General features: G+C 50.7%; 56 protein-coding genes (1 of these 56 only partly in view). 36 read left to right on the forward strand and 20 right to left on the reverse strand.

The genetic code is table 11. The features are described from left to right. On the reverse strand, positions 1–93 hold the 5' portion of the coding sequence (locus tag H8S80_RS02670) for a hypothetical protein (protein WP_002600446.1). It extends 81 nt beyond the left edge of the window; the window shows 93 of its 174 coding nt (coding positions 1–93); its start codon is at positions 91–93; its stop codon lies beyond the left edge, outside the window. Then, positions 90–701, reverse strand: a complete 612-nt coding sequence (locus H8S80_RS02675) for a hypothetical protein (RefSeq protein WP_117630171.1) — start codon at positions 699–701, stop codon at positions 90–92. Before H8S80_RS02675 ends, H8S80_RS02670 begins: the two co-directional genes overlap by 4 nt. A gap of 154 nt (positions 702–855) precedes the next feature. Here H8S80_RS02675 and H8S80_RS02680 point away from each other — a divergent pair, with 154 nt between their 5' ends. Beyond that, positions 856–1,107, forward strand: a complete 252-nt coding sequence (locus H8S80_RS02680; protein ID WP_002600444.1) for a hypothetical protein — start codon at positions 856–858, stop codon at positions 1,105–1,107. A gap of 308 nt (positions 1,108–1,415) precedes the next feature. Next, positions 1,416–2,672 (forward strand): 6-phosphofructokinase, encoded by a 1,257-nt coding sequence (locus H8S80_RS02685; RefSeq protein WP_002600443.1) that lies wholly within the window; start codon positions 1,416–1,418, stop codon positions 2,670–2,672. Here the strand turns inward: H8S80_RS02685 and H8S80_RS02690 are convergent. Then, entirely contained in the window at positions 2,639–3,271 is a 633-nt protein-coding gene (locus tag H8S80_RS02690; RefSeq protein ID WP_117630495.1) for a CatA-like O-acetyltransferase, read from the reverse strand. The genes H8S80_RS02685 and H8S80_RS02690 overlap by 34 nt on opposite strands. A 189-nt stretch (positions 3,272–3,460) precedes the next feature. Continuing rightward, positions 3,461–4,138 (reverse strand): FadR/GntR family transcriptional regulator, encoded by a 678-nt coding sequence (locus tag H8S80_RS02695; protein WP_002600441.1) that lies wholly within the window; start codon positions 4,136–4,138, stop codon positions 3,461–3,463. A 196-nt stretch (positions 4,139–4,334) separates the two neighbouring features. Here H8S80_RS02695 and H8S80_RS02700 point away from each other — a divergent pair, with 196 nt between their 5' ends. The 13 genes from H8S80_RS02700 to H8S80_RS02760 all read left to right on the forward strand — a co-directional run bounded on the left by H8S80_RS02700 (position 4,335) and on the right by H8S80_RS02760 (position 23,212). Then, on the forward strand, positions 4,335–4,895 hold the full coding sequence (locus H8S80_RS02700) for a DUF2628 domain-containing protein (RefSeq protein ID WP_243006286.1): 561 nt from the start codon (positions 4,335–4,337) through the stop codon (positions 4,893–4,895). 153 nt (positions 4,896–5,048) lie between these two features. Next, the gene (locus tag H8S80_RS02705; protein ID WP_117630496.1) at positions 5,049–8,834 is read left to right on the forward strand and encodes a phosphoribosylformylglycinamidine synthase; all 3,786 of its coding nucleotides are present in this window, start codon (positions 5,049–5,051) and stop codon (positions 8,832–8,834) included. 149 nt (positions 8,835–8,983) lie between these two features. Further along, a complete protein-coding gene (locus tag H8S80_RS02710) occupies positions 8,984–10,411 on the forward strand; it encodes a sulfatase family protein (protein WP_117630172.1) in 1,428 nt (475 codons plus the stop codon). A 4-nt stretch (positions 10,412–10,415) separates the two neighbouring features. Beyond that, positions 10,416–12,251, forward strand: a complete 1,836-nt coding sequence (locus H8S80_RS02715) for a sensor histidine kinase (RefSeq protein ID WP_025530252.1) — start codon at positions 10,416–10,418, stop codon at positions 12,249–12,251. After that, positions 12,229–13,773, forward strand: a complete 1,545-nt coding sequence (locus H8S80_RS02720) for a response regulator transcription factor (protein ID WP_117630173.1) — start codon at positions 12,229–12,231, stop codon at positions 13,771–13,773. The genes H8S80_RS02715 and H8S80_RS02720 overlap by 23 nt, the downstream gene beginning before the upstream one ends. Further along, complete coding sequence (locus H8S80_RS02725; RefSeq protein ID WP_117630174.1) at positions 13,748–15,250, forward strand: sulfatase; 1,503 nt, start codon at positions 13,748–13,750, stop codon at positions 15,248–15,250. The genes H8S80_RS02720 and H8S80_RS02725 overlap by 26 nt, the downstream gene beginning before the upstream one ends. Before the next feature lie 64 nt (positions 15,251–15,314). Beyond that, entirely contained in the window at positions 15,315–17,717 is a 2,403-nt protein-coding gene (gene leuS / locus H8S80_RS02730; protein ID WP_117630175.1) for a leucine--tRNA ligase, read from the forward strand. A 345-nt stretch (positions 17,718–18,062) separates the two neighbouring features. Next, positions 18,063–19,139 carry an ABC transporter substrate-binding protein gene (locus tag H8S80_RS02735; RefSeq protein ID WP_002600432.1) on the forward strand — a complete coding sequence of 359 codons (1,077 nt, stop codon included), beginning with the start codon at positions 18,063–18,065 and terminating at the stop codon, positions 19,137–19,139. A 19-nt stretch (positions 19,140–19,158) separates the two neighbouring features. Beyond that, positions 19,159–19,944, forward strand: a complete 786-nt coding sequence (locus tag H8S80_RS02740) for an ABC transporter permease (RefSeq protein ID WP_002600431.1) — start codon at positions 19,159–19,161, stop codon at positions 19,942–19,944. 1 nt (position 19,945) lies between these two features. Continuing rightward, positions 19,946–20,743, forward strand: coding sequence for an ABC transporter permease (locus H8S80_RS02745; RefSeq protein WP_029466023.1), 798 nt, complete (start codon positions 19,946–19,948; stop codon positions 20,741–20,743). Then, positions 20,719–21,498, forward strand: a complete 780-nt coding sequence (locus H8S80_RS02750) for an ABC transporter ATP-binding protein (RefSeq protein WP_002600429.1) — start codon at positions 20,719–20,721, stop codon at positions 21,496–21,498. The genes H8S80_RS02745 and H8S80_RS02750 overlap by 25 nt, the downstream gene beginning before the upstream one ends. Before the next feature lie 11 nt (positions 21,499–21,509). After that, positions 21,510–22,259 carry an ABC transporter ATP-binding protein gene (locus H8S80_RS02755; protein ID WP_002600428.1) on the forward strand — a complete coding sequence of 250 codons (750 nt, stop codon included), beginning with the start codon at positions 21,510–21,512 and terminating at the stop codon, positions 22,257–22,259. Positions 22,260–22,381: 122 nt separating this feature from the next. Continuing rightward, positions 22,382–23,212 (forward strand): MerR family transcriptional regulator, encoded by an 831-nt coding sequence (locus H8S80_RS02760; RefSeq protein ID WP_025530249.1) that lies wholly within the window; start codon positions 22,382–22,384, stop codon positions 23,210–23,212. A 173-nt stretch (positions 23,213–23,385) separates the two neighbouring features. Here the strand turns inward: H8S80_RS02760 and H8S80_RS02765 are convergent, their stop codons facing one another. Next, entirely contained in the window at positions 23,386–24,585 is a 1,200-nt protein-coding gene (locus H8S80_RS02765; protein ID WP_117630176.1) for a coenzyme F420-0:L-glutamate ligase, read from the reverse strand. 269 nt (positions 24,586–24,854) lie between these two features. On the opposite strand from H8S80_RS02765, the gene H8S80_RS02770 reads away from it, so the two are divergent. Beyond that, entirely contained in the window at positions 24,855–26,552 is a 1,698-nt protein-coding gene (locus H8S80_RS02770) for a glycoside hydrolase family 13 protein (protein WP_117630177.1), read from the forward strand. A gap of 176 nt (positions 26,553–26,728) precedes the next feature. Here H8S80_RS02770 and msrB read toward each other — a convergent pair whose 3' ends face one another. From msrB to H8S80_RS02785, 3 genes are all read right to left on the reverse strand, one after another. Continuing rightward, positions 26,729–27,721, reverse strand: a complete 993-nt coding sequence (msrB, locus tag H8S80_RS02775) for a peptide-methionine (R)-S-oxide reductase MsrB (protein ID WP_002600424.1) — start codon at positions 27,719–27,721, stop codon at positions 26,729–26,731. Positions 27,722–27,838: 117 nt separating this feature from the next. Then, positions 27,839–28,303, reverse strand: a complete 465-nt coding sequence (mscL, locus tag H8S80_RS02780; RefSeq protein ID WP_117630178.1) for a large-conductance mechanosensitive channel protein MscL — start codon at positions 28,301–28,303, stop codon at positions 27,839–27,841. Positions 28,304–28,445: 142 nt separating this feature from the next. Further along, positions 28,446–29,240: a MerR family transcriptional regulator gene (locus tag H8S80_RS02785; RefSeq protein WP_002600422.1), complete on the reverse strand. Its 795-nt coding sequence runs from the start codon at positions 29,238–29,240 to the stop codon at positions 28,446–28,448. A gap of 262 nt (positions 29,241–29,502) precedes the next feature. On the opposite strand from H8S80_RS02785, the gene H8S80_RS02790 reads away from it, so the two are divergent. Next, a complete protein-coding gene (locus H8S80_RS02790; RefSeq protein ID WP_117630179.1) occupies positions 29,503–30,798 on the forward strand; it encodes an FAD-dependent oxidoreductase in 1,296 nt (431 codons plus the stop codon). Between the two features lie 108 nt (positions 30,799–30,906). Here the strand turns inward: H8S80_RS02790 and H8S80_RS02795 are convergent, their stop codons facing one another. The 3 genes from H8S80_RS02795 to H8S80_RS02805 form a co-directional block, all read right to left on the reverse strand. Then, a complete protein-coding gene (locus H8S80_RS02795) occupies positions 30,907–31,257 on the reverse strand; it encodes a hypothetical protein (RefSeq protein ID WP_117630180.1) in 351 nt (116 codons plus the stop codon). A gap of 131 nt (positions 31,258–31,388) precedes the next feature. Further along, positions 31,389–33,239 carry an asparagine synthase (glutamine-hydrolyzing) gene (gene asnB, locus H8S80_RS02800; protein WP_117630181.1) on the reverse strand — a complete coding sequence of 617 codons (1,851 nt, stop codon included), beginning with the start codon at positions 33,237–33,239 and terminating at the stop codon, positions 31,389–31,391. Between the two features lie 92 nt (positions 33,240–33,331). Next, complete coding sequence (locus H8S80_RS02805; RefSeq protein WP_117630182.1) at positions 33,332–34,702, reverse strand: citrate transporter; 1,371 nt, start codon at positions 34,700–34,702, stop codon at positions 33,332–33,334. 139 nt (positions 34,703–34,841) lie between these two features. Between H8S80_RS02805 and H8S80_RS02810 the strand changes: the two genes are divergently transcribed. Next, complete coding sequence (locus H8S80_RS02810; protein ID WP_117630183.1) at positions 34,842–36,698, forward strand: ATP-dependent nuclease; 1,857 nt, start codon at positions 34,842–34,844, stop codon at positions 36,696–36,698. Between the two features lie 289 nt (positions 36,699–36,987). Here H8S80_RS02810 and H8S80_RS02815 read toward each other — a convergent pair whose 3' ends face one another. Further along, on the reverse strand, positions 36,988–37,788 hold the full coding sequence (locus tag H8S80_RS02815) for a MerR family transcriptional regulator (RefSeq protein WP_117630184.1): 801 nt from the start codon (positions 37,786–37,788) through the stop codon (positions 36,988–36,990). Between the two features lie 608 nt (positions 37,789–38,396). On the opposite strand from H8S80_RS02815, the gene H8S80_RS02820 reads away from it, so the two are divergent. Beyond that, the gene (locus tag H8S80_RS02820) at positions 38,397–39,335 is read left to right on the forward strand and encodes a helix-turn-helix transcriptional regulator (protein ID WP_320959102.1); all 939 of its coding nucleotides are present in this window, start codon (positions 38,397–38,399) and stop codon (positions 39,333–39,335) included. After that, complete coding sequence (locus tag H8S80_RS02825; RefSeq protein WP_117630187.1) at positions 39,332–39,928, forward strand: uracil-DNA glycosylase family protein; 597 nt, start codon at positions 39,332–39,334, stop codon at positions 39,926–39,928. The genes H8S80_RS02820 and H8S80_RS02825 overlap by 4 nt, the downstream gene beginning before the upstream one ends. Before the next feature lie 175 nt (positions 39,929–40,103). Here H8S80_RS02825 and H8S80_RS02830 read toward each other — a convergent pair whose 3' ends face one another. Both H8S80_RS02830 and H8S80_RS02835 read right to left on the reverse strand, forming a co-directional pair. Beyond that, the gene (locus H8S80_RS02830) at positions 40,104–40,673 is read right to left on the reverse strand and encodes a GNAT family N-acetyltransferase (RefSeq protein WP_117630188.1); all 570 of its coding nucleotides are present in this window, start codon (positions 40,671–40,673) and stop codon (positions 40,104–40,106) included. A gap of 12 nt (positions 40,674–40,685) precedes the next feature. Next, a complete protein-coding gene (locus H8S80_RS02835; RefSeq protein WP_117630189.1) occupies positions 40,686–41,162 on the reverse strand; it encodes an SAM-dependent methyltransferase in 477 nt (158 codons plus the stop codon). Positions 41,163–41,504: 342 nt separating this feature from the next. Here H8S80_RS02835 and H8S80_RS02840 point away from each other — a divergent pair, with 342 nt between their 5' ends. From H8S80_RS02840 to H8S80_RS02865, 6 genes are all read left to right on the forward strand, one after another. Then, complete coding sequence (locus H8S80_RS02840; RefSeq protein WP_117630190.1) at positions 41,505–42,011, forward strand: ECF transporter S component; 507 nt, start codon at positions 41,505–41,507, stop codon at positions 42,009–42,011. 206 nt (positions 42,012–42,217) lie between these two features. Next, complete coding sequence (locus H8S80_RS02845; RefSeq protein WP_117630191.1) at positions 42,218–42,628, forward strand: hypothetical protein; 411 nt, start codon at positions 42,218–42,220, stop codon at positions 42,626–42,628. Positions 42,629–42,641: 13 nt separating this feature from the next. After that, positions 42,642–43,241: an AAA family ATPase gene (locus H8S80_RS02850; RefSeq protein WP_025531709.1), complete on the forward strand. Its 600-nt coding sequence runs from the start codon at positions 42,642–42,644 to the stop codon at positions 43,239–43,241. An 18-nt stretch (positions 43,242–43,259) separates the two neighbouring features. After that, positions 43,260–43,709, forward strand: a complete 450-nt coding sequence (def, locus tag H8S80_RS02855; RefSeq protein WP_022030196.1) for a peptide deformylase — start codon at positions 43,260–43,262, stop codon at positions 43,707–43,709. 183 nt (positions 43,710–43,892) lie between these two features. Further along, the gene (locus H8S80_RS02860; protein WP_002600404.1) at positions 43,893–44,405 is read left to right on the forward strand and encodes a GNAT family N-acetyltransferase; all 513 of its coding nucleotides are present in this window, start codon (positions 43,893–43,895) and stop codon (positions 44,403–44,405) included. A 57-nt stretch (positions 44,406–44,462) separates the two neighbouring features. Next, the gene (locus tag H8S80_RS02865) at positions 44,463–44,939 is read left to right on the forward strand and encodes an LURP-one-related/scramblase family protein (protein ID WP_117630192.1); all 477 of its coding nucleotides are present in this window, start codon (positions 44,463–44,465) and stop codon (positions 44,937–44,939) included. 26 nt (positions 44,940–44,965) lie between these two features. On the opposite strand, the gene H8S80_RS02870 is transcribed toward H8S80_RS02865, so the two are convergent. Next, positions 44,966–45,928, reverse strand: coding sequence for a pentapeptide repeat-containing protein (locus H8S80_RS02870; RefSeq protein WP_181987848.1), 963 nt, complete (start codon positions 45,926–45,928; stop codon positions 44,966–44,968). Between the two features lie 160 nt (positions 45,929–46,088). Between H8S80_RS02870 and H8S80_RS02875 the strand changes: the two genes are divergently transcribed. Both H8S80_RS02875 and H8S80_RS02880 read left to right on the forward strand, forming a co-directional pair. After that, a complete protein-coding gene (locus tag H8S80_RS02875) occupies positions 46,089–46,676 on the forward strand; it encodes a TetR/AcrR family transcriptional regulator (protein ID WP_117630194.1) in 588 nt (195 codons plus the stop codon). Then, positions 46,673–47,221 carry a CDP-alcohol phosphatidyltransferase family protein gene (locus H8S80_RS02880; RefSeq protein ID WP_002600400.1) on the forward strand — a complete coding sequence of 183 codons (549 nt, stop codon included), beginning with the start codon at positions 46,673–46,675 and terminating at the stop codon, positions 47,219–47,221. The genes H8S80_RS02875 and H8S80_RS02880 overlap by 4 nt, the downstream gene beginning before the upstream one ends. A gap of 28 nt (positions 47,222–47,249) precedes the next feature. Here the strand turns inward: H8S80_RS02880 and H8S80_RS02885 are convergent, their stop codons facing one another. Further along, positions 47,250–48,599, reverse strand: coding sequence for an MATE family efflux transporter (locus H8S80_RS02885; RefSeq protein ID WP_002600399.1), 1,350 nt, complete (start codon positions 48,597–48,599; stop codon positions 47,250–47,252). A 225-nt stretch (positions 48,600–48,824) separates the two neighbouring features. Here H8S80_RS02885 and H8S80_RS02890 point away from each other — a divergent pair, with 225 nt between their 5' ends. After that, complete coding sequence (locus tag H8S80_RS02890) at positions 48,825–49,211, forward strand: hypothetical protein (RefSeq protein ID WP_029466038.1); 387 nt, start codon at positions 48,825–48,827, stop codon at positions 49,209–49,211. A gap of 2 nt (positions 49,212–49,213) precedes the next feature. Here the strand turns inward: H8S80_RS02890 and H8S80_RS02895 are convergent, their stop codons facing one another. Both H8S80_RS02895 and H8S80_RS02900 read right to left on the reverse strand, forming a co-directional pair. Continuing rightward, entirely contained in the window at positions 49,214–50,542 is a 1,329-nt protein-coding gene (locus H8S80_RS02895; RefSeq protein ID WP_117630195.1) for a hypothetical protein, read from the reverse strand. A 146-nt stretch (positions 50,543–50,688) separates the two neighbouring features. Continuing rightward, a complete protein-coding gene (locus H8S80_RS02900) occupies positions 50,689–50,952 on the reverse strand; it encodes a CD3324 family protein (RefSeq protein WP_002600397.1) in 264 nt (87 codons plus the stop codon). A 581-nt stretch (positions 50,953–51,533) separates the two neighbouring features. On the opposite strand from H8S80_RS02900, the gene H8S80_RS02905 reads away from it, so the two are divergent. The 5 genes from H8S80_RS02905 (at position 51,534) to H8S80_RS02925 (ending at position 54,288) form a co-directional block, all read left to right on the forward strand. Beyond that, positions 51,534–51,713 carry a hypothetical protein gene (locus H8S80_RS02905; RefSeq protein WP_002600396.1) on the forward strand — a complete coding sequence of 60 codons (180 nt, stop codon included), beginning with the start codon at positions 51,534–51,536 and terminating at the stop codon, positions 51,711–51,713. A 229-nt stretch (positions 51,714–51,942) separates the two neighbouring features. After that, positions 51,943–52,629: a hypothetical protein gene (locus H8S80_RS02910; RefSeq protein ID WP_025531715.1), complete on the forward strand. Its 687-nt coding sequence runs from the start codon at positions 51,943–51,945 to the stop codon at positions 52,627–52,629. Then, on the forward strand, positions 52,616–52,981 hold the full coding sequence (locus H8S80_RS02915) for a DUF6054 family protein (RefSeq protein WP_002600393.1): 366 nt from the start codon (positions 52,616–52,618) through the stop codon (positions 52,979–52,981). Before H8S80_RS02910 ends, H8S80_RS02915 begins: the two co-directional genes overlap by 14 nt. Positions 52,982–53,014: 33 nt before the next feature. Next, positions 53,015–53,950 carry a hypothetical protein gene (locus H8S80_RS02920; RefSeq protein WP_117630196.1) on the forward strand — a complete coding sequence of 312 codons (936 nt, stop codon included), beginning with the start codon at positions 53,015–53,017 and terminating at the stop codon, positions 53,948–53,950. Between the two features lie 2 nt (positions 53,951–53,952). Then, entirely contained in the window at positions 53,953–54,288 is a 336-nt protein-coding gene (locus H8S80_RS02925; RefSeq protein WP_029466040.1) for a DUF3221 domain-containing protein, read from the forward strand. A 151-nt stretch (positions 54,289–54,439) separates the two neighbouring features. Here the strand turns inward: H8S80_RS02925 and H8S80_RS02930 are convergent, their stop codons facing one another. Next, complete coding sequence (locus tag H8S80_RS02930) at positions 54,440–55,642, reverse strand: FprA family A-type flavoprotein (RefSeq protein WP_002600390.1); 1,203 nt, start codon at positions 55,640–55,642, stop codon at positions 54,440–54,442. Positions 55,643–55,916: 274 nt separating this feature from the next. Here H8S80_RS02930 and H8S80_RS02935 point away from each other — a divergent pair, with 274 nt between their 5' ends. Continuing rightward, positions 55,917–56,339: a helix-turn-helix domain-containing protein gene (locus tag H8S80_RS02935; protein ID WP_002600389.1), complete on the forward strand. Its 423-nt coding sequence runs from the start codon at positions 55,917–55,919 to the stop codon at positions 56,337–56,339. After that, entirely contained in the window at positions 56,336–56,932 is a 597-nt protein-coding gene (locus H8S80_RS02940) for an ATP-dependent Clp protease proteolytic subunit (protein ID WP_002600388.1), read from the forward strand. The genes H8S80_RS02935 and H8S80_RS02940 overlap by 4 nt, the downstream gene beginning before the upstream one ends. Positions 56,933–57,026: 94 nt before the next feature. Here H8S80_RS02940 and H8S80_RS02945 read toward each other — a convergent pair whose 3' ends face one another. Beyond that, complete coding sequence (locus H8S80_RS02945) at positions 57,027–57,287, reverse strand: hypothetical protein (RefSeq protein ID WP_002600387.1); 261 nt, start codon at positions 57,285–57,287, stop codon at positions 57,027–57,029. Positions 57,288–57,291: the final 4 nt, after the last annotated feature.

Here is a 57,291-nt window from a genome sequence, read left to right on the forward strand (position 1 = left end):
GCCTCTCTGCAGCAGGACGTAGAGAGAGCCTAAAAGGGTCAGCACGGTAAAGATCAGCGCGAGGGTTTTAAATGCTGTTTTTTTCATATTCATGGTGTGTTCCTTTCTTTTTCGCTTCCGGGGAGTGTCTCACCGGAGAACTGGAGGGTGACGGCTTTGACTTCTTTATACTGTCTGCCAGACAGCTTTTCCGGTTCCTCATAGTCGTCTGTATTTGGAAAGATGACGGAATCGGAGTCGGTGTATGCCACGATACCGAGGGGGATTTTTTCATCTGTCCGGATGGGGGAAGTCTCTGTCAGCCAGGAATCCGCAGTATTTTTATAATGGCTGGAACCGAGCATGACTTCGTACCGGCCCTCCCCGCAGGAAAAGGTAATGGAGTCATCGGAAAACAGAATGGCGACGCGGTCATCTTCCTGGCCGGACTGGCTGAAAACCGAGGAAGCGACGGTTTCCCACTGCCCCTGTTCGTTCAGCGTTTCGACGGAAAAAAGAAGAGAAGAAATCCCGGGTTCCGTTTTATAATCATATAATTTTACACTGCGTCCGGTCTCAATCAAGGCGACAGTCTGCTGTTCCTTTTCCGTCAGCTCAGCCTTCTGAATTGTCATGGCGCCGTCCTGTTTCCCGGAACATCCGGCTAACAGAAAAACAAGACTGAACGCCAGCACAGTTCTTATGGATCGTATTTTTTCCATAGATATCTCCTTTTTCGTTTGTTTTTTCATTATATCATATTGGAACGGAGAAGTAATGGATATTTGTTATTTATGGAATAAGTTCCCACTTTTTTACATATACTAAAAAAGAATGATACAACCTATAACAGGAAAGAAAAGGAGCGTTTTCAATATGGCGAGAGGCGTAAGAAAATCACCGGTGGAAAAATTACAGGATCAGTTAAATGAGGTAAGAGAGAGCATCAAACAGTATGAGAACTGCCTCGTTACCTTAAAAGAAAAGGAAAAAGCATTAAACGAACAGATCGAACTGGAGGAGTTTAAAACAATCCGCGGCCTGCTCACAGAACAGGGAATCGGAATGGAAGAATTGAAAGAAATGCTGGAGTCGAATGTGACCGCAGTGGAAGAGCAGAGCGCGTAACACGCCCTGCTTTTTTATTTCACAGGAAAGTTCGTCCTGTGAAATAAAAACCCTCCGGGGGATGCGCACTACGCGCTGAGGAAATATGGCCGCTGAAGCGACCGCGCTCCGGCGCGAGAGTCCGGCTTGCCGGACTCTTTGTTTGCATGAGGTCGAAAAATGGCTTGTATTCATTGTAAAACAATGAAAATTTGTGAATAAAATATCTACAGTTGACTTTTACAATTTCTCTATATTATGATAGGAGCGTAGGAATTGTAAGTACTTACAAAAACAAAAAATAATCATGGTCATGGAGGATTGCGGAGATGAAAGAAGTAAGAGGAAATGTAATTGTCGGCCAGTCAGGCGGACCCACGGCGGTCATTAATTCCAGTCTTGCAGGTGTCTATAAGACAGCAAAGGACAGGGGAGCAAAAAAGGTTTTCGGGATGCTGCACGGTATTCAGGGACTGCTGGAAGAACGGTACGTGGATCTGTCGGAACACATCAAAAATGATCTGGATATTGAACTGTTAAAGAGAACTCCCTCCGCCTATTTAGGCTCCTGCCGTTACAAACTGCCGGAGATCTGTGAAGACCAGGAGATCTATAAAAAGATCTTTTCCATTCTGGATAAACTGGAGGTGGAATACTTCTTCTATATCGGCGGCAATGACTCCATGGATACGATAAAAAAACTCTCCGATTACTCCATCTTAAACGGCAGCAGGATCCGGTTTATGGGCGTGCCGAAGACCATTGACAATGATTTAGCCGCGACGGATCATACACCGGGATATGGCAGCGCCGCAAAATACATAGGTTCCATCACGAAGGAGGTAATCCGTGACGGCCTGGTGTATGACCAGCAGAACGTAACGCTTTTGGAAATCATGGGCCGCAACGCCGGCTGGCTCACGGGCGCGGCCGCCCTTGCCAAGTGTGAGGACTGCGAGGGGCCGGATATGATCTTTCTCCCTGAGATTCCCTTTGATGTGGAGAACTTCATGAAAAAGGTGGAAGAGCTGCACAAGCGGAAAAAATCCGTGGTGGTTGCGATTTCAGAGGGTGTGAAGATGGCGGATGGACGCTACGTCTGTGAGCTGACCGACACCATCGATTACGTGGATGCCTTTGGCCACAGGCAGCTGACCGGGACCGCACGTTATCTTGCCGAGAAGATTTCACGGGAAGTCGGATGCAAGACGAGGGCCATCGAGTTTAACTCCCTCCAGCGCTGCGCCTCCCATATCGTGTCACGGGTTGATATTACCGAGGCGTTCCAGGTGGGCGGCGCAGCCGTCAAAGCGGCGTTCGAAGGGGAGACAGGCAAGATGATTATCTTAAAGCGCGTCTCGGACGACCCGTATATCTGTGTGACCGATATCTACGACGTCCATAAGGTGGCAAATGTGGAGAAAAAGGTGCCGAGGGAGTGGATCAATGAGGCGGGCGACTACGTGACCGAGGAGTTCGTAAGCTATATCAAGCCGCTCATTCAGGCGGAGCTGACGCCGATCATGGTAGATGGGCTGCCAAGGCATCTGTATTACACAGACGTGGAACAAAAACAGTCCAGGTAGTCTTGCAGAAGCTTTGCCAGCTTTCCGATGTGAACGCCATCCACAAAGGAGTGGTGCACCTGTACCGAGAAAGGAAGCAGTGTCCTTCCGTCCCGTTCGAAATACCTTCCCCAGTCGAACAGCGGTGTGGCATTGTCCCTGCTGCCGGAATCGGTGTGGGAAATGTGGGTAAAGGATACCCATGGAAATGCGGAGAACTGGAAGATATCATTCCCCATGGGGCCGGTGAAATAATCCTTCTGATTCTGCTCCGTGCGCTTCGCCAGGGCGACGTATTCCTCCAGGGTATCTTTCATCCCGACATTTACAACCTTAAAAAGCTCCGTATCCGGATTCAGATACGTGAAGGACGTGTGGATCCGGTCAAACACAACAGGCTGGCCATCCACAAAGCGGCAGCGGAATTCTTTGATTCGGTTGGCACAGTCCGCAACGGCATAGACGAAGGAAAAGGTAAAGGAATACCCCTTTTCCCGCATAGCGGTGAGAAAATTGGTGATATCCAGTTCAAAGCTGACACAGTATTGCGGCTGGGCGCTGTTTCGGAAAATCTGGTAGTGAAGGGCCCGGTCCCAGGTGGTTAAGTCGATGAGTTCCATCATGGTTTTCCTCCTTTTGTTTTGAGTGATTGATATGAGATATAGCTGCGGGTCTCCTGCGTAAATGCAGGGTTTAATGTGATTATAGACCGAAAGAGATACGATGTCAATGAGACATGGTATGACTGAAAGATAAAATAAAAAATCAGATGTCCGGCGGATAGATGCGCGGATATCTGATTTTTATTTTTACTCTATATTCAGTTCTTTTATTGCGTGAAGTATGTGGATTTTCATTGCATTTCTGGCGCCTTCCGGATTTCTCTGTTCCAGAAATTCCATGATCATGCGGTGGTCCTCCATGGTGTGGTTTTTTACCTGCTCATTTCTTTCGGACAGGACGACGCCCTTTGAGATGGCCTGATAGAGGACAGGCATCAGCTTATTCATAAATTCATTGTGTGTGGCCTGGGCAATTGCGCGGTGGAATGCGTGTTCATCGTCAGTCCGGTCCCGGTTTGAGAGAATCTCCTGTTCGATATGTTCCCCGATCTCCAGGATCCGTCTGATCTCCGCCTCAGTTCCGCGCAGGGCGGCAAGGGCGGCGGCTTCCGGCTCGAAGATGAGCCGCATCTCATACAAGTCCTTTGCATTGGCTTTCACATCGGCCAGCTGTTCAAAATCCTGTGTTTCATTTAATGCTTCCTCCGTGACAAAGGTGCCGATCCCCCGGCGGATCTCCAGAACGCGGTACGCGGCCAGAATCTTTACGGCTTCCCGCAGGGTGGTCCTGCTGACATGAAGCTCGTCCGCCAGATCCTGTTCGTTGGGGAGCCGGTCCCCGGGGGCAAAACGTTTTTCGATTGTGATCATTGAGCGGATGTTTTCTGCGGTGTTTTGGGAGAGCATTTTATTCTGAGCAGTCATGAGCGGTTATGCCTTTCTGATGTTTGGTGATTTTATTTTCAGTTTGCTGATTTTCAGACCTTCCTGTTTCTATATTATACTATGGTTGCCGGGCAACATCAAATATAAAAAAAGTAAACCATTTTCCACAAAGCATGCTATAATAAAACAGATTATGGAAAATGCCGTTTGAGTGATGCGGCGGACGTAAGGAGAGGTGAAGACAGAAGTGAATGGGGAACGCATGACCGACGTAAGGATCGGTGAGTATCTCGTCTCAGATATCATGACGTGTGTCGGAAAAAAGAGCGCCGTTTATCTGAGAAAGTTCGAGCGGGTTCATGAGAAAGGCTGCAGCTTTAACTGGTGTGCGGCGCTGTTTACCGCGTTATGGTTTGCCTACCGCAAAATGTGGAAGGCAGCGGCGGCTATTATGGGCTTCAATGTGATTTATACGATGGTGTTGTCCGTCCTGGAGAACACGATGCTGACGGCGGACAACGCGCTGGTGTTCATGAGTGCGGCGGCCGGTCTGTTTGTCTTATCCATGATCGTGTTCGGGCTGCTGGGCGACTGGCTCTACAGCCGCCATATAAATGCCATTCTCGATGAACAGGGATGCCGCGGAAGGCGTGCCGTCCAGAAGGATGCACTCATGGATTCTCTTCAGAAAGCCGGAGGAACCAGTATAAAAGGGATGGTCATTCTGTGGGCAGCGAGCCTGGTGCTGCAGTGGGCGATCACCTGGCTGATTTCTTTCCTTCTACAGGCAGTATAAATATAAGATACAATAATTAATACCATAAGATATATTAATTTTTCTAATTGATATATCTTGTGGTATTATTATATCAACGAGAAGTAAAGGGGGCAGTGCGTCCCGATGAAACATAAAGATTGGAACTTAATGATATTTTCCAAGGAGGAAATTATGAGCGTAAGAAGAGTGTATGTAGAGAAGAAACCGGCCTATGCCGTAAAGGCCCATGAGCTTAAGGAGGAGATTGCCAGCTATCTTGGGATAGTAACCGTGACGGATGTACGTGTTCTGATTCGCTATGACATCGAGAATTTATCCGAGGAGACTTATAAGACAGCGCTTGAGACAATTTTTTCCGAGCCGCCGGTGGACGAGGTCTACGAGGAGACATTTCCGAGAAATGAAAATGACGTGGTGTTTGCAGTGGAGTACCTGCCGGGCCAGTTCGATCAGAGGGCCGATTCTGCGGAGCAGTGTGTGAAGCTTTTGAAGGAAGACGAGGAGCCGGTGATCAAATCGGCCACGACCTATGTGATTTCCGGAACCGTGACAGAGGCGGAAGCTGCGGATATCAAGTCCTTCTGCATCAATCCGGTGGATTCCAGAGAAACGGATGAGACAAAGCCGGAGACGCTTTTAACCGTGTTTGAGACACCGGCCGACGTTATCATATTCGACGGGTTCCAGAGCTCCCAGGAAGGCGCGTTAAAGGAGTTGTACGATTCCCTGAACCTTGCTATGACCTTTAAGGATTTTAAGCATATTCAGAACTATTTCAGGGACGAGGAGAAGAGAGACCCGTCCATGACGGAGATCCGCGTCCTGGATACGTACTGGTCCGATCACTGCCGCCATACCACATTCCAGACAGAATTGAAGGATGTGACATTTACAGAGGGCGATTACCGGGTTCCGATCGAAACGACGTACCAGAAGTACTTAGCCGACCGTGAGGTGGTGTTAAAGGGAAAGAGCGGCAAGTTCGTCTGTCTGATGGATCTGGCGCTGATGGCCATGAAGAAGCTGCGCATGGAGGGCAAACTGGATGATCTGGAAGTATCCGACGAGATCAACGCCTGCAGCATCGTGGTGCCTGTGGAAATCGATGGAAAAGAGGAGGAGTGGCTCGTCAATTTCAAGAATGAGACACACAACCATCCGACGGAGATCGAGCCGTTTGGCGGCGCTGCCACCTGTCTTGGCGGAGCTATCCGTGATCCGCTGTCCGGACGTACGTATGTATACCAGGCTATGCGTGTGACAGGGGCTGCCGATCCGACAAAACCGTTAAATGAGACGTTAAAGGGCAAGCTTCCTCAGAGAAAGATCGTGACCGGCGCGGCCAGCGGATACAGCTCCTACGGCAACCAGATCGGTCTTGCCACCGGATATGTAAAAGAAATTTACCATCCCAACTACGTGGCAAAGCGCATGGAGATCGGCGCCGTCATGGGCGCAGCTCCACGTAAAAATGTAATCCGCGAGACCTCTGATCCGGGTGATATCATCATTTTGCTGGGCGGACGTACCGGACGTGACGGCTGCGGCGGCGCTACCGGTGCCTCCAAGGTACATACGGAGGCGTCCATCGAGACCTGCGGCGCCGAGGTCCAGAAGGGAAATGCGCCAACCGAGCGAAAGATTCAGAGACTGTTCCGCCGTGCGGAAGTCAGCAGCATCATTAAGAAATGCAACGATTTCGGCGCAGGCGGAGTATCCGTTGCCATCGGCGAGCTGGCTGACGGCTTACAGATTGATTTAGACAAGGTTCCGAAGAAGTATGCCGGTCTGGATGGAACAGAGATCGCCATCTCCGAGAGCCAGGAGCGTATGGCTGTCGTCATCGATCCGAAGGACGTAAAACAGTTTTTAGCCTACGCTGCGGAGGAGAACTTAGAGGCCATCGAGGTTGCCGTGGTGACCGAGGAGCAGCGTCTGGTGATGAACTGGAGAGGCAGAAATATCGTGGATATCAGCCGCGCGTTCCTGGATACGAACGGTGCCCATCAGGAGGCTTCCGTCGTTGTGGAGGTCCCGAACAGGGTAAGCGCTTCCAACTCCGGTTTGGCGGAAGGAAAGGAAGGCAGAGCGTTTGACAGGAAGGAGATTTCTGACGTCCGGGGTGAGTGGATGAAGGTGCTTTCCGACTTAAATGTCTGCTCCCAGAAGGGGCTGGTAGAGATGTTCGACGGTTCCATCGGCGCGGGCAGCGTGTTCATGCCTTACGGCGGTAAATACCAGCTGACAGAGACGCAGTCCATGGTGGCGAAGCTTCCGGTACTTGCTGGAAAGACAGATACGGTGACGATGATGAGCTACGGCTTTGATCCGTATTTATCCAGCTGGAGCCCGTATCACGGCGCTGTTTATGCGGTTGTTTCCTCTGTAGCCAAGATCGTGGCCGCAGGCGGTGACTATAAGAAGATCCGTTTTACCTTCCAGGAGTACTTCCGCCGGATGACGGAGGAGGCCTCCCGCTGGAGCCAGCCGTTCTCCGCTCTGCTTGGAGCATACGAGGCTCAGCTGGGCTTCGGACTTCCATCCATCGGCGGAAAGGACAGCATGTCCGGAACCTTCAATGAGATTGACGTTCCGCCGACACTGGTATCCTTTGCCGTGGATATTGCCGATCAGAAGCACATCATCACTCCGGAGTTTAAGAAGGCAGGCAGTAAGATTGTTGTGTTCCATATAGAGAAAGACCAGTATGATTTGCCGGTTTATGAACAGCTCATGGATGGGTATGAGAAGCTTTATCATGAGATTACTGCGGGCAGAGTCATTTCCGCGTATGCGGTGGAAGGCCATGGTTTGGCTGAATCCGTGGCAAAGATGGCGTTCGGCAACAAGCTGGGCGTTAAGATCGAGCACAATGTGGACCCGAGAGATTTCTTCGCTCCGGACTGGGGCTCCATCGTCTGCGAGGTTCCGGACGGTAAAGTGGGTGAGTTGTCTATTTCCTATACAGTCATCGGCGAAGTGACAGACCGCGGAGTCCTGGAATACGGCAGCACGGCCATCACCATGGACGAGGCGCTGAACGCATGGACAGAGACGCTGGAAAATGTGTTCCCGACCAGATCGGGTGTTGCAGATACGCCTGTGACGGAAGCGCTCTACGATACAAAGGACATCTATGTCTGCAGGAATAAGGTTGCAAAACCGAACGTATTTATTCCGGTATTCCCGGGTACCAACTGCGAGTACGACAGCCGAAAGGCATTTGAGCGGGCCGGTGCAAATGTGGTGACAAAGGTATTTAAGAATATGAGTGCCGATGACATCAGAGAGTCCGTGGAGGCGTACAGAGAAGAGATTGCCAAAGCCCAGATCGTCATGTTCCCGGGCGGCTTCTCCGCTGGCGACGAGCCGGAGGGGTCCGCGAAATTCTTCGCAACCGTATTCCGCAACGCGGTGATCAGGGAAGAGATCGAAAAGCTGTTAAATGAGCGCGACGGCCTGATGCTGGGCATCTGCAACGGCTTCCAGGCGCTGATCAAGCTGGGTCTGGTGCCGGAAGGAACCATCACGGCGCAGAGAAATGATTCTCCGACTCTGGCTATGAACACCATCGGACGCCACATTTCCAAGATGGTTTATACGAAAGTAGTGACGAACAAGTCTCCGTGGTTACAGGGAGCCGAGCTTGGCGGCGTATACTGCAATCCGGCATCTCACGGCGAGGGCCGTTTTGTGGCCAATGATGATTGGATTAAAAAGCTGTTCGAGAACGGCCAGGTAGCGACGCAGTACGTGGATGAGAACGGGAATCCGACGATGGACGAGTTCTGGAACCCGAACGGTTCCTATATGGCGATCGAGGGCATCACAAGCCCGGATGGCAGAATTTTGGGCAAGATGGCTCACTCCGAGAGACGGGACGAGGCAGTTGCCATGAATATTTATGGGGAGCAGGATTTGAAGATATTCGAATCCGGTGTGAAGTATTTTAAATAAGAGAATAACAGGAATGGGAGCAGAAAAATGGCGGACAGCGATTTTTCTGCTCCTGTTTTGCTTTACATTTAAAAAACAATTCGCTATACTAAAGATAAATGTTCGACTTGCCGCAGCTATTACCACAAGTAATAGTAAGGAGAACAAAAATGAGTACAAAAAAACCAAATATTGTTTTTATATTATCTGACGATCAGGGAGCATGGGCCATGGGCTGCTCCGGCAATGAGGAGATTATCACACCGAACCTGGATAAGCTGGCAGCGGAAGGCATGCGTTTCGAGAACTTCTTCTGCGCATCGCCGGTATGCTCTCCGGCGCGGGCGTCACTTCTGACGGGGAGAATTCCGTCTCAGCACGGCGTTCACGACTGGATTCGCGACGATAATAAAAAACAGGAGGATATAGAATATCTTGCAGGTCAGACTGCCTATACCGACATCCTGGCACAGGAAGGATACGTGTGCGGCCTGTCCGGCAAATGGCACCTGGGGAAGAGTTCTGTACCTCAAAAGAGTTTTACACACTGGTTTGCGCACAAATCTGGCGGAGGCCCTTATTATGGTGCTCCTTTTTACAGAGAGGGCCGTCTGGTCTATGAACCTGGTTATGTCACGGATGTCATCACGGATGACGCCATTTCTTTTTTGAAAGAGCATGCGGGAAAGCAGCCTTTCTATCTTCATGTGGGCTATACGGCGCCTCACGCGCCCTGGCTTAACAACCATCCGAAAGAATACACCGATTTATATGAGAATTGCCGGTTTTTGTCCTGTCCCATGGAGAAAGAGCATCCCGACAGTATTTATCTGACGAAGGAAGTCTTACAGGACTTGCGGGCGAATCAGATCGGATATTATGCAGCTGCCACCGCCATGGACTATAATATTGGACGAATCCTGGAGCAGCTTGATGAACTGGGGATCCGGGAAGAGACCCTGGTGATCTTTGGCAGCGATAATGGGTTCAGCTGCGGCCATCACGGCTTCTGGGGAAAGGGCAACGGTACCTTCCCAATCAATATGTACGAATCTTCCGTTAAGGTTCCGATGATTATGAGCCAGCCAGGGGTGATCGGGCCGGGGATGGTGAATTCCTCGCTCTTGTCTGCATATGACTTTATGCCGACACTGCTCGATTATGCTGGTATCGAGGGAACGGATCGTGGGGAGAAGCTTCCGGGGAAAAGCTTCCTTCCGGCACTTCTGGGGCAGGAATTTCATCAGGGAGAATCCATTGTGGTGATGGATGAGTACGGTCCCAACCGTATGATCCGCGGGACCAGATATAAGTTTATAAAACGGTATCCTTACGGCCCCAATGAGCTGTACGATCTGCAGGAGGATCCGGGAGAGCGGAGTAACCTGCTTCTGGCGGGGAACGAGAAGGATGAGGAGATCGGAAGAACGATGAATTACGAGCTGGAACAGTGGTTTATCAAATACGTCAATCCGGAAATCGACGGGGCTAAGGAGCCCGTGTTCGGCTCCGGCCAGATCGGCCTTGCCGGACTCTGGAGCAAGGGGGAGGTATCCCACAGCTGCGACGATTACATCAAAGAAAAGTTAAAAGAATGAGCGGGTGAGCGAGATAAAAAAGTATTGGGAGAAGTTTAAACAGGCGTCCGGGAAACTGAAGACTCAGTTGTATTTAGGATACGGCGTTACCTTTGCCGTCCTTTCCATCCTGATTATCAGCTTTCTGTTTCTGGGAGTAAAACAGCTGATGATGGACCAGATCGGCCAAAGCCGTCTGGATGTATTAAAACAGATTTCAGAGCGTTCCAACACCATAAAAAACAGCACCATCACCATATCCAATCTATACCGGTATGATGAAGAGGTGCAGAGATGCTTAAATGAGAACGGCCTCTCGGAGGAAGAGATGGGGCAGGCCGGACGCTACTTGGACGGGGTGAAGGAGAACTACGACAGGGTATTTCACGATGTGGGGGTGGCCTACGACGTGGTGATCCTGGGAGATAATGGATTCCGTTACGCCTCCAGAGGGCGGGACCACTACGATTTTGACGGGCTGGAGAGCCAGCTCTGGTATAAGCGGAGCTACGACGCGGAAAATGATATCGTGTTTATCAGCAGCTTCCGGGAGAAGTTTGATTTATCGAGCAGGGAAGAGCGGTACGTATTCGCAGCATTCCGCCGGGTGGCCGGAACGGAAGGCGGGGAAACGGGAACGATTCTCGTCAATGTGGATGAAAAATATCTGGAAGACTTATACGGAACGGCCGAAGACCGGAGCAACCTCTATATTTTCGATAAGAAGGGCAACATTGTCTCCAGCCGGGAGAAATCCCTGCTTGGAAAGAACTTTATCGGAGTTGATAATTTCAGACGGCTTTACGGGGAGAATGAGTACCACATTATCAAAAAGCTGGGACAGGACTATCTGCTGTCCAACTACTATGATCCCCAGACCGGCTGGACGATTGTGGAAGAGATGCCGTGCGCCGTTATACTGCAGCCTTTAAACCAGGCGCTGGTGCTTCTCCTGGCGATTGTAAGCGGCTGTCTCCTGGTCGGAACGGGAGCGGCCTGTTATATGTCGGAACGGATATCGAAGCCGATCCTGAAGCTCTGCCGCCTGATGGACCGGGTGAAGCAGGGAGATTTTGACGTGATCAGCGACATCCGGGGATACGAGGAGGTCAATCAGCTGAAGGACAGCTTTAACGAGATGGCGGCTGAGATTAAGAAGCTTTTGGAGGACATTCGGGACAATGAGATGCAGAAGCGCAAGTCGGAGATGGATTTCTTAAGGGCGCAGATCAATCCGCATTTCCTCTATAATACGCTGTTTTCGATCCAGTGCATGATCGAACTGAAAAAGAATGACCAGGCAGTTCTGATGATGGCGGCCTTTACCGATCTTCTGAAGAAGACGCTGTCTGTGGACACGGATTTCATCACCCTGAAGGAGGAGTTTGAGAGCACGGAAAAATACCTGGCGCTGCAGCAGATCCGGTATGGGGACAAGGTCCATTATGAGTGCGAGATGGGGGCGGAGACGGAGCGGTGCCTCGTTCCTGCGCTGATTATACAGCCGATTGTAGAGAATGCCATCTTCCATGGAATCGAGGCAAAGGCGGAGGCGGGGCTTATTATCGTGGAATCCGTTGTGTCGGAGGGAGCCCTGCTGATCACCGTCTCCGATGACGGCGTGGGGCTTGACGAGAAGGAGCTTGCCCGGATGACGGCGCAGTTTGGTGAACGGGAATACCAGTCCGGAAGATCCATCGGAATTCTCAATGTGTTAAACCGGATCAAGATTAATTTTGGAGAAGAGTACGGGCTTACGGTGGAAAGCGAGCCGGGAATCGGCACCTCGGTTACCATGAGGTTTCCCGTGGTGCTTAAAGAGATGCAAGGGGTAAATTATGAAAATACTGATAGTAGATGACGAGAGAATGATATGCGAGTGGCTTCAGTTCTGTATCGGGCAGAACCCGGAGTGCCAGCTGACCGGCTGCGCCCATAACGGAGAGCAGGCACTCGCCCTGTTTCAGGAAAATGAACCGGACGTGGTTTTTACGGATATCAAGATGCCGGTTATGGGAGGTCTTGAGCTTTTAAAGCGGATTAAGGAGATCTCGCCGGAGACGGTTGTGGTCCTTTTGACCGCCTTTGCCGAATTCGATCTGGCCAGGGAGGCCATACGGCAGGGCGGAGACGACTACCTGCTTAAGACGGAGATGAACAACCAGTCGTTTAAGGAGGTTCTGGAACGGTTAAAAAAACGGGTGACTAAGCACGAGGTATCCAGAGGCGGGGCAGAGACGGAGAGCACCGGCCGCCAGCATTCCATTATCGGCGATATTCTGCGGGAGGGAAGGACTCTGGGGGAAGAGGATGTAAAGAAACTTAAGGAATGCAATATCCGGTGGCGTGATGAGGGGCTGTTTGCCGTGGCCGTGTGGAAAAAAGAGGTGCTGGAGGAATTCATCCTTCCGGAGAATCCGGAGGTTCACCATGTGGTGGGATTCGAATACGACAGGCTTACGTACGTGATTGTGGGGAATCTGGAACGGGACCGGACGGAACTGCAGAAAATCCAGCTGCTGCATGAGTATGGGACAGCTATCGTACAGAAAAACCGTTGTATGGCGGGAATCAGCACGGTGACGGGCAGTCTCGCCCATGTGGCGGACGCGATTATCGAGGCAGCCTGCAGCTTAAGCCGCGGTTATTATATGGAAAAAGAGAAGGTCTGGCCGGCGGAGATGGCGGGAAACGAGATTCGCAGCCTCGTGAAGCGATGGGAGAGCGGATACCGGAAGACGCGGCGCGAGCTCTACGAGGTGTCCGGCCAGGAATTCTACCAGACCATGGAGGCAGTGCTGGACCATGCGAAGCAGGAGGGTGTATTTCCGGTCTGTATGTTTGCCGCTTTCTGCTGTGATGCCATGGAGATGGCCTATATGCGCTTTGCCGGTGAGGATGCAAAGCTGATGCACCACATGCTTCTGGAGGAGAAGCGGGCGGTAAGCGAGTCTGTCAGCTACGCGGAAAGCTGCAAAAAGGTGACGGAATTTATCCGGAACGCGCTGGCCTACCAGGAGATGGACGAGAGAAATCTGTCAAAGGGGGTGGCTGCAGCCGTGGACTACGTGAGACACCATTACAGCGAACCGATCAGCCTGGAGAGCGTGTCCAGGGAGGTTCATTTAAATACGGAGTATTTGTCGAGAATTTTTAAGGAGGAGACAGGCTGTACCTACAGCACATTTCTCTCTGAGACAAGGCTTCAGAAGGCGGCTTATCTGCTGTCTCATACGCCGGAGCGCGTCCAGAAGATCGCGGAATCGGTGGGATATCCGAATGTCAGTTATTTCTCGACGACTTTTAAGAAACGCTACGGGGTCAATCCCTATGAATACAGGAGAGGAGAAGAAAAAGATGCGGGTAATCATGGTAATGTTTGATTCATTGAACCGGAATATGCTGAATCCTTATGGAGGGAACCTGGCGGCCACGCCCAACTTTAACAGGCTGGCGGAGCATTCCGTCACATTTGACAACTGCTACGCGGGGAGTCTTCCCTGTATGCCGGCCAGGAGGGAGCTTCACACGGGGCGGTATAATTTTCTGCACCGGAGCTGGGGGCCGCTGGAACCATTCGACGATTCCATGCCGGAGCTTTTAAATCACAGCGGAATTCATTCCCATATGGTGACGGACCATTACCACTATTTTGAGGATGGGGGCGCCACCTACCATACGAGATACCGGACGTGGGAAGGCTTTCGGGGGCAGGAGGGGGATGCCTGGAAGGGCGTTGTTTCCCCGGATCAGATTCCGGAAGGATACAGAAACCGCTGTGACGGGGTGGCAGATAACTGGGAACACAATTGGGTTCCGCAGGATTTTGTCAACCGTTCTTATATGGAGACCGAGGAAAAACAGCCGCAGAGCCTGACGTTTGAAGCCGGATGCAGTTTTATCCGGACAAATCACGGGGCGGATCAGTGGTATTTACAGATTGAGACCTTCGATCCTCATGAGCCGTTTTTCTCCCAGGAAAAGTTTAAGAAGCTGTTTCCGGATCCCTATAACGGCGGCGTCTATGACTGGCCGGATTACCGGAAGGTGGATGAGCGGGACACGCCGGAAGAGATTCTTCACCTGAGGGCGGAATACGCGGCGCTGCTGACCATGTGTGACGAGAAGCTGGGAGAGGTGCTGGACCTGCTGGACGAGTACGGCATGTGGAAGGACACCATGGTCATTGTAAACACAGATCACGGTTTTCTGCTGGCTGAGCACGGTCAGTGGGCCAAATGCCACTGCCCTTTCTACAATGAAGTGGCCAGAATTCCGCTGTTTATCTGGGATCCGGTGACGGGGGCCAGGGGAATTCACGCGGACAGCCTGGTTCAGACCATCGATCTGCCGGCGACGATTCTCGCTCAGTTCGGGCTCCGGCTGCCGGAGGACATGGAGGGAGTTCCGCTCCAGCCGGTGCTTGCAGACAGTGGGAAAGCGGTGAGAAAAGCGGCGCTGTACGGCATTTTCGGAGGGCAGATCAACTGTACCGACGGGAGATATGTCTATATGAGGAGTCCTGTGGATACAGATACCGGGATTTATCAGTACACGCTGATGCCGACCCGCCATGGCGGCCGCAGAGCGTTTATCGAAAACGGGGAACTGGAGAAGATGACGCTGTCAGAAGGCCTGTCCTTTACCAAGGGGCTTCCGGTCTTAAGAATTCCATATGAGAAGGAAGTTGGCCAGGCGAAGTACGATACCATGCTGTTTGATCTGGAGAATGATCCCGGCCAGGAGCATCCGATACACGATGAAGAGGCAGAGCGGTATATGGCAGCGCTCATGGCGGAACGGATGAAGGAAAACGGCTGCCCGGAGGAAATTTTTATGAGATACGGCTTAAAAAAGTAAAACCTTGCATTTTATGGAAGGAATCTATATAATGGTCGTATCAGCAAAAAAATGGAGGCAGATTATGAAGCACGATTTTAAAAAGATAGAACCCAAATGGCAGAAAAAATGGGACGAGGCCGGTATCTTTCAGGCTGTGGACAACGACGAGAGACCGAAATTTTACGGTCTGGTAGAATTTCCGTACCCGAGCGGAGCCGGTATGCACGTCGGCCACATCAAGGCGTACTCAAGCCTGGAAGTCATTTCGAGAAAGCGCAGGATGGAGGGATATAACGTCTTATTCCCAATTGGATTTGACGCCTTTGGACTCCCGACAGAGAACTACGCGATCAAGACAGGCGTGCACCCGAGAAAGATTACAGATGACAACATTGCCAGATTTTCCAATCAGCTGAAAAAGGTGGGATTCTCCTTCGACTGGTCGAGAGTTGTCGACACGACGGATGAAGATTATTATAAATGGACCCAGTGGATTTTCTTAAAGATGTTTGAAAAGGGCCTCGTGTTCCGTGACACGGCTCTTGTCAACTACTGTCCTTCCTGTAAGGTCGTTTTATCCAACGAGGACAGCCAGGGCGGAAAGTGCGATATCTGCCACAGCGACATCGTTCAGAAGTCCAAATCGGTGTGGTTCTTAAGAATCACGGAATACGCGGACAAGCTCTTAAATGGCCTGGATACCGTGGATTACCTGCCGAATATCAAGCAGCAGCAGGTGAACTGGATCGGCAAGTCGGAAGGCGCATTCGTGGATTTCAGCCTTGCAGACAAGGACGAGTCCTTCCGCATCTATACGACACGTCCGGACACGCTGTTTGGCGTCACCTTCATGGTCATTGCGCCGGAGCATCCGATGATCGACAAGTACGCGGATGAGATCGCTAATATGGATGCGATTAAGGCATACAGAGAAGAGTGTGCGAAGAAGACGGAGTTCGAGCGCACCCAGCTGGTAAAAGAGAAGACGGGAGTCTGTATCGACGGACTAAGCGCGGTTCATCCGCTGACCGGCAAGAAGATTCCGATCTATATTGCGGACTATGTTATGATGGGATACGGCACCGGCGCGATTATGGCTGTACCGGCCCACGACGACCGTGACTATGAATTTGCCAGGAAGTTTGGCATCGACATCGTGCAGGTAATCGAGGGCGGCGATATTACCGAGGCCGCGTACGCCGGCGACGGCAGGATGATCAATTCCGATTTCTTAAATGGCCTGACGAATAAAAAGGACTCCATCGCCCGCATGGTGAAGGAGCTGGAGAAGCTGGGTGTCGGTGAAGCCGGTGTCCAGTATAAGATGAAGGACTGGGCATTTAACCGTCAGAGATACTGGGGAGAGCCGATTCCGATCGTTCACTGCCCTGACTGCGGCGTCGTTCCGGTTCCCTATGAGGAGCTGCCGCTCCGCCTGCCGAAGGTGGATAATTTCGAGCCGGGCCAGGAGGGAGAGTCGCCGCTTGCCGGAATCGAATCCTTCGTAAACTGCACCTGCCCGAAGTGTAAGGGAGCCGCGAAGCGCGAGACGGATACCATGCCTCAGTGGGCCGGATCTTCCTGGTACTTCTTAAGATATATCGACCCTCATAATCAGGAAGCGCTGGCTGATCCTGAGAAGTTAAAATACTGGATGCCTGTTGACTGGTACAACGGAGGCATGGAGCACGTAACACGCCATATGATCTATTCCCGTTTCTGGCACCATTTCCTGTACGATATGGGAGTGGTGAACACGGAAGAGCCTTATGCGAAGCGTACCGCTCAGGGTCTGATCCTCGGACCGGATGGGGACAAGATGAGCAAATCCAAGGGAAACGTCGTAGATCCGCTGGACGTTGTGGAAGAGTTCGGTGCGGACGTTCTGCGTACGTATGTCCTGTTCATGGGCGATTACGGCGCGGCCACACCGTGGAGTGACAGCTCCGTAAAGGGCTGTAAGCGTTTCCTGGAGCGTGTTGCCGGACTGTGTGAGATTGCCAGCGGAGAGGGCGCGACACCGGAACTGGAGACCGCGTTCCACAAGACGATCAAGAAGGTGTCGAACGACCTGGAGGAAATGAAGTTCAACACAGCGATAGCTGCACTCATGGGCCTGCTGAACGACATTTATGCGAAGGGGCAGATCACGAAGGACGAGCTTATCGTCTATATCAAGCTGTTATGCCCGATCGCTCCGCATGTGTGCGAGGAGATCTGGGAAAGCCTGGGCGGAACGGGATTCCTCTCCATGGCGAAATGGCCGGTATACGACGAGGCAAAGACCATGGATTCAACCGTGGAAGTCGGCGTGCAGGTGAACGGAAAGCTCAGAAGCGTGGTGGCACTGCCTGCAAACTGTGATAAGGAAGAGGCATTTGCCATTGCGGTGAAGGACGAGAAGATCGTGCCGCTGCTGGAGGGAAAGACGATAGTAAAAGAGATTTACGTTCCTAATAAGATCGTGAATCTGGTTGTGAAATAAATAAAAAGTAATATCCATTCACGGAAAAACGGGTAAAGAATGTCACTCTCTTTACCCGTTTTTCTGTGCCTCGCGTAAAAAAGTCAAAATATAGAAACAAAAGTAAGAATTTAAAAAGTGTTTTCCGGTCCATATGCTCGTTTGATCTGAAATGCAAAAGAAAAGTAAAATAATAGAAAAATCAGCCCCTGGCAGCCGGGCTATAATGGGCTCATAAGAGGAAAACACGGATAACTTATGAGTTGGTTGCGGCAAGTCGAGTGTTCATGTGTTTTCCAATTGACAGTAAGGACCTATTATAACGAGCCAAAGTATGAAGCTCGTGAAATACCAGGAGGAATCGATATGAGACAATGGAAAAAAGTATTACGTTCAACTATGGCCCTCGGCCTTGCACTTGCACTGACAGCCTGTGGAAGCGCGGGCAGCAGCCAGAGCAGCACTGCTGGAGGAAAGGATGCTAAGGCGGAGGCGTCAGGGGATCTGCCGGTGCTTCGTGTGGCAATGATGCCGTTTATCACAAGCCTTCCGACAGAGTATATCAGGAAGAATAAGCTGGATGAGAAGGCCGGATTTAAAATGGATACCATCATGTTTGCAACAGGTGCTCCCATGAATGAGGCGCTGGCCGCCGACTTGTGGGATGTGGGCTCCATGGGCGCCGCGGCCGTCACCGGTGTGGCAAACTATGACATGATGATTATCGGGGAAGTCCTGGAGTCGACAGACGGCCTGGGAGTCTTCGTAAAACCGGATTCACCGGCAGCGCAGGAAAAAGGCTACAATCCATCGTATCCCAATGTCCTCGGAAGCCCGGAGACGGTGAAGGGAATGACGATTCTTCTTCCGATCGGCACGGCTCAGCATTTTACCACATTAAAATGGCTGGAAAAACTGGGACTGGGTATCACCGATGTGAATATTGTAAATATGGATACGGCACAGGCCTACCAGGCACTTTTAGCAAACCAGTGTGACGCGGTAGCCTTAAATGTACCGACGTTCTTTGAAGCCGTAGATGACGGCATGGTACAGGTAGGAAATCTCGCCGATTTAGGAACCCGCTACGTGGACATGGTGGTAGGCAATCGAAAAGCAGTGGAAGGAAAATCGGAGCTGGTTCAGAAATATATGGACTGTGTTGTGGAAGCCTGCAAGGCGTTAAATGAAGATCCCGACATGGCGGCTGATCTGATGGTGGATTTCTTAAAGGATGCGGGAGCAGAGGCCAGCAGGGAGAGCTGTGTCAGCGACTTGGGACGTGTGCAGTTTATCACCGCGGCTGACTGGAAAGACCGTACTTTAGGCAATTTCGCAAGGGAACTGGGAGAATTCTACATAGGCTTAGGACAGCTGGAACCGGAGCTGATGGACAAGTTTGACAGCAACATCGATCCGGAGTTTGTCAAAGGGGTAAATTAGAGAAAGTGAGGGAACGCAGATGAAAGAAATTGCTGCAAAGTATAAGTACCGGATTCTGTCGGTGTGCTCGGTTATCACCGTCCTGTTTATCTGGGAAATGGCAACCGATATTCTGCATCTGATTTCTCCCATGATGCTTCCAAGCCCGGCAAAGGTACTGGACACGTTTGTCTACAAGCTGACAGGAGGGGTCAATCCGGATGGAGCGACCCTTCTCCAGCATATCGCGGCCAGTATGAAGATTGCTCTTGGAGGATACGTGGTGGGAGTGCTGATCGGAGTGCCGCTGGGAATTGCCATGGCCTGGAGCCGTAAATTCGAGATGTTTGCCAAACCGCTGTTCGATGTAATCCGGCCGATTCCGGCGCTTGCGTGGATTCCGCTGATGATTCTCTGGCTGGGAATCGGTTACTGGTCAAAGGTAGGAATTATCTTTTTTGCGGCGTTTATCAGCGCAACCATTAACTCCTACGCCGGAATCAAGAGAACGAGCCAGGTTCATTTATGGGTAGCCAGGACATTCGGTGCATCCAACAGGCAGATGCTGTTTAAGGTTGCAATCCCGACGGCTCTTCCCATGATTTTTACCGGCTTAAGGCTGGCACTCGGTTCTTCCTGGGTAGCTCTGGTGGCAGCTGAGCTCTTAGCAGCGACGAGAGGGTTAGGCTACATGATTCAGGTGGCAAGGATGCTGGGACGCCCCGATGTCATCATCGTGGGAATGATCACCATTGGTGTGATCGGTTATCTGCTTTCCTTTATCCTGGAAAAGCTGCAGAATAAATTCGTCAAGGGAGGAAAATAGAATGGAAAGCGCATCCAGCCGTTTTTTAAAGAAAAATATGGCCGCCGTCATGACGGTTGTGGCATTTGCCTCCCTGCTTATCGTATGGGAAGCCGTGGCCCGGTTTACCAATGCAAAGATGTTTCTCCCTCCTGCATCGGAAATTCTGTGGAAATTCTTCGAGAGCTTTACGGTACCGATCGGAAGGCATACCATGCTGGTGCATATCGGCGTAAGTCTCTACCGCGTAGGTGTTGCATTCTTCTTTGCGACAATTGCCGGCATTGCGTTAGGCGTGTCCATGGGGTATTCGAAAACTGTGGAAGCCATCATCAAACCAATCTTTGAATTTATCCGTCCCATTCCGCCTCTGGCATGGATTCCCATGTCCATCCTGTGGTTCGGACTGGGCGATCAGAGTAAGTTTTTCATCATTTTCCTGGGCTGCTTCTGCTTCATTACGGTCAATACGTATGACGGAACGAAAAATGTGGACTCTGTCCTTTTAGGAGCCGCCAGAATGCTGGGGGCCTCGGAACGCCAGGTGTTCTTCCGGGTAGTTCTGCCCTCGTCGATTCCTTACATTTTCGCAGGGCTTCAGATCGCCATCACGGCAGGCTGGTCGGCCGTCGTCGGTGCGGAAATGGTGCGTTCGGATGAGGGCGTTGGCTGGCTCATCGTCATGGGAATGACAAACGGAAACACCGTTCAGATCATGGTAGGAATGCTGGCCATCGGCATTGTTGGATACGTTCTGGCAACGGCCATGGCAAAACTGGAAGGGAGGTTGTGCATATGGAATCAGCAGCAGGGACTGTAAATGAGGTGCTTCGGTGCGGCCACGTTTCCAGGGAGTTTGACAGCTACGACGGCTCCGGAAAGAACCATGTGCTGAAGGATGTTGACTTTTCTGTCCGTGAAAATGAATTCCTGGTGCTTTTCGGACCGGGACAGTGCGGGAAGACTACGCTGCTCAATATCCTGGCAGGCCTCGACACCCCTACCTCCGGTGAGGTCATCGATCACGGCAAAAAAGTGGGAAAACCGGCGCCGGAACGCGGCGTTGTGTACCAGAAGACGGCGCTCTTTCCGTGGCTTACCGTCATGGGAAATGTAGAGTTTGGACCCAGGGTGCGGGGCTTAAGCAAGGATGAGCGGAAGAAGACGGCGGATCATTATATCGACCTGGTTGGATTAAAGGGATTTGAAAAGAGCTATCCCTCCCAACTGTCCGGAGGCATGCGTCAGCGTGTCGGAATCGCCAGGGCCTACAGCAACAATCCCGACCTGATGCTCATGGATGAGCCCTTCGGCCACCTCGACGCTCAGACCCGTTATATGATGGAAGAAGAGCTGCAGAGGATCTGGCAGAAGGAAAAACGCACGGTTATCTTTGTCACAAATAACATCGAGGAGGCCTTATTTCTGGCAGACCGGATTATTCTGATGACAAACTGTCCATCCACCATTAAGAAGGAATACATCATCGATATGCCGCATCCGAGAAACTACGTGGACCCTGAATTTCTCCGCCTCCGCCAGGAGATTACGGAAAATATGGATAAATCGCTGTAAAGGAGGCGCTCATGGAAGAAAAAAGGGAAACAAAAGTAAAGGTAATGAATTTGACGAAGAAGTTCGATGACCTCCTCGTGCTGGATCAGATCTCTTTCGATGTGAAGAAAGGGGAGTTCCTGTGTATTGTCGGCCCTACTGGCTGCGGCAAGACGACCTTTTTAAACAGCCTGACGAAGCTTTACCAGCCAACAAGCGGAGAGATCCTGATTAACAATGAGCCTGTGGATTTGAATAAACACAGCGTCGCATACATTTTTCAGGAGTATTCCACCATGCCATGGCTGACGGTGGAGGAGAATGTGCGGTTTGGTCTGGAGATTAAGCACACGGATCAGGAAACCACGGACCGAAAGGTAAACGAGTATTTAGAGGTGGTAGGCCTTACAAAATACCGGAAGTACTATCCGGATCAGCTCTCTGCCAGCATGCTGCAGAGGGTGGTAATCGCCAGGGCGTTTGCCACGGAGCCGGAGCTGCTGCTGATGGATGAGCCGTACGGACAGCTGGATATCGAACTGAGATTCAAGCTGGAGGACGAACTCTTAAATCTCTGGAAGAGGAACGGGACTACGGTTATCTTTATTACCCATAATATTGAAGAGGCGGTTTATTTAGGGGAGCGGATTCTGGTGCTTACCAATAAGCCTACCAGTATTAAGAAAGAGATTCGAAATGATCTCCCGAGGCCGCGGGATATTGCGGCGAAGGATTTTGTGGATTTGAGAAATGAAGTGACGGATCTGATTAAGTGGTGGTAAATTCTAACGGTACAATTTTTCACTTTTCAGTCTGGACCTCTGAGCTGCATAATTTTATTTTTTCTATTGACATTAAACCTTGTTGAACCCTTATAATGAGGGAAAGAAGGAGGCGAAAGACAATGAAAATTAAGGATATGGAGCGGCAGGTGGGAGTTACGAAGGCGAACATCCGCTTTTACGAAAAAGAAGGGCTTTTGTCACCGGCACGCGGTGAGAATAATTACCGGGAATATACAGAGGAAGACAGGGAGGTGCTGGAGAAAATCAAGTATCTCCGGATGCTGGGAGTCACGGTTTCCGATATCCGGCAGTTTCAGCAGGGGAAGCGGTCTCTTGCACAGCTCCTTAAGGAGCGGGAGTATCAGCTGAAAGAGGAGGAGGCCGCATTGAACCGGATGAAACTGGTCTGCCTGGAATTAAAGAAGAGGGACTGGGATTTTCAGACGCTCGATACGGGACTATTTGATCTGCAGATGAAGGTTTTAGAGCGGAGAGGGGCGGAACGGCTGAAGAAAGACAGAACAGAACCTGTGATAAAGCTGAGACGGATTGTCTGGTTCTTTGCCATGTGCGGAATCGCGTCGCTGGTATTTTTCCCGGTGAACTCAGTCCTTAGAATACCGGTTTCCGAGACAGTCATGACCGTCTGGACACTGGCCGTCACGGTGCTGGCTCTGGCGGCCTCTGTATTGCAGGCCGCCGCAGCCGGACATGGGGAGGAGGAGACAGAAAAGAGAATGCGGGGAGAACGGCTGGTGAAGCGCGCCGAAAACAGACGCCTGCGGTATGAAAAACAGATTGTGGGGTTGAATCAGATCTGTCTCGCCAGCCTCTTCGTGATCCCATTCAACCGAATGCTGGAAATCCAATGGCCATTGTGGCTGACGGCAATCTGGTTCGTGCTTGTCTTTGGATCGGCCATAGCGGTAGTGGTGGTAAAAAATATATGAGCGTTCAGACTTCCCGGAATTTACTGTTTCATGTATAATTGCAGTAAATAAGCAAGGATCTTAAATAACAGATAAGCCGGCAGCAAAAAGGAACCGGCGCCCGCCAATATACATTGGCCGGACGCCGGTTCCTTTTTATTCCCGAGAGCATGGAGCCGGACGGACAAGCTTCCTTACTTCGTGTAATTATCAAAATATCCCTGAATGAAGATGATCGGTGTTCCCTTATCTCCGGAACCGGAGGTTAAGTCACATAAGGAACCGATTAAATCCGTTAAACGTCTTGGGGTGGTACCCTGGGAAGCCATGTCGCCCACCAGATTGTCATCCTTTGTACGGATTCTCTCAGAGATGGCCTTCTTTAACTCTTCACCGCTTAAATCGGCGAAATCGTTATCCGCCAGGTATTTTAACTTCAGCTCGTTGGGCTGTCCTTCCAGACCTTCCGTGTAAGCCGGTGAAACGACCGGATCAGCAAGCTCCCAGATCTTTCCGACCGGATCCTTGAATGCGCCGTCGCCGTAGATCATCACTTCCACGTGCTTGCCGGTGCGTTCCATCATCATCTGATGAACTCTGTCAACGAATGGCTGGCAGTTGCGCGGGAACAGCTTGACAGTCTCTTCTGTTGCCTTGTTGGAACCGAGGAGTCCGTAGTTCTCATTGTAACCGCTTCCGTCGATGGACGCGGTCATGATGTCATCGAGACAGCAGACCTTTTTCGCTCCTGCAGCCAGAAGGCGGCGTTTGCTTCTCGCTCTGGTGTGGATGTCACAGCAGATCACATTGTCCGTATACTTTAAGATGGTGCGGCAGTCATTGGCCAGAACGACCTCGACCTCTGCGCCCTGCTCTTTGATCACGTCCTTGTAGTACTCGATATAGTCAACACCGGTGAAGGTGTGCTTTTTATAGCCGAACAGCTCTCTGTATTTCTCTTCGCTCAGCACATCAGCCCATGGATTCACGCCCTTTGCATCCAGCTCATCCTCGTCGATTAAGTGGTTGCCGACTTCATCGGAAGGATAGGAGAGCATAAGCACGACCTTTTTCACGCCGCGGGCAATTCCCTTTAAGCAGATGGCGAAACGGTTACGGCTTAAAATCGGGAAAATAACTCCGACTGCCTCATCACCGAATTTCTCCTTTACATCCGCTGCGATGTTGTCGATGCTGGCGTAATTGCCCTGTGCTCTTGCAACGACGGCCTCCGTAACGGCAACGATATCTTTATCCTGAATCTCAAAGCCGTAGCGGCTGCTGGCGGCAGCATCTATAACGGAATCTACAACGATTTTTGCAAGGTCATCTCCTTCACGAATAATCGGTGCACGTACGCCTCTTGAAATTGTCCCTATCAAACGTTCTTCCATAGTCATCATTTCTCCTTATCATTATCTTTCGCATTTTCCCCTGTTTAGAAAAAGACTGCCTATCTATTATAAAAGAAAAATCATAAATATACAAACGTTTTTTAGCAAAATACGGTATTTTTTGTACTTTCTCCGGCCCGGAGCACGGTTTTGCAGGGGCGCGGCAGAGAAGACAGCAGAATTGTGTTAGAATTGGGAAGTATACTGCAAGAAATGTCAGGGGCTCCGTATTATAATGACAATACATTAGAGACAACAGGAGGAAGACCATGGAGAGAAAATGGTGGCATGAGAAAATAGCCTATCAGATTTATCCCAAGAGCTTTAACGACGGCAATGGGGATGGGATCGGTGATTTGAGAGGAATTATAGAGAAACTCGATTATTTGAAGGAACTGGGGATTGATATTGTATGGATATCGCCGATCTACCAGTCTCCCTTTGTGGACCAGGGGTACGATATTTCCGATTACTATAAGATTGCCCCGGAGTTCGGCACCATGGAGGAGTTCGATGAGCTTCTGGCCGAGGCGAAGAAGAGGGGGATCGAGATCGTTATGGACCTGGTGATCAACCACTGCTCCGACCAGCATGAATGGTTTCAAAAGGCGCTTGCCGATCCATACGGCGAGTACGCGGACTATTTCTACTTTGAAAAGGGCAGGGACGGCGGCGCTCCCAGCAATTACCGGTCTTATTTCGGAGGAAGCGTCTGGGAGCCGGTTCCGGGCACCGACCTCTACTATCTGCACCTGTTTGCAAAGGAACAGCCGGATTTAAACTGGAATAATCCGAAGATGAAGGAAGAACTGTTTGCCATGATCCGCTGGTGGCTGGAAAAAGGGGTGGCCGGATTCCGGATCGACGCCATCATCAACATTAAAAAGGATCCGAATTTTCCGGATTTCCCGGCGGACGGTCCCGACGGGCTGGCTTCCTGCACCAAAATGGTGGAAGAGGTCGAGGGGGTCGGCGAGCTGCTGGAGGAGCTGCGGCAGAAGGCCTTCGATCCGTATCAGGCATTTACGGTTGCGGAAGTATTTAATATGAGGGAAGAGGAACTGAAGGAATTTGTGGGAGAAAATGGCCACTTTTCGACGATGTTCGATTTCTCTGCTCATCTGCTGACGGGAGGGGAACACGGCTGGTACGACGCAAAGCCGGTCAAATTCTCCGAATGGAAGAAGACCGTAATCGAATCCCAGCTGGAGGTCCAGAACGTGGGATTTCTGGCCAATATCATCGAAAATCACGATGAGCCCCGCGGCGCATCCACGTATCTGCCGGAGTATGCAGTGAATCCCAGAGGAATCAAGATGCTGGCGGCTGTTAATATCCTTCTTCGCGGCCTTCCGTTTCTCTATCAGGGACAGGAGATCGGAATGAGAAACTGCCCCATGGATTCCATAGAAGATTACGACGATATCAACACGAAGGACCAGTACCGGACGGCTCTGGAGGCTGGCTGTACAGAGGAAGAGGCACTTGACGCCTGTATCCGTTACAGCCGCGACAACGCGAGGACACCGATGCAGTGGAGCCATGAGAAGGAAGCTGGTTTTACGACGGGAAAGCCCTGGCTGAAGGTGAATCCCAATTATACGGAGATCAACGTGGAGGACCAGTTAAAAGACGAGGATTCAGTCCTTCATTTCTATAAGAAGCTGATTGCCCTTAGAAAATCGGAAGCGTACCGGGAGACGCTGATCTTTGGCAGGTTCGTCCCGGCATTTGAGGCGGACGAGGATGTCTTTGCTTTCTATCGGGAAAGCGAGAGCGGAGATCGGATATTTATCGCCGCAAATTTCGGAAAAGAAGAGAAGATGCTTACGCTTCCGGAAAAGAATTACACGGTTCTCCTGACGAATGATGACAGTGCTCCGGAGGGGACACTCAGTACCCTGGAGAATGACGGTACACTTTGCCTGAAGAGCTGCGGAGCAATCGTTTTGCGGGAAGAAGCATAGTATAGAAAAACAGAAGTAAGAAACAGTTCATAACGAAAAAGAACCGGGAGCATCTGTTTCCGACCATCCAAATTATGGAGGCCGGGGCTGGTGCCCCTGGTTTTTTCTTGATGCATGCATGATTCTAATCGTTTTAGGTTTCGTTACCTGGCCGCTCAGGGGCATCTCTGATGGTTTCAGACGAGATCCATATAATCCCGGTAGCCCTCTTTTTCCATCTCCTCATACGGAATGAAGCGAAGAGCCGCGCTGTTGATACAGTACCGCAGTCCGCCCCTGTCGATGGGGCCGTCGTCGAAGACATGGCCAAGGTGGCTGTCTCCCGCCCGGCTTCGCACTTCCGTCCGCTCCATGTGATGGCTCTGATCTTTAAGCTCCTTTACCGAAAGGGATTTGACAGGCCTCGAGAAGCTGGGCCAGCCGCATCCGGAGTCAAACTTATCAGAGGAGGAGAAGAGCGGTTCCCCCGTAACGATGTCCACGTACAGTCCGCGCTCGAAATGATTGAAATACTCATTCCGATAGGGATGCTCTGTCGCCTGATTCTGTGTAACCTCAAACTGAAGCGGCGTCAGCCTGCTTTTCAGTTCTTCCGGAGAGGGGACCGTATAGCTGCGCTCTTTTCCAGGGCCTTCGACGGAATCGTGATCCCTGCGAAGCCGTTCCTCCTCGTTAAATACATCCGCTTTTCTGACGTCAATATGGCAGTAGCCGCCCGGATTCTTCTTTAAATAATCCTGATGATACTGCTCCGCGGGATAGAAATTGTCAAGCGGAAGCACCTCGGTTACGACCGGGACGGTATACTTTCTCTGCTGTCTGGAAATGGCGGCTAAGATGGGTTCCCGGTCCGCCGGATCTTCGTAATAGATTCCGGTGCGGTACTGGGTTCCGCGGTCGTTTCCCTGCCGGTTTAGGATGGTAGGGTCGATGACTGCGAAATAAGCCTCCAGCAGAGTCGAAAGTTCCGTCTCCTCCGGCCGGTAAATGAGTTTAACCGTCTCCGCGGCACCGGTAGTGCCGGTGCAGACCTGTTCGTAAGTGGGATATTCCACCAGGCTGTTTCCGTATCCGACCTCTGTTTCGCAGACGCCGTCCAGTCTGGACATGTATTCTTCCATGCCCCAGAAACAACCGCCTGCCAGGTAAATGGTTTTATGCTGATTCAAATCGGCAGCCTCCTTTCCAATGCTGTTTCTTACGATTCCCTGATCGGACAGTCTTTATTCCCGCGAGGGTCAAAACCCCGCCGCTCGCGGCGAGGTTTTTGACTCCCGCAGGCAATACTACTCGGCATTCTCGGCATTCTGCTGTGCTTTCAACAGATCTCGGATTTCCGCCAGCAGTTCTTCCTGCGTCGGACCGGCCGGTGCAGCTTCTTCTTTTTTTTCTTCTTCGTGACGGAGACGGGAACTGATCATGGCTACCGCCTTGATCATAAAGAACATACAGGCGCCGATAATCAGGAAATCCAGAATATTCTGTAAGAAAAGCCCGTAGCGGACGGCAGCTTCGGCCTTAATAATTTCGCCTGCCGTATCTTTTACAGCCGGGCTGAGAACAATCTTAAAGGTATCGAAATCAGCGCCTCCCGTAACTGCGCCCAAAAGCGGCATCAGAATATCGTTTACCAGAGAGGTAACAATCTTGCTGAACGCCCCGCCTATGATGACGCCGACCGCCATATCGATGATATTCCCTTTCAGAATAAACGCCTTGAATTCCTGCATGACTCCTTTTCCCTTACTCATGATTAAATCCTCCTTCTCTTTCGTGGAGTACCCTCACAAATCTGGATAGAAAGAGTTCCTGAGAGTACTCTGGTACTGCATTGCATAAATAACGCAGCAATAGTGGAAAATCATCTGAGGAAAGGACGTCGGTTCGCGGCTGTTACTCCTTTAACGGCAGATACAGTTCGATGTAATAAACCGGCTGGCTGACGTCGGCCTCCTCCGGCACAGCTGTCTGCATCTCATCAACCGCGCAGCTCAGCAGAAATCCGCCGTAGGCCGTGCCTTCCAGCTTATATCCCTGATCTCTGGCCCAGCAGACCGCCTTCATGATGGAACGGGTGTCCGGAATGCGGCTGGCGGATGCGATAACCGTGTAGACACACCGCTCATGCTGAATAAAGAGTCGGCCGGATAACTGTTCCTCCAGTCCGATGATGGCAGCGGTATCTGCGGCGAATAAGTAGTATTCATCCACCTGACCCGGCATGCCTTCCCTGAGTTGATATTCCTGATAGATATAGCATAAATCATGAACGGCCAGCTTGTCAATGAGAGTCTCATCAACCTTGTAATAGCGGCGGAGCGGACGTATGTCATAATCATTTAAATAATCGTCAATATTCTTATAAAGCTGAGTAAGATACTTTAGATGGATCAAAGAACGCTGGTGCCGTTCCACTTCCCGTTCTTCCTCTGCTATTTTTTCCTGAATCATGGTATAATAAGAACCAAAGGAACTCTGATGAAGAATTCGGTTGATATCCTCAATGCTGAAGTTCAGCCTCCGGTAGAACATAATGTCGAGAAGCTTTCTCGTATCCTCATAGCTGTAGCACCGGTAGCCGTTTTCCAGCTTCTGCGGAGTGATAATGCCCTTTTTTTCATAAAAACGGAGTGAGTCGCGGCTGATGCCCAGCCTTTTCGACACGTCTCCAATCGTATACTGCTTCATAATAAGATCCCCTCTTTTATTCTTGCGAAGGCAGCGAGCAAGGTAAACATGCTGGCATGTCCATTTAACTGCCATTCCCTGATATTTTAGCACAAACAGCACGGGAGGGGACCTTACAGTTTTCTGTCTACGTTTACAAAATTTTAACGAAGTTAGTCTTGTAAAAGGAAGACAAATGTGATATTATTGCAATAATAGTAATTAATACTGATTTTAACAAATATAGGAAATGATACTATGAGAGTCGGAAAGGGGTATTCACATGGGTGAAACAAAAAAGAAACTGGTAAAATGTCTGGTATGCGGCGCGGTATTTGAAGATGGGGTGAGCGTATGTCCCGTATGCGGAGTGGGACCGGAGAACTTCGTCCCGTTTACGGAGGAGGAGAAGTCCTTCCACAGAGACACAGAAGAGATATTTCTGATTCTGGGAGGCGGCGCGGCAGGGTTAAACGCGGCAGAGGCCATAAGAGAACGGAATTCCACCGCCTCCATCGTGATGGCGACGAACGAGGAGATACTGCCCTACAGCCGTCCCATGCTGACGAAATCCATGCTGGGAGAGAACAACAGGGAACAGCTTCTGGTTCACGACGCACCGTGGTATGAGGAGAACCGGATTTTAACCCTGACAGGAAAGACGGCGGAGAGGATCGATCCGGAGGCCAGAGAAGTGACCTTTTCGGATGGAATCCGCTTAAAATATGACAAGCTGGTTTACGCCCTGGGTTCGGAATGCTTTATTCCACCGATTCCAGGTCATGAGAAGCCGCAGGTTATAGCGATCCGGAGAATCACCGATACGGAAAAAGTAGGCGCCCTTCTTCCTCAGACGAAGCACGCCGTGGTAATCGGCGGTGGTGTTCTGGGACTGGAAGCAGCCTGGGAACTGAAAAAGGCGGGCCTGGAGGTGACGGTTCTGGAACTGGCACCGCAGCTGATGGGCCGTCAGCTGGATGCGGGAGCCGGCGAATTTCTGAAGGATCTGATTCAGAATGTAGGAATCGCCATCCATTTAAATGTGAAGATTGAAGCGATCGAGGGAGAGACGGATGTGACGGGAGTGCGCCTGGGCGACGGCACCGTGGTTCCGGCTGAGCTGGTGGTAGTATCTGCCGGTGTCCGTGCAAATGTCGGTGTGGCAAAAGACGCGGGAGCGGAGATCGGAAGAGCCATCAAGGTCAATGCATTTATGGAGACCACCATTCCGTCCGTATACGCATGCGGAGACTGCGCCGAATATGAGGGAATCAACTATGCGATCTGGCCGCAGGCGGTGGAGATGGGCCGGACAGCGGGCGCCAATGCGGCCGGTGACGGCCTTGTTTACCACACCGTACCCGCAGCACTTACCTTTAACGGTATGGAGACTTCCCTTTTTGCCGTGGGCGACGTGGGAAAGAATTCCGAAATTGAGTATACGGTGAAGCACGAGGAAGACCCGGAAAAGAAGATCTATAAGACCCGGTATTATGCGAATGGCAGATTGACCGGAGCGATTCTCATCGGTGATACGAAGGAGATGCAGAGCGTGACGGAGGAGATGGAGCAGGCGTAAAATTTCCGAAATAGCATGGCGGGAAGTAATGAATTATAAAATATATTCTAAATTAATAGAAAACAGCGGCCACGTGTATTGTGTGCCGCTGTTTTGCTGTTATCTGCTCTACTGTTTTCCTCGCAGTGCCTGAAGCGTATTCTGGATTTCTCCGCGAAGTGCGGTTTTGTCAGCCGGTACGGAAGTGATCATCTGCTGAATACGGCTCACGCAGTGATCGTTGCCGACCTTTGCGAGAGATTTAAGTGCAGCCACTTTCACTTCATCTTCGGGTGAGTCGAGGAGTGCCATTAATACATTGCTGGAATCGTCGCCCACGGCTGAAGCACATGCTTCTGCTAAATGTACCTTTGTCTCTGAATCAGAATTTAAATAACTTTTCTTAATCTTATCCCATTTGCCCTTCTGAACCAGTTTTTCTAATGCTTCTGTTGTTGCTCCTTTTGATGATCCAAACATATTATTCCCCTTTTCTAAGTGTAAAAACGTCTAAAAATATTATAACATGAATATTTCATTTTACAATACAATTTGTCGGAAAATAATCACCAAAATTATTAAATGTATATAAACTGTGCGCGGCCAGAGTCTTAAACCAGGGTAATCTTATAGGTCTTCATCCAGTAATCAATCTGAAGTATATAGGCCAGCATCTGCGGACCGGCCATCAGCTGGCCGTACCATGGTTTTCCGTAATCGGAGGGATTTTGAAGAAACGTCTCCAGTTTTTTTCTGTCCAGAAACTGCATGACAGGCGAGGACGAATCGTTCATGATTTCGCGGACACGGCTGGTGAGAAGTTTTTCGTAATTCGTGTCGTAAGTCTTCGGATAGGGCGATTTCCTGCGGAACAGGATATCGTCGGGCAGAAGGCCTTTCCCGGACTGACGCAGAAGGTTTTTGACCAGGCCGTCCCTCGTCTTCATGTCCCAGGGGACATTCCAGACGTACTCCATGATCCGGTGGTCGGCAAACGGCACCCTGGCTTCCAGGCTGGAATACATGCTGGCGCGGTCCATGCGGTTTAAAAGAGTCTGCATGAACCAGCGAAGATTTAAGTAAGCGATTTCCCGGCGGCGCGCCTCGGTGGGCGAGTCTTCGGACAGGGTAGGAGTCTCTGCGACAGACCGCTCATACGTTTCTTTGACGTATTCGTCCATCTTCAGGTAATCGAGAAAATCATCTTTCAGAAGGACTTTTCTCGCCTCTAAGTCCATCGTCCATGGGAAGGTGTGGGCCCGGAAGCATTCCTCCTTGTGGAACCAGGGATAGCCGCCGAATATTTCATCGGCGCATTCGCCGGTCAGGGCCACCTTGTTATGCTCCTTGACCAGAGAGCAGAAATGCAGCATGGACGAATCGATGTCTCCCATGGCGGGCAGATCGTGGGCCAGCACCGAATCACAGAGACGGTCGGCCTGATCGGTGTTGCCGCACTCCAGATAGTGGTGGTCGGAGTCCAGAAACTCCACCATCCGGTCCACAAACGGGCGGTCCTGAGAGGGCTGGAAGGAATTGGCCTTGAAATACTTATCATTGTTCACAAAATCAAAGGAAAACGTGGTCAGTTTTTTCCCCTGTTTTTTAAGCTCCGCGGCGCAGACGGCGGAAACCAGGCTGGAATCCACTCCCCCGGAGAGGAAGGTACAGATGGGAACATCGGAGACCATCTGGCGTTTGATAGAGTCCTGAACGAGAAAGGCCGTCTTCTCAATGGTCTTTTCGTAGCTGTCCTCATGAGGAAGGCTCACTAATTTCCAGTAACAGTGGGAAGAGACGCCCTCGGGGGAACAGATGAGAAAATGGCCGGGGAGAACTTCCTCCATACCGGCAAATACACCACAGCCATACGTTCTGGCGGGACCGATGGAGAAGACCTCATTCAGTCCCTTCCGGTCCAGTTCCGGTCGGATGCCGGGGACAGCCAGGATTCCTTTCAGTTCCGATGCGAACAGTATCTCGTCGCCGCGGACCGTGTAGAAGAGCGGCTTTACACCCGCCCGGTCGCGGAACAGGATGACACGGTCGTGCAAGGCGTCGTAAAAGGCGATGGCAAAGATGCCGTTCAGCCGCTTGACAAAGTCGGGACCGTATTCGATACATCCGGTGAGAATCACCTCCGTGTCACTGGTGGTGGCAAAGGAGTGCCCCTGCGCGCGCAGTTCCGTCCGCAGCTCCTCCGTGTTATAAAGCTCCCCGTTGTAGGCGATGGAATATGTGCGGCCTCCAGCCTCCTTTTCCATGGGCTGATGTCCGCTGACTAAGTCTATGATGGACAGACGGGCGTGGGAGAGACCGGTATGTTTGCTCAGGCAGACGCCGGAATCGTCGGGGCCGCGGTGTCTTTGTACCGCGGCCATGTCTTTTAAGATATCCCGGTAACGGGCCTCCTCTTCTAAGTAATTGCGATGCGGGTTATAAAAGCCTGCAATTCCACACATGGCAGATTCCTCCATTTCATTAAGATGCGTGATTCAATAAGTGCAATTTGATAAAGCGTGATTCAGGATACGTATTTCCGTTACTGTTACTGCTACAGCAGAAGGCAGCCGGTTAAAAAAGCAAAGAGAAAGCCGATTAAGACTGGCGGAAGATTCTTACGGGCCAGGTCTAAGGGGCTGACGTTGCAGATGGCGGCCACGGGGATAAGTCCCCAGGGAACGATGGTACCGCCTCCCACGAAGATCGCGGAGATCTGCCCGAGCGAAGCCAGCACCGGTACCGAAGCGCCGACGGCGGTGCCGAAGGTGTGGGCCAGGGAGCCTGTTAAGGGAAGGCCGGAGAAACCGGAACCGTCGAGACCGGTCAGACTGCCTACGACCATCTGGATAAAGGCTGCCATATATTTGTTTAAGGGCGCATTGTGAGCCAGCCAGACGGCCCAGTCATTCATGATGCCGCTCTGGTACTGGTCGCCCATGATCGTGGTAATGCCGCTGCCGCCAAGGAAGAAGAAGGCGCCGATGATAATGACGGGGGCGAAGATCTTGATGGCGAAGAGGAAGCCGCCTGTCACGTAATCGGTCACCTTTTCCAGCGACTGTCTGCCAAATCCGGCGACTGCGCCGGCACACATCACCAGTACGGCGGTGCCGGAAACCATGCTGGTGGCGTCTCCGCCTTTTAAGTCAAAGGCCAGCATCAGAAGAATATCGGCGAGAAAGGCCGCGGGAGTGAGGACCGCGATGGCGATGGCCGCTTTCGTCACTTTCTTCCGCTCCTCAGGCAGGGCCTCTGCGGACACGGTCTCTGTGGCTGCCATACTCTTACGGTTTAAAAGATATGCGGCGGTTACGGTGACAATGCCCATGACCCAGAAAACGGGACGCCCCTGGGTGAGAATATCGGATGTGGAGATTCCTGCGGCACCGGCGGAAATGGCAGGCGCACCCTGGATGACGAAATCATAGCTTAAAGCGATTCCGTGACCGAAAAGGTTCATAGCCATGGCCGCGGCGAGCGGTTTTAAACCGGCCTTGACTGCAAATGGCAGCATAATCGCGCCGACTAAGGCCACGGAAGGTGACGGCCAGAGGAAGAGGGAGAAGAGCAGCATGGTGATTCCGAGAATCCACCATGTGACGGAGTGGGTCTTCATGATTTTCGACATGGGGACCATCATCAGGTAGTCGCTGCCTAAGTCTTTTAAGCATTTGGACAGAGCCGTTACCAGGGCGATGGTGGCTATGACTTCCATGAATTCTTTCGCGGCGAACAGAATAGAATTAAATACGGTCATGATTCCGCCTGTTATGGAACCAAGACCGATGACTCCGAGGAGAAATAAAAAGGCGATACAGACGGCGGGGGTGTCTTTTCGCAGGACCATGACAGCGAGTATTACAAGAACACCGATTAGATAAACATAGTGCAGAGGGGTCAGCACTACGGCAGAATCGAACATAAGAACCACTCCTGAATTTAGAATATAATCCATAGTATGAAGCGCGGGAAGGGCCAGTGCTCAATAGTTGCGAAAATTTCAGCGGAAGCTTGAAATTTGCCCTGGCATCTCCTATACTTAAACCTAAAGGAGAACACATATGCAGATCACATCAGTCCACATCAGGAATTTTAAATCCATCCGTGAGATGGAGATTCATGGTATCGAAAATGCCCTGATTCTGGTGGGAAAGAACAACACGGGGAAGACCTCGGTGCTGGATGCCATCCGTGCGGTGGCCGGTTCTTACCAGATACGGGAGAGCGACTTTAATGAAAGAAAACAGAATATTGAGATATCCATCACCCTGAATTTTACAGAGGAAGATCTTCATATGTTCCACCGGGCGGGAATCGTGAGCCAGTACAAGCGGTATGACGCATGGCGCAGGGATTTCTGTACAAAGCTGCCGTCGTATGAGGAGGAAGCCCTGTCATTTACATTTGTGGTAAACTGGAAGGGGGAGTCCCGCTTTTTCGATGGATATAAGAAGAACAACCGGTATATCCAGGAGGTATTTCCCAGGATTTATTATATCGATACCGAGCGTCAGCTAAAACAGTTTCAGGATGATCTGTTCATGTTCCAGGAGGATGAGCAGCTGATCAGACTGCGCGCCCACGTCTGCATGTTCGATGCGGCAAAGGAGTGCAACCAGTGTTTCAAATGCATCGGTCTGATCAATCAGAAAAAACCGGAAGAATTGAAGCTTTACGAGACGTCCAAGCTTCTGGAATATAAGATGTATCAGCTTAATTTAAAAGAGTTTACGGAGAAGGTCAACGCCAACTACAGAAGGAACGGCGGATTCGAAGAAATCAAGTTCACCTTGAACTGCAATCCGGATGAGATGTTCCATGTGACGGCGGAGACATACCACGAAGAACACGGGCGGCTGAACCCCATTGAAAATCTCAGCGGGGGCATGAAGAGCATCTATATGCTGTCGCTGCTTCAGACGTACACGGACGATGAGAAGCGGATCCCCAGCGTGATCATTGTGGAAGATCCCGAGATTTTCCTTCATCCTCATCTGCAGAAAATATCCAGTGAGATCCTGTACCAGCTGTCGAAGAAGAATCAGGTGATCTTCACGACCCATTCGCCGAATATGCTGTTTAACTTTACCAGCCGCCAGATCCGCCAGGTGGTCCTGGACGAGGAAGACTATTCCGTGGTGCGCAAACGTACGGATATCGACGCCATTTTAGACGATCTCGGTTATGGGGCCAACGATTTCCTGAACGTGAGCTTCGTCTTTATCGTGGAGGGAAAACAGGATAAGAGCCGGCTGCCGCTGCTGCTGGAGAAGTATTATTCGGAGATTCACGATGCTAACGGCAATCTGTCCCGGATTTCGATTATCACCACCAACAGCTGTACCAATATCAAGACGTATGCCAACTTAAAATACATGAATCAGGTGTATTTGCGGGATCAGTTTCTGATGATCCGCGACGGCGACGGAAAGAACCCGGAGGAACTGGCGGGCCAGCTCTGCCGGTACTACGACGAGCGGAGCCTGGAGGATGTCGATAAGCTGCCGAAGGTCACGAGGAGAAATGTGCTGATTCTTAAGTACTATTCCTTTGAAAATTACTTCTTAAATCCAAAGATTATGGCAGAGCTTGGAATTGTGAAGAGCGAGGAGGCATTCTATGAGACGCTCTTTTCCAAATGGCAGGAGTATTTATACCGCCTGCAGTCAGGCCGCCATCTGACAGAGGTGCTGGGAGGGACGATCTCATCTGTGGAAGAACTGAAGGCGCATATGGAAGAGTTTAAGATTTATATGAGAGGCCACAACCTCTATGATATCTTCTATGGCCCGTATAAGAAACGGGAGACGGAGATTCTGAGAAAGTACATGGAGCTGGCGCCGAGAGAGGATTTTAAGGACATATTGGAGGCCATCGACCGGTTTGTCTATTTTGACAGCAGGAAAGTGGACGCTTAAGGCACGAGGCCCGGCCGCCATGGACATGAGAACTGACAACCGATAAAAGTTAGGAAAAGAGAGGTGAGATGGCATGTTAATCGCTCAGTTTTTACCCCTGATCTCAATCATTTTTAACGCTGTGCTGCAGTTGGCAAAATTGGCTGCACTGATCTGTTTTATTCTGTGCTGTATCAAATATTTGAAAAAATAATCTGGAATATAAGAGCCGCTGGACAGAAGAAAGCGGGCTGGAAAATCCTGCCATATTTTCCGGCCCGCATTTTTTGATATTGATGATGGAAACGGACTACGCTTTTTCTACCGGAAACAGGATCGCTGTCTCCAGTTCTTCCGCAGAAGAGACCATATTCTCATCCTTTAGATACCGTTCAATGCTGATTCCGGTAAGCTGGTATTCCGGATGCTGGTCCAGATATTGACCGATCGCCTGATACCCGGTGTGTACCTCCTCCAGCGGCCCCTGGTGGATCGCGGTGACACAGAGGGATTGCGGCAGAAGCTTCGTGTCCGGATGCGCTTCCGCTACCTGAAGCTGTGCTTCCACCTCCATCCTGTCTTCGTTGAATTCATTTCCCATGTAGACCAGCTGACAGGGACCCGCGCGGTGCAGGCCGCGTTCCTTTGCCTGTGTCATGAGGTCAGAGATGAGGCCGTGAATGTCCTGGGCCTTGACGGCAATGGTGCGTTTAACGGAGAAGACGCGCTGCTCCGGTGTGTTCATGACAATGACGTGATAGTTCCGATTCATGGTTATGCCCTCCTTAAAATGGGAGATATCCCGTTCCATGCAGGTGAGCGTCTCCGTCAGACTGGCCGCCTGCTCTTTTACGCGCTCGTACTGAAGCAGAATCTGGATATTTAACTCTGCCTCCGTAAGCGTCAGCAGCCGTTTGATTTCGGCCAGTGAGAAGCCGTATCGCTTCAGCTTCTCGATTCGCTGAAATGTGGGGATCTGGCTGCTGTCATAGTAGCGGTACCCGTTCTGTTCGTCCGTGGCGGCCGGATGCAGCAGGCCGATGCGGTCGTAATGGCGCAGCATCCTTGCGGAAATGCAGCAGAATTTTGAAAATTCTCCAATGGTAAACATAGGAACCTCCCAAAAGTGAAATGGTGTTGTGCTGATATTGCGTTGTCAGGTGTAGAACCGGTTCTGAGTGTATTGTACACCTTCCCACTGTGATAAGGTCAAGGGGAAATTTTTCTTAATCCGCGGTGTGTCCGTTCTGCCCCGGCAGACTCCGCTTTCTGTTCCTGTTTCGGCAGTAAGAAGCTGTAAATGTGTGGGATTTTTCTAAAAGCCTGCCGCAAAGTTCGGAACTCGCTGCGCTCAGACAACCGCACTTTGCGGCAGAACGAAAAACCCCACGCATTAACAGCTTCTAACAGCCTGCAAACGTCACAGAAAACGGAGTCTGCCGGGGCAGAACGGACACACCGCGGATTAAGAAAAATCTTGAATTTAAAAAGATAAAAAGCAAAAGATAAAAAACAAGAGATAAAAAGCAAAAGATAAAAAGCAAAAGATAAAAAACAAAAGATAAAAGCAAAAGATAAAAGCAAAAGATAAAAGCAAAAGATAAAAGCAAAAGATAAAAGCAAAAGATAAAAGCAAAAGATAAAAGCAAAAGATAAAATAATTAATTAAAAGTGTACAATTATAATATTGCTGACATAGCATGTCAGGTTTTATCTGATATGATGAAAAACGAGGTGATAGCAATGATAGAGAGCCGGCTGTTCAAAATTATTTACCATCTGATGGAAAAGGGACAGGCCACTGCGCCGGAGCTGGCGGAGAAGTTTGAGGTGTCGGTGCGGACGATTTACCGGGATATTGATAGGATCAGCGGGGCGGGGGTGCCTGTCTATTCGGTGGCGGGGCGAAGTGGGGGAATTCGTTTGCTGGACCGATTTGTGCTGGAGAAATCGCTGCTTTCGGAAGAGGAGATGAGGGATATTCTGTTCGGCCTGCAGAGTCTGGCGGCGGTTCAGAATTCTGATATGGAGACGGTCTTATCGAAACTGAGGGCTGCGTTTCAGATGGCGGATACGAGCTGGATCGAAGTGGATGTTTCCCGCTGGGGAAGCGACCCGGAGAGGGAACGGATGGATTTTAACGTGCTGAAACAGGCGGTTATGGCGAGACGGCAGATCCATTTTAAGTACTATGGCTCCAATGGAATGGCCAGTGAACGGGACTGCCATCCGTACAGGCTGATCTATAAGGACAAGGCGTGGTATCTGTATGCGTGGTGCCTGGTCAGAGAAGATTTCCGGCTGTTCCGTTTATCGCGGATCAAGGAGATTGTGCTGACAGGGATCCTGTTTGATCGCATACCGGAAGGAACAGAGCCGGATCTGACACGATGGGAGAAGGAAAGAGAGCTTGTCTCTGTGGTTCTGCGTTTCCCGAAGGAAGCGGCCTCCAGAGTATATGACGTGTTCGATGACCGGGTGGTTACGGAATGTGACGGGGAACTTACTGTCCGGGCGGTTATGCCGGACAATGAGTGGCTGTACGGCTTCCTGATGTCCTTTGGAGATAAAGTTACCGTGTTGAGTCCGCTTTCTTTGAAGCGAGAGGTGGAAAAGAGACTGAAGTCTGCACTGCAGCACTATGAGGAGAAACGATGAATATCAGAGAAGAAATGGAAAAAAGAAATGGTAATCAAGAGGCGTTTGTATTTCAGGATTTAGAGGTGAAGCCCGAGCAAATCCGGGCGGTTTTGATTAATGAAGTGGTGCCATCAAACCCGGCTGATGACTTTTACGGCGGTGACGGGGCGGCCTATTTATCGACGGCAATTCCGCTGTTTCAGAAGGCCGGAGCACAGGTGAACAATGCGGGAGAACTGCTGGAGCAGGGTATTTACCTTACAAACGCAGTGAAAATGCCGAAGACGGCCCCGGCCATTGAGAGAAGCACCATTGAAAAAAGTCTGCCGTATCTGGAGTGGGAGCTGTCTCTCTTTCCCCATGTGAAAGTGATCATGCTGATGGGGGATGTGGCGAAAAAGGCCTTTAACATGATAAGCAAAAAGGCCACTGGGAAAAATGTGATTCCGTCGGTGTCCACCTATAAGATACGAAAGAGTGAAATATGGTATCAGGGTATCCGGATTATGCCTTCCTACATTATGACCGGGCAAAATATTTTAATTGAAAAGTCGAAGGCCGAAATGGCGGCTGAAGATATTTCCGTCATGCTTTACATAATCAAAGAATAGAATATGCCTGCATCATACCGCACCGCGGAGCTGAAACGCGGAGGTATGACGCAGGCATTGTTTGTTTGACAGGAAAGCCCGTACTGTTAATTGCTGCAATCCACGCCCTAAGGGGATATGGCTGCTGAAGCGGCCATGCCCCGGCGCGCGAGTCCGGTAATCTGTCTGGATCGGGTTACGCCTGACTGGCGTGTTCCGGGAGAAGGTCTGTTTTCAGCAGACCGTATAAATAGTAGTCGCACCAGGAAGAGACCATTTTTCCCTGCCGGATGCAGCCCTCCCGTGTGAAGCCGGCCTTTTCCAGCGTTTTGCAGGAGGCGGTGTTTCTTACGTCCACATCGGTCCAGAGCCTCTGAAGTTCCGTGTGAGTGAAGCAGAAATCCACCACGCTTTTCAGGGCTTCCGTCATGAGGCCATTTCCCTGACAGGCAGGCGAGAGGCGGTAGGAGACCTTGGCCATCCGGTCGTTCTCGATTAAGTAGACCCAGAATTCCCCGATTACCTTACTGTCTTTCTTGTTCGCGATGCCCCAGTGGAAGCTTTTCGTTGGTTTCTGATTGGCGGCCGTGAAAAGCAGTTCCGGATTTAAATCGTGTCTGCCGGGCCGCTTTCCCCAATAGAGGTACAGGCCGGGATCGCTCATCCACTCCCGCAAATCGTCAGTATCCTCCGGCCTGAGCTCCCTTAAAATCAGCCGTTCTGTTTCAAGAACCGGTTTTTTGATCAGATAGTCTTTTAAACTCATGGCCGCCACCTCTCAGAATGTAAATACGCCAGACCAGTCGAAATCAGCCGATTCCTCCAGGCTTTTTGGCCAGGAGGCGCACCAGTCGGGCACACAGGGCTGTGCCACCCGGTCGAGGCTGGGAGTATAGGGCTTCAAGTCGATGACCGGTGTGTTGTCACGTGCGTCGATATGGCTGAGTCCGATGATGCCGGCCGCCGGATCGATTCGAAGAATCTGCGCCGTTGAGAGCGCGACAGGGTTAGGGCGTTCCGGGGAGCGGGTGGCAAAGGTGCCCAGCGTCTCCGGCGAATTGCGGTAGGGAGAGCTGACCTTAAGCACACTGCGGGAAGCTTCATTGTCACAGGCGTCGAACCACCAGAAGATCTGAATATGGCTGAAGCCATCCAGTCCCTCCAGGGCGGAACGATAAGGCTTTTCCAATAAAATGAGTGGCATTTCATTCTGAAATACAACTTTGCCGACAGGCTTTACTATGAGATTGTTCATGCTTTTTTGTCCTTTTTCGTTTTATTACGGCGCCGTTATCTTAATTGTAGCAAGTGTTTTTTATACTTCAACCCCTTTTCAAAAAAATATAAAATTCACAGAACAGAGGCAATTTTTCCAGTGCCGTGAACTGTAACAACTCAGGGCAAAAGTACATCGAAACACCGAATGAAGTCTTTCACGAATTTTATGTTTATGATACAATAAAACAGTGGTGGAGCAGGCGTGTGGCTGGAAGATAAAACTGGCATTGCTAAAAAGTTAAAAACTGGATATTTGAAACAGTCCATTTTCGGTTTATAGTAAGTGCATTATCATTGAAAACCGGAAGGGAGACTTTGTATGAAAACGAACAATAATACCAGAAAAATGGTGATGACGGCGCTGTTTATGGCGCTGGTATGTACAGCGACGATGGTGATCCGGATTCCAACACCGGGTACGAACGGATATATCCATCCGGGAGATGCGCTGGTGATTCTTTCGGGAATCTTTCTTGGACCGGTTCAGGGGCTCCTGGCCGCAGGAATTGGTTCCGCGCTGGCGGATTTCCTGGGCGGATATCTGCTGTACGTGCCGGCCACCTTTCTGATTAAGGGGCTGACCGCTTTTTGCTGCGGCCTTGTATTTCGGAGACTTTCAGCGACGGCCGGAAAACGGACCGCCGGTGTGGTGATCGGAGGGCTGACTGACATGGTGTTTGTAGCCTGCGGGTACTGGCTCTATGAAACCTGTTTTTATGGAATGGCAGCGGCCCTGGCCAGCGTGCCGTCGAATTTGATTCAGGGCCTTGGAGGCCTTGTTCTGGCCGTCATTCTGTATCCTGTCCTGGCTGTGTGCCGCCGCTAGTACTGCATTGCGTAAATTCCTATGATATAGCACCCGCTATCTGCGCCAGGAGCACGCCCACGAAGCTAGACGTAGGGTCCACTACGCCGTCGCTTCGCGGACGCAGATATCGGGCATTATATCACAGTTATTTACGCAATGCAGTACTAGATGGAGCAGGAGGAAAAGCGGCTGGAATAGCGCGGAGAAATTCCGGGAGGTTTTTTGTGGCAATTGCAAAGAAGCATAAAAGAACATTAGTCTATGGGGACAGCACCTATTACTGGTGGGTAAAGCGGGATGATGATTATGACAGACCCGTACTGCATATCGCGTCGGAGGATAAAGGGCTGATTGTGCTCTATCCCACGGAACAGCATGGGGAGCGGCAGTATCTGGTATCCATCGGAAGAGTATTTAAGAACAGAACGACGAGCGGCTGCTGGCAGCGGTACCGGATTCCGAAACTGGGCGCCGGGAAGGAGCCTGACGCAGGCCAGGATACAGAGAAAGCCGACGAGCCGGTTATGGAAGATTTTCCTGTTACGCCTGGATTTGTGGCCAGCCTTTTGGGCTGGTGCCTCGACGACGGAGATGCAGAGAGTGTGACATGGAACGGAAGAGATATCTGGCTGTAGGGAGGAACGGTATATGGCAGTAATTCTATCGCTGCAGGGCTGTATGGCCGTGGGAAAAACCACGGCCGTTCAGTATGTAAAGGAGCGCCGTCCCGATATCTTTTTAAGCAGGGAGGACAATGGAACGGTTATTAGTGAGGTACACCGCCGAGGCCTCATAAAGAACTGTTATGAGGATTACCTGGAGATTCAGAGGCTTTGGCTGAATCATGAAGTGGAGCGGTGGAAAGCGGCAAAGGAGCATAAACTGGTACTGATGGATTTTGGCGCGGAAGAGATCGAGTTCTACACGCTGAATTACCCGAAGTCTATAGGTGAAAATTGGGATATTGAAGGACCTCTCTGTAGGGAACTGGAGGCGGTGAGACGCTGTATGCCGGACAGGATTCTGTTCCTGGACGCAGATGAGGAGACGCTGAAGGCGCGGAAAGAGGGAGATAAGAGCCGGTCCAGAGAATTTTTTGATTTTCACCGGGAGTATCTTCTTCCCCTGAAACGGGAGTGGTTCTTAAACCGTTCCGACACGGATGTACTGCGTGTGGACACCATGGACCGGGAAACGATGGGGAAAGCCGTCCTGAAATGGGCAGACGCTGCAGCGAATAAAATATAAATGCAGGAGAGTGGAATCATGGCAGTATTAAACATGCGTTACGACGGAGACGAGATACTGAGAAAGAAATGCAAAGAAGTGAAAGAGGTGGATGACCGAATCCGGGAAATCCTTAACGATATGACAGATACGCTTCATGCGACGCCTAACGGAGCTGCAATCGCAGCGAACCAGGTAGGAATTTTAAAACGCCTTGTCGTCATCGATATGGGAACCGGGCTCATGAAGCTGGTAAATCCCGTGATTGTGGAACAGACAGGGGAACAGGACTGCATCGAAGGCTGCTTAAGCTTTCCGGAGAAATACGGAAGGACCATTCGGCCCCAGACCGTAATCGTGAAGGCGCTGGATGAAAATGGAGAAGAGGTCACTTTGACCGGAATCGATGAGATGGCCAAATGTTTCTGCCACGAGCTGGATCATTTAGACGGAGTCTGCTTCGTCGATAAGGTGACGGAGTGGCTGTGACCCGTGCCAAGTCAAAAAGCGCCGCAGGTAGCGGGCTTTTTGACCCTCGCGGCAGTCGTCAGATGGATCCGCAGGCAACGAGTCAAATGGCTCGCTAACGGGTCCATCTGACGACTGCTTGTGGGAACAAACAGACAGGAATTGGACAACTGCCTTTATGGCGGAAATGGAGGAGACGGATCGATGGAGTACCGTCAGATCAGACCGGAGGATGCCCGGGAATATGTGGAAATGATGCGGTCCCTGGATTTAGAGACCGATATGATGATGCTGGAACCCGGGGAACGGAAAAATGACCCGGAGGCCGCCGCGGCCATGATCCGGGAGTCTCTGGCAGCAGGCGATTTCTTCCTGATTGCCAGGGAAGGGGAATCGATGGCGGGAGTTCTGACCGCCGAGCGGGGCCGCTGCCGCCGAATCCGCCATGCGGCATATGTGGTAGTCGGAATCCGGGCCGGATACCGCGGCCGGGGCATCGGCACAGAGATGTTCAAACGCCTGGATGCATGGGCCGTATCCCAGGAAATCACCCGCCTGGAGCTGACCGTGAGAAAGGAAAATAAAGCCGCTGTCCATCTCTATGAAAAGAGCGGTTTTGTAATCGAAGGGCTCAGAAAGAACTCTATGCGTGTCGGCGGCGTCTACGCGGATGAGTATTACATGGCAAAATTTATCCCCCAAAATGAAGGGGCATAAAGCAGCACTGTACAAAGCGGCCAAACCGCTGAGTGCTCATAACAGGGAGGAACGATCATGCAATTACTATTTAAACAGCGGCTGTTTTCCTGGTTTGACAGTTACGACATCTATGACGAGAGTGGAAATACGGTCTATACGGTAAAGGGTAAATTAAGCTGGGGCCATTTGCTGGAAATCTATGACCGTTTCGATAACCATATCGGAACCGTACAGGAGAGAGTGCTCACCTTTCTGCCTAAATTTCTGATGTACATAAACGGACAGGAGATCGGAGAAATCCGCAAGGAACTGACCTTTTTAAAGCCCAAATTCACGCTGGACTGCAACGGCTGGACAGTGGACGGAGACTGGCTGGAATGGGACTATTGTGTAAAAGACAGCGCAGGCAGTCTGATCATGACGGCCAGTAAAGAATTTCTCCACTTTTCAGACACGTACGTTCTCGATATTGTAAGGGAAGAGGACGCGCTCCTCTGTCTGATGATCGTACTCGCCATTGACGCGGCGAAATGTTCCGGCGGACAGGACTGACTTATTGTAACAGGAAATGTCACGATTTATCTGCCGGATTCCCAGTGATCAGGCATCTTTAACCAGGAAGGCAGACGGGTATCCCGGCTGCCTTTTGCGGCATTTATCTGCATCTGCGTGAGGAAAAAGGCATCCCTTAAATCGGCGCCTTTAAGATCGGCATCCCGCAGATCGGTTCCCAGAAAGCACGTTCCGAAGAGACGGCATCCCCTCAAGTCGGCCGCAATGAGAAAGGAAGAAGAAAAATCCATGGCACTTAAGTCTGCCCCCTGAAAATGATATCCAAGGAAGCGCAGTGGCCCGGCGCCATTCGTTCCGGGAGTTTTATGGGAAGAGGCGGAGTGGCTGCGGGCAGACCGCGAAATGCCTCCCTTTTTCGAAGGCAGCTTCTGAGAAGCCGCATAATCGAGCGTCAGGCGGATCGTCTCCTTCAACAGATCGTTGGCCGCAGTGATCCTATCGTGGATCCCGTCTTCCGTGAGGTCCTGCCGGGAACCGTCTGCCAGCTTCTCTAAGCCGGTGAGCGCCGCATGGATACGGGGGCGCAGTGCGGATGCGGGGCGCAGTATTGCGGCTTCCTCCAGATACCACATGGCCTCGTGCAGCTTTAATTCAAGGAAGAAGACGCGGAACATTTCCTCCGGATCAGAAAGCTGCCGCCAGCTTTTCCCCTGAAATACGATTTCTGTGGCCGTCTGCCCCGCCCCGAAGCAGTCGTAATTGATGCATCCCTTCAGGCGGCGTCCGGACAGAGAGCTGTGAACCTCGCAGGAGAAATCTTCACATAAATGGGCGCAGGGAATCCCGGCTTCCTTATCGTCAGGGAACCCCTCCGCTTTGGAAAAATAGAGCGCCGTGCAGCACAGGCCGCAGCAGCGGGAACAGTCCGCGGCCAGACGTTCCCTCCTGTGGGAAATGAGGGCCGGGACCGGGTCTGCCCCACCGGATACCGCGTGCCGGTACGAGAAATTTTCGTGGATTGGTTCCATGTCATTCATCCTCCTGTACTTGTAACGGAAAGTATTCCATAGTATAATGCGGGTATCTGACAGCGTCAAGGCCCTGCGGGCAAGTGCTGCATCAGGGGGGGCCGGTGTGCCACCCTGAAAATAATCCGGTAAAAAGGATCAGAGAAACGAAGGTGGAGAGATGAAGGAGACGAGCAATCCGGTTGTCTGGCAGTCCCGGACGTGGCTGATGGACGCGCTGGCGGCTCTGATGGAGGAAAAGAAATTCGAAGAGATCACGGTGGTGGAAATATGCAGGCGGGCGGATTTATCAAGGCGGACATTTTATAGAAATTATTCCTCAAAGGAAGACCTGTTTCGAAGCTGCTGCGAACGCCTGTGCAGGGAATATGTCCGGTATCTGGAACGGGATACCGCCTATTTTGCGGCGCATATCACAGAGGTGTATTTTTCGTTCTGGAAAGAGCATAAGACATTTCTGCAGTCTGTATGCAGGGATGATAAGATCTGCTGTCTCATCGAGGTGTCCAATACGTACTGGCCCGAAATTTACAGCCGGCTGCAAGCGTACTGGAAAGAAACCATGAGCGGAGAAGAGCTGGAGTACTGTCTGTTTTTTAACATGGGAGGCTTATGGAATATTATGATGAAATGGCTTTTTGAGGAACCGGAGAGAAGCCCCTGTGAGATGGAGCGCATGATCCGAAGGTCTCTACAAAATATACTGGCTGGCGATGCGAAATCGCCGGATAGGAGTGATGCAAAATGAAAAAGTATACGAGAAAGGAACTGTTATCCATCCCAAACCTTATGGGATACTTCCGGCTTCTGATGATCCCGGTCTTTGTATATCTCTATCTCCATGCGGAGACGGACCGCGGCTATTACGCCGCGGCGGCTGTCATGGGAATATCGTCCATCACGGATATGTTTGACGGACTGGTTGCCCGAAAATTCAATATGATCACGGAATTCGGCAAATTTCTGGACCCGTTTGCCGATAAGATGACGCACGGGGCCATTCTCTTATGCCTGTGGACCCGCTATCCGTATATGGCAGTTCTGGTGGTACTCTTTGTCGTCAAGGAGGGATTCATGGCGGTTATGGGCCTGGTGAAGCTGAGAGAGGGCAAGAAGCTTGACGGCGCCATGTGGTTTGGAAAGGTGTGCACGGCGCTGCTGTTTGTCGTCATGTTTGTGCTCATTCTCGTGCCACATATCCCGGCCGCGGCGGCGAATGCACTGATTGCTGTCTGCGCCGTGGTCATGGCTGCGACACTCATCCTGTACATACCTGTGTTTCGAAAAATGTGACACGCTCTGGTATTCGCGCCGGGAGGCACTAGCGCTCAAAGCCATGCACCCAGCTGCCCTTCAGGAAATAACGGAGAAAGACGACCGAGCTTAAGAACCAGGTCAGCGGATAGGCCCAGAATACCACGCGGATATCCGGAACAAAGTGAACGGTTACGGTGATGTACGTCACCCGGATGATGCACCAGCAGACCATCATAACCAGCATGGGAACCGTGGATTTTCCGGCGCCGCGGAGAATTCCCGCGATACAGTGGGAAAATGCCAGAAGAAAATAGAACAGAGTCACCGTGCGGGCCTGGGCCGTTCCATTTATGATAACCTGCGGATCATTGTTAAAGGCGGAGATGAGCAGGGGCGAGAAGGCATAGATGAATATGCCGACGAGCTCTGCAGTGATGATGGAGCAGAGAATGCCAAAGCTGGCTCCCTTTTTCGCCCGCTCATACTGTCCGGCACCGAGATTCTGGCTCACGAACGTGGTCAGGGCCATGGCAAAGCAGGTGATCGGCAGGAATCCGAAGCCTTCGATCTTCGAATAGGCGCCGCATCCCGCCATCGCCATTTTCCCGAAACGGTTGATATTGGACTGGACTACCACGTTAGCCAGAGAAATAACGGAGTTCTGAAAACCGGCCGGGAGACCGTTTGCGATGATCTGCCGCAGGAGTCCTGTGTCAAACCGGATTTTCTTTAAGCAGACCCGGTATTCCTCCGGACTTCTCATGAGCCGGCGCAGACAGAGAAACGCGCTGACAAACTGGGAGATAATAGTGGCAAACGCCGCGGCCCCCACTCCAAAGTGAAAGATCCCCACCAGCACAAGATCCAGCACGATGTTGATGAAAGACGATATAATGAGATAGACCAGCGGATGGCGGCTGTCACCCACGGACTGCAGGATGCCGACAAACACGTTGTACATGACGAAGGACAGGGAGCCTGCAAAATACGTGCGGAAATAGACGGTGGATTCCGGAAGTACATCTGCCGGAGTTCCCATCCAGACCAGAATAATCGGCGCCAGTACCACACCGATCACGGTCAGCACCGCCCCTGCGGCAAGACCGAAGGCAATGGTGGTGTGAACGGCCTTCTGCACGTCACCGTGCCGTCCGGCGCCGTAATACCGGGCGATGACCACACCGGCTCCGATTGCGATGCCGCTTACGAAACCTACCATGAGGAAGATTAAGTTTCCGGAAGAGCTGACGGCAGCGAGGGCATTGCTCCCCAGAAAATTGCCGACAATCAGTGAATCCGCTGTATTGTAAAGCTGTTGAAAAAGGTTCCCGAGAAATAAGGGAACAGCAAATGCGATAATTTTTTTCCAGATGGACCCCTCTGTCATCAGGGTCGAAGACGTGCTTTTTTCCATAGTAAATCCGCTCCGTAGTCATTGATCAATGTTTTGTATCAGTAGTGCGCAAGGGCGCCATCCTTTATTTTACTACAGAAACAGCGGGAATGGAATCAGTATTTTAGCGGTTTCTATCCACATACAGAATATTCACAGGCTAATCAGGCACAGCACAATTGATGATACAGTGCTGCCGGTCCGGCCCAACCTGAAAATAAATGAAGAAGAAAACGAAGAATTTAAATGAAGAAGAAAACGAAGAATTTCAAAAAACAAAGAGAATTTATAAACCAGTGGCTGAAAGCCGGAACGTATGCGGGAGGCTTTTGTGAGAATTGTGGGGGCAGGCTGATTCTGTTTTTTAAGTATGACGCGGTCTGCTGCCCCGGCTGTAACCAGTGGATCGATCCGACGTGCAGCGATCCGGAATGCCCTTATTGCAGCTGCCGTCCACAGACGCCGGCCGATGCGCTGGAAGAGGAGCGCAGCAGACCGGATTTTACGCCGGCAGCGGGCCAGAAGGCGTATTGTATCCGGCAGTATGAGCGCAGCGCGAGAGGCGAACACCGGAAATCGGAGCGTGCGGAGAAGATTCGCTATAGGGAGAGTAAACCGCCTTTCCGTTTATAACCTCATTCTGCACGGAGCGGTCTCCAGTTTCGAACCACTTCCTCAACAAGCTGTCCGGCCGTATCGCGGTTAAAGGGCATGACCCGGCCGTGGTATGGAAAATATACGAGATTTGACCAGAGCACCTCATAGCCGCCTTTCTCATACTCCCCGGACGTCGGTAAGTAGCTGTTACATCCATTGGTATAGCCGTTTAAAAAGAGCAGCGGCGTTCCGGCAGCCTCCATGGCGTCAATGGAAATCCTGCACATGGCTTCATTGGCAATCCCGCACAGACAGCCGTCATTGAGGGAAAAGTACTGTATTTCCACCTCTGAAAACTGTTGTGAAATACCCTCGCCGTTAAGGCGTTTCACTTCCCGGAGCCAGTCGGTTCCACCGATACCGGCCTCCTTAAGCGCCTCATCGGCAATTCGCTCCGCCTGTGCCAGGGAGGGAACATCCGCTGTAAAATGGCTGAAAACCGACTTCATGCTCAGATGAGTGACAGGCTCCGCTTCCATTGTGGGAAGAACGGCTGACACGGCCTGGCAGATAGCCTCTGCCGTCTGCTCCAGGGCCTTTTGGCTCTGAAGCCGGTATATTTTCTGATACTCTTCTGAAAATCCCTTCGCCGCTGCCTCGAAGCCGTGAAGCTCCAGATACTCTGTGTTTTCCTGATGAAACCGAGGCCGTACGTCCCCGGAGGCGCCCTGCATCATCATGATTTTGCAGCCGAAGCGCGCTTCCAACTGCTCTCTTGTAATGCCAAAGTAGTCGGCTGATATGAGATAATTGTCGCTGGAGAGAATGTTGGCATGGGCAGTGACCCGCAGCAGCAGCACCCTGGGAGATTCGTTTTCCGGTGCGGTGACAGACAGGATTCCAAGCCGGTTGTCGAAGTCGGTGGAATCCGTTCTGCGGTTCAATCCCACAGTATTTTCTCCGATGCCCCACGAAGCCAAGGCAGGAGACAGACTGTTCAGAGCGTCTTTTACAGCACTCTGCGCCCTGCGGCATACGAAATCAAAGTATTCTGGCTCCTCTGCGGCGTTCGGGGCGGAATGTGTATGAGAAAATGCAGTCATGACGTGATCGGTACCCGTATGAAGCAGGTCCGCAATGAGGCCCCGCAGGGCATTGGACAAATGGACGGTAAAACCAAGGCTGTCCAGGGTAATAAGACAGGCCGTTTCTCCCCCGTATTCCCAGACCATTGTCTGGAGCTTCAAGGGGTCGCGGATGCCCCTTGAGTGATTGTCCGGACGGAAAAATCCGACCAGTTCAACAACAGTATCCGGTGTGATATCGGCTTCCCCATATCCCATCCGCGCAGTCTCGTAAGTGTTCATCTGTAACAACCTCTTTTCTTTCAGTTTTTTTCTTTCTATCCTTCCTGTTAAGGATACCCGAAATTCCGTGAAATCTCAATCTACCAGTCGCTTCTGTACTGTTTTGTACAAAAAAAGAAGGACTGTTTTCCACAGTCCTTCCATGATTATTTCTGATAAATGATTTTCCGTATGGCATGTATAGAGAGGCAGTACTGGTCCGCCAGCGTCTCCATGGACACTCCATTCTGCCATGCATCAAGAATATCCTTGTTGCGTTTCCTCAGTTCCTCCCGGCCTCCGTTCCGTTCGCCCCAGGCCCTGTGCTGGTCTTCCCTGGCCGGAACATAAAGATATCCGGACTGAACGTAATTCTGCAGCTCTTCCACCAGCGAGGCGGGAAGAACCGCGGCCGCATTGATATATTTCATAGCGCTTCACTCCCTGTTTTTTATTGTCAGGCAGCAAAGCCGTACTTGATCAGCGACTGCAGCTACTCCATGCAAATGTCGCTGGTTCTGCCGGCTTTGCATGGAGCAATACATCGTTGTTTTTCTTTTTGTTTCTGCACATGATTCTCACCCTTTTCAGAAAACTGCTGTGTTTCCTGCCGAAACACACCTTTAAGACCATTTTAAGATGCGCGCTTAGCTTAAAGATGCTTTGCTAAGTGTTACCAGTATATCATTTTAAAAGGGGATATACAAGCGGAGAATGGGTCTTGGAAGTGCGGTATTAAGCATGAAATGCAAAGAAAATAGAGGGGAAGAAAAAACTTTATGCCTTTTCTTTTAACACTTTTTCTTGTATAATAAACATTACAGTTGCATTAACATGTAATGTAATGACATACTTCCGATTCGCTGCTTGCGCAGTGGTGTGAATGAAGTGAAAGATAGAACCCGAGAAGATATCACCATCAAATTTGGTGGTGTTAATTGAAGGGCTGAAAGGTCGATAAATTTGACTTTCAGCGTTACTTCTGTTTTTTTAGAACAAGGAGGAAAAATTTATGTCGAAGGCCGAAGCTGCAAAGAAATTATATGAGGAATGTAAAGATATGGATATAGACGAAACTATGGAGTTGGTTTTAAATGCAGAGACAGAAGAAGAGCAGGATTTTTTTTCTATGTTAAGTGATTTTATTTTGCAGAGAAAGCAAAAGAAAGTAATAGCTCAAAAGAGGTTCTAAATGAAAAAATACATTTTATATGCTGGTGTAAAATGGGGCAGGCAAATCAACTTTATACAGGACTACACACTATCAGGATACTGAGTAAAAAGGTATGGAGAATATTTCCTCCATACCTTTATTTTCTTTCACTTATATGACAAATGTTGTAGCGTAAATATTAAGGAAAATGAAAGACATGGGAAAATAATATCTGGTAAAATAGAGCCAGAAAAGGAAGGACACAGAAATGTATGTAGATTATGGCTATTATATCATACGTCCCTGCCGGTGCCCGGAATTTCTAAAGGATTTTTCCGAATGGATTCTGACTGCCAGCGGCTGCATCTGTGATGCGGAGCCGCAGCCATTTTCCTGCATGACCAGTGATGAAAGGCAAAAAGAGAAATACCGGAAACGGCTTGGGATGGAGAAACAGGAATTTATAGATTTTTCAGAAGAAACCCTGCGTCTGTTCGGGGAGGACCGGCTGGATACAGACAGCCGGTTCCTGTTCAAACAGGACGCAGAAGACATATACAGGCGTTATTTTTATAATCGGAGGGGTGTGGATCCGGGATACCGCCTGATCGGGATTGCGCTGGAAGAGGCGCTCCTGCCGTCTCTGGAGGACAGGATAATCCAAAAGAAAGAAGTGACTGGAACCGAAGAACGTCGATTCCTCGGCTTTGATCTTCTTGGCTGGGATATCTCAGGTTTCCACACGTACCTGTGCAATTCCCTTCAGGAAGAACTGATGAAACGGTTCGAATTGAAACCGGGAAGATTTGGACTCTTAGAGAATTCGAAAGAAGAAGTGGAAGCATTTGCAGATGCCATTCAGAACAGAGGAGAGCCGGTGGAGTGGCTGCCGTTCGCGGTCTATGATGATACGCCGGCTGCGGCAGAAGGGAGTGAGATACATGGCAAAATTTGAAGCTGACTTAACAGGGAATCTGGACCATTTTAAAGAATACTTAAAAAATGAAATTTTAAACGGCAGTGTATCCGCATCGTTCGAAGACGAGCATGAGGAGGAGATCAACGGTGTGCGGTGCTGTACAATGGTATATGAGAGGTATAGCTATATGGGAGGCAACCGCGTCAGTCTGAATGTGACGATTCTGGGATATGAAGGGGAACTCAGGCTGACTGCCATCACATCCGGTGGAAGCCAGGCCATGTTCTTTAAGCTCAATACATTCGGAGAGGAAGCCTTTTTAGAAAAGCTGGAAGAGGCTGTGAAGGCCTATAAGTGCAGACACACGCGAATGATAAGCGGCTTATAACCGATTTATAACCGTGTGAGAAGGGGATTTGGGATGGACAGAAATATATATGTGACCAGCTATACAGAGAGAAATGCGCTGCAGAAGCAGTATGGACTGGAACATGAGACCTTTGTGAATGATACGATCGGTTACGACGGCAGCGTATGGCTTCTGTTTGCACGTTCGGTGCCGGAACGGATCAACGGGATGTTTGTGGATACTGAGGCGAATACGGACTACCATGCGCTGTGCCTCTGGGTAAACTGGACGGATGGGATGCTGCTGGGGGGAGAGATGTATCCGCTGGGGTTTCATGAGATGAATTTTCATCACGTCATGCCTCTGGGAGAAGATATTCTTCTGGTAGGCGCCCGGTGCAGGAAATATAAAGACGGGACGGCGGAGAATAACGGAGTTCTCTTAAAAAAGGATGGCACAAAGCTGGCAGAGATGTGCCTGGGTGACGGAATCGAGAGCTGTATCGTGACGGAAGACGGCCGCATCATTACCGGATACTTCGACGAGGGCGTGTTCGGTAATTTTGGCTGGGACCAGCCGGTGGGCGCGTGCGGTCTGATCGTATGGGATGCCCGGGGACAGCGGTTGTGGGAGAATCAAAAATATCCGATCTATGACTGCTATGCGATGAATGTGGATGAACAGGGCGCGCTGTGGTTCTATTATTACGATGAGTTTCATCTGGTGAAGACTGATTTTAAGAGGGATGTTATCTACCGCCCGAAGGCGGAAGGATGTTCCGCGTTTCTGGTCAACCGGAGTCATACTGCTCTTATCATGGATGGCGGATATGGCAGGCATTCCCAGTTTTACCGGTATGAGATAAAAGGGGATCAGTTGGGCAGCCGGGCGCCGTCGGATGTGATTTTCAGGGAGAAGCCGCTCTTACTTTCCGGTTACCGGTTCCGCGGTGCTAAGGCCGTGTTGACGGACTCTGATGGACGGATGTTTTTTACTGAGGTGATCTAGCTATGAAAAAGTATGGAAATAGTTTGAGAATCCTGTTTCTCTGCATCGCTGGTGTATTTTGTGTGATGCTTTTTACTTCGGAGGAAGCAGGACAGAGATATTTTTGCGGCATGGTGCTGGAGATTTCGGACCAGTATTTTCTGGTGGAGCCGGATGAAGGGGAAGAAGAACGGAAATCAGCGGACCGCATTACCGTGCCGACGAATGTCATATCCGCAGAGGGCGTGCCCGAGGTGAAGGTGGGAGATGAGATCCGAATCGTCTATGACGGTGAGATCATGGAATCGTATCCGGCCCGTTTGAGTACGGTGTTTGCCATTTACCGCGCGGACGAGTGACGAGGGACTGTACTGCATGGCGCCGGCGTCCATACTGCGCGGCTTTACGAACGCGATCCGAAAAAGCCCTGTCCGGGAAGGCGTGTCAGACCACGCAGTTCCGGACAGGGCTTTTTACTGTTTGTCAGGAGAGTCCGTCGTACCGGACCCGCTAATTCATGGAATCTACAATTAAATTTGCAAGAGCACCGAGTTCCGCCATCTGGTCTTCCTTTAAGGAGGATTTGATCGTGATGGTTTCATCGAGTATGGTCATGTTCTTCATCTCGGAGATGATTTCTCCCATCTTACGTCCGGCTGTTACGCCCCAGGAACCATTTTCCAGGAGTGCCACGGTGCGGTTCTGCAGATTGTGAGCCTTTAAATCGAGGAGTACGTGCTCCATACAGCTGAAGATGCCGCCGTTATACGTCGCGGAAGCGAATACGAGGTGGCTGCAGCGAAAGGCCTCGGAGATGATGGTGGACGGATGTGTGGAGGAGACGTCATACATGACAATGTTCTTCACGCCGCGGTCTGCCAGCCGGCAGGCCAGAATATTCGCCGCATTCTCCGTGTTGCCGTAGATGGAACCGTATGCGATCATGACGGCTTTCTCTTCCGGTTCGTAGCTGCTCCAGGTTAAATACTTGTCCACATACCATGCGATATCGGATCTCCATACAGGACCGTGGAGCGGGCAGAGGATTTCGATGTCTAGTGCGGCGGCTTTTTTAAGCAGCGTCTGAACCGATGCGCCGTACTTTCCGACGATATTGGTATAATATCTTCTGGCATCAGCCAGCCAGTCACGTTCGAAATAGAGTTCATCCGCAAACAAGTTGCCGTTCATGGCGCCGAAGGTACCGAAGGCATCCGCGGAGAAAAGGATCTTGTCCGTGGTGTCATACGTCACCATGACCTCCGGCCAGTGTACCATGGGGGCCATCAGGAAGGTGAAGGTATGTCTGCCGGAACAGAAGGTGTCGTTTTCTTTCACGATCACGGCTCTGGTATCGATATCAAATTCATAGAACTGCTTGATGATCGGAATCGTCTTTGCGTTGCAGACCACGGAGACATCCGGATATCGTCTGATCAGTTCGCCGAGTGTTGCGCAGTGGTCCGGTTCCATATGATTGATGATCACATAGTCCAGCGTTCTTCCTGCCAGAACGGATTCCACATTTTCGAAAAACTGCCCGGTGATTGCCCGGTCGACCGTATCGAAGAGAACGGTTTTTTCATCTAAAAGAAGATAAGAATTATAGGAGATCCCGTTTGGAATAGGGTATGCGTTCTCGAACAGGGCGAGCCTGCGGTCGCTTCCGCCGACCCAGAACAGGTCATCTTTAATATTTTTTACACAGTACATAATGAAGCCATCCTTTCGTCATAATCTCACACATATAATTTCGTAAGAAGTATACTACAAAATCGGGAAAATGTCATTGTATTTTTATACGAAATTAGTATGAATTCAGCGGTCCATTGCATTATAGTATAACCGGAAGGATGGATTTTTAGCGGAAACATCATTTTTTATTAAGACAGAGTGAAGACAGCCTGTTATAATGGGAGAAAAGAGACCTGATTTCCCATGAGGAAGATGGTTTTGCATTGGAACATAACTGGAGGTGTGGCAATAAATGGATGGAAAAAACAGAATCGTAAAGGACATTCTGGAGTCTGTTGAGAAAAACATGGGAACCGGGGAAAATTTGAGCCTGGAAGCATTGGAAGCACATACGGGGTATTCCCGTTTTTATTTGAACCGGATTTTTGCTGAGGAAACCGGCTGTACCATTCACCGCTATATCATGGAGCGGAGACTGACGGAGGCGGCCAGAAAGCTGGTGGAGACGGACAAGACGATCGTGGAGATATCCGGCGAGGCGGATTACCAGTCTCAGCAGGCGTTTACACTGGCATTCCGGCGGGCTTACGGATGCACGCCGTTTACCTACCGGGAACGGAAGCATTTCACGCCTCTTCGTGAGCAGACAAAGCAGAAGAAGACAGGGGTAACCGCCTTCTGCGAAAGAAAGAATAGCTGGAGGTGTGCGGCATGAGTCTGGTACCGAGTGTGATCGAGACGACGTCAAAGGGGGAGCGCAGTTACGACCTCTTTTCCCGTCTGTTAAAGGACAGAATTATCTTTCTGGGGGAAGAAGTAAACGATGAGACGGCCCGGCTGGCGGTGGCCCAGCTGTTGTTTCTGGAAGCGGAGGACCCGGCGAAGGACATTTCCTTCTATATTAACAGTCCGGGCGGTTCTATTACGGCTGGTCTGGCCATTTACGATACGATGCGTTATATCCGGTGCGATGTATCGACGATCTGTATTGGACTTGCAGCCAGCTTCGGCGCATTTCTGCTGGCCGGAGGAACGAAGGGCAAGCGCTTTGCCCTCCCTAACTCCGAAATCATGATACATCAGCCGGCGGTGGAGAAGATCGGAGGAAAGGCGACGGATATCCAGATCTATTCAGAGAAGCTTCAGCAGGATAAGAGACGGCTGAATCGGATTCTGGCGGAAAATACGGGGAGAACGGAGGAAGAGATCTGGCGGGATACGGAGCGGGATCATTTCATGAGCGCCGAAGAGGCGAAGGAATATGGGATTATTGATACGGTGATGAGAAAGAGGGATAAAAAGGCATAAATCTGAAAAGAAGATACGAAAGGGGCGGCCGCCCTGATGATTGTACAATCATCGGTGCGGCCGCCCCTTATCGGATGATGCAGTCTTATAAAACTTAATAGCCTGCACTTAACGCAGCAGCCAGGCTTGCACCGACTACAGCATATAAGATTAAGGTCAGCACAATTCCTACTGCCATAACGATCAGTCCGGCGCGGCAGAAATTCTTCCTGTTCTCATTTCCATTGCCAAATGCCCAGACAAAATACATGATTACATTGACACATGGGATAGCCAGGACGATTAACGTGATCAGCCATTCCCCCATGGTCATGACAGCCTTATTAGGATCTGTCGCCATTGTGTTGTTTTCCATACTT

Source organism: Hungatella sp. L36, assembly GCF_014288035.1.

Excerpts from the sequence above, each read along its gene's own strand:
- H8S80_RS02695 (WP_002600441.1), bottom strand. The coding sequence starts at position 4,138 with ATGACTGCTCAGAATAAAATGCTCTCCCAAAACACCGCAGAAAACATC.
- H8S80_RS02680 (WP_002600444.1), top strand. The coding sequence starts at position 856 with ATGGCGAGAGGCGTAAGAAAATCACCGGTGGAAAAATTACAGGATCAG.
- H8S80_RS02765 (WP_117630176.1), bottom strand. The coding sequence starts at position 24,585 with ATGGAAGAACGTTTGATAGGGACAATTTCAAGAGGCGTACGTGCACCG.
- H8S80_RS02850 (WP_025531709.1), top strand. The coding sequence starts at position 42,642 with ATGGCAGTAATTCTATCGCTGCAGGGCTGTATGGCCGTGGGAAAAACC.
- H8S80_RS02790 (WP_117630179.1), top strand. The coding sequence starts at position 29,503 with ATGGGTGAAACAAAAAAGAAACTGGTAAAATGTCTGGTATGCGGCGCG.
- H8S80_RS02890 (WP_029466038.1), top strand. The coding sequence starts at position 48,825 with ATGAAGAAGAAAACGAAGAATTTCAAAAAACAAAGAGAATTTATAAAC.
- H8S80_RS02725 (WP_117630174.1), top strand. The coding sequence starts at position 13,748 with ATGCGGGTAATCATGGTAATGTTTGATTCATTGAACCGGAATATGCTG.
- H8S80_RS02825 (WP_117630187.1), top strand. The coding sequence starts at position 39,332 with ATGAATATCAGAGAAGAAATGGAAAAAAGAAATGGTAATCAAGAGGCG.
- H8S80_RS02895 (WP_117630195.1), bottom strand. The coding sequence starts at position 50,542 with ATGAACACTTACGAGACTGCGCGGATGGGATATGGGGAAGCCGATATC.
- H8S80_RS02685 (WP_002600443.1), top strand. The coding sequence starts at position 1,416 with ATGAAAGAAGTAAGAGGAAATGTAATTGTCGGCCAGTCAGGCGGACCC.
- H8S80_RS02745 (WP_029466023.1), top strand. The coding sequence starts at position 19,946 with ATGGAAAGCGCATCCAGCCGTTTTTTAAAGAAAAATATGGCCGCCGTC.
- H8S80_RS02760 (WP_025530249.1), top strand. The coding sequence starts at position 22,382 with ATGAAAATTAAGGATATGGAGCGGCAGGTGGGAGTTACGAAGGCGAAC.
- H8S80_RS02875 (WP_117630194.1), top strand. The coding sequence starts at position 46,089 with ATGAAGGAGACGAGCAATCCGGTTGTCTGGCAGTCCCGGACGTGGCTG.
- H8S80_RS02910 (WP_025531715.1), top strand. The coding sequence starts at position 51,943 with ATGTATGTAGATTATGGCTATTATATCATACGTCCCTGCCGGTGCCCG.
- H8S80_RS02820 (WP_320959102.1), top strand. The coding sequence starts at position 38,397 with ATGATGAAAAACGAGGTGATAGCAATGATAGAGAGCCGGCTGTTCAAA.
- H8S80_RS02930 (WP_002600390.1), bottom strand. The coding sequence starts at position 55,642 with ATGTACTGTGTAAAAAATATTAAAGATGACCTGTTCTGGGTCGGCGGA.
- H8S80_RS02740 (WP_002600431.1), top strand. The coding sequence starts at position 19,159 with ATGAAAGAAATTGCTGCAAAGTATAAGTACCGGATTCTGTCGGTGTGC.
- H8S80_RS02870 (WP_181987848.1), bottom strand. The coding sequence starts at position 45,928 with ATGGAACCAATCCACGAAAATTTCTCGTACCGGCACGCGGTATCCGGT.
- H8S80_RS02750 (WP_002600429.1), top strand. The coding sequence starts at position 20,719 with ATGGAATCAGCAGCAGGGACTGTAAATGAGGTGCTTCGGTGCGGCCAC.
- H8S80_RS02720 (WP_117630173.1), top strand. The coding sequence starts at position 12,229 with ATGAAAATACTGATAGTAGATGACGAGAGAATGATATGCGAGTGGCTT.
- H8S80_RS02915 (WP_002600393.1), top strand. The coding sequence starts at position 52,616 with ATGGCAAAATTTGAAGCTGACTTAACAGGGAATCTGGACCATTTTAAA.
- asnB (WP_117630181.1), bottom strand. The coding sequence starts at position 33,239 with ATGTGTGGAATTGCAGGCTTTTATAACCCGCATCGCAATTACTTAGAA.
- H8S80_RS02795 (WP_117630180.1), bottom strand. The coding sequence starts at position 31,257 with ATGTTTGGATCATCAAAAGGAGCAACAACAGAAGCATTAGAAAAACTG.
- H8S80_RS02940 (WP_002600388.1), top strand. The coding sequence starts at position 56,336 with ATGAGTCTGGTACCGAGTGTGATCGAGACGACGTCAAAGGGGGAGCGC.
- H8S80_RS02880 (WP_002600400.1), top strand. The coding sequence starts at position 46,673 with ATGAAAAAGTATACGAGAAAGGAACTGTTATCCATCCCAAACCTTATG.
- H8S80_RS02710 (WP_117630172.1), top strand. The coding sequence starts at position 8,984 with ATGAGTACAAAAAAACCAAATATTGTTTTTATATTATCTGACGATCAG.
- H8S80_RS02770 (WP_117630177.1), top strand. The coding sequence starts at position 24,855 with ATGGAGAGAAAATGGTGGCATGAGAAAATAGCCTATCAGATTTATCCC.
- H8S80_RS02925 (WP_029466040.1), top strand. The coding sequence starts at position 53,953 with ATGAAAAAGTATGGAAATAGTTTGAGAATCCTGTTTCTCTGCATCGCT.
- H8S80_RS02785 (WP_002600422.1), bottom strand. The coding sequence starts at position 29,240 with ATGAAGCAGTATACGATTGGAGACGTGTCGAAAAGGCTGGGCATCAGC.
- H8S80_RS02920 (WP_117630196.1), top strand. The coding sequence starts at position 53,015 with ATGGACAGAAATATATATGTGACCAGCTATACAGAGAGAAATGCGCTG.
- H8S80_RS02860 (WP_002600404.1), top strand. The coding sequence starts at position 43,893 with ATGGAGTACCGTCAGATCAGACCGGAGGATGCCCGGGAATATGTGGAA.
- leuS (WP_117630175.1), top strand. The coding sequence starts at position 15,315 with ATGAAGCACGATTTTAAAAAGATAGAACCCAAATGGCAGAAAAAATGG.
- H8S80_RS02755 (WP_002600428.1), top strand. The coding sequence starts at position 21,510 with ATGGAAGAAAAAAGGGAAACAAAAGTAAAGGTAATGAATTTGACGAAG.
- H8S80_RS02835 (WP_117630189.1), bottom strand. The coding sequence starts at position 41,162 with ATGAACAATCTCATAGTAAAGCCTGTCGGCAAAGTTGTATTTCAGAAT.
- H8S80_RS02935 (WP_002600389.1), top strand. The coding sequence starts at position 55,917 with ATGGATGGAAAAAACAGAATCGTAAAGGACATTCTGGAGTCTGTTGAG.
- H8S80_RS02675 (WP_117630171.1), bottom strand. The coding sequence starts at position 701 with ATGGAAAAAATACGATCCATAAGAACTGTGCTGGCGTTCAGTCTTGTT.
- H8S80_RS02705 (WP_117630496.1), top strand. The coding sequence starts at position 5,049 with ATGAGCGTAAGAAGAGTGTATGTAGAGAAGAAACCGGCCTATGCCGTA.
- H8S80_RS02865 (WP_117630192.1), top strand. The coding sequence starts at position 44,463 with ATGCAATTACTATTTAAACAGCGGCTGTTTTCCTGGTTTGACAGTTAC.
- H8S80_RS02815 (WP_117630184.1), bottom strand. The coding sequence starts at position 37,788 with ATGTTTACCATTGGAGAATTTTCAAAATTCTGCTGCATTTCCGCAAGG.
- H8S80_RS02905 (WP_002600396.1), top strand. The coding sequence starts at position 51,534 with ATGTCGAAGGCCGAAGCTGCAAAGAAATTATATGAGGAATGTAAAGAT.
- def (WP_022030196.1), top strand. The coding sequence starts at position 43,260 with ATGGCAGTATTAAACATGCGTTACGACGGAGACGAGATACTGAGAAAG.
- H8S80_RS02840 (WP_117630190.1), top strand. The coding sequence starts at position 41,505 with ATGAAAACGAACAATAATACCAGAAAAATGGTGATGACGGCGCTGTTT.
- mscL (WP_117630178.1), bottom strand. The coding sequence starts at position 28,303 with ATGAGTAAGGGAAAAGGAGTCATGCAGGAATTCAAGGCGTTTATTCTG.
- H8S80_RS02735 (WP_002600432.1), top strand. The coding sequence starts at position 18,063 with ATGAGACAATGGAAAAAAGTATTACGTTCAACTATGGCCCTCGGCCTT.
- H8S80_RS02805 (WP_117630182.1), bottom strand. The coding sequence starts at position 34,702 with ATGTTCGATTCTGCCGTAGTGCTGACCCCTCTGCACTATGTTTATCTA.
- H8S80_RS02690 (WP_117630495.1), bottom strand. The coding sequence starts at position 3,271 with ATGGAACTCATCGACTTAACCACCTGGGACCGGGCCCTTCACTACCAG.
- H8S80_RS02830 (WP_117630188.1), bottom strand. The coding sequence starts at position 40,673 with ATGAGTTTAAAAGACTATCTGATCAAAAAACCGGTTCTTGAAACAGAA.
- H8S80_RS02900 (WP_002600397.1), bottom strand. The coding sequence starts at position 50,952 with ATGAAATATATCAATGCGGCCGCGGTTCTTCCCGCCTCGCTGGTGGAA.
- H8S80_RS02810 (WP_117630183.1), top strand. The coding sequence starts at position 34,842 with ATGCAGATCACATCAGTCCACATCAGGAATTTTAAATCCATCCGTGAG.
- H8S80_RS02945 (WP_002600387.1), bottom strand. The coding sequence starts at position 57,287 with ATGGAAAACAACACAATGGCGACAGATCCTAATAAGGCTGTCATGACC.
- H8S80_RS02885 (WP_002600399.1), bottom strand. The coding sequence starts at position 48,599 with ATGGAAAAAAGCACGTCTTCGACCCTGATGACAGAGGGGTCCATCTGG.